This window comes from Stappia sp. BW2 (assembly GCF_008107695.1).
GTDB lineage: Bacteria > Pseudomonadota > Alphaproteobacteria > Rhizobiales > Stappiaceae > Roseibium.
Map to the genome: position 1 here is coordinate 114096 of NZ_VIRG01000056.1, position 54886 is coordinate 168981.

Consider the following 54886-nt stretch of genomic DNA (forward strand, 5'->3'; position numbering starts at 1 on the left):
AAGCAGCCTCAGGTCCGTGTCGATGAGCGACTGAACGCCCAGCGAGACCCGGTTGACGCCTGCGGCCCGGTAGCCCCGAAAGCGTTCGGCCTCGACCGACGAGGGATTGGCTTCCAGCGAAATCTCGACATTCTCATCCATCGACCAGCGATCGGATACCGCTTTCAGGATGCGGTCGACCGTCGCCGGCTCCATGAGCGAGGGCGTGCCACCGCCCAGAAACACGGATTGAACCGCCTTGCCCTTTGTCAGATCGGCGAAATGAGACAGTTCGCGCTCGAAAGCGGCCGCGAAGCGGGCCTGGTCGACCGGCTGGTGACGGACGTGGGAGTTGAAGTCGCAATAGGGGCATTTGGCCGCGCAGAACGGCCAATGAATATAAATACCGAAGCCCCCTTCGGCTGTCCCCGCGTGCGTCACGTTTTATCCTTCCAGGCAACCGGCGGAAAAGAGCTGGAATGCCCGTGCCCTGTGGGAAAGGGCCGATCTGTCCCCGGACCAGCCGTGTTTTTCTTCAGAGGTCATTTCGCCGAACGTCCGCTCATGGCCGTCCGGCTGGAAGACCGGGTCGTAGCCGAAGCCTTGCGCACCGCGCGGCGGCCAGACGATCTGGCCCTCGACCTCGCCGCGGAACATTTCCTCGCTGCCATCCGGCCAGGCCAGGCACAGCACGGCAACAAAGGATCCCCGGCGCTCTTCGTCAGTCGTTGCGCCCAGCGCCTGCAGCTTTTCCTCGATCGTGCGCATGGCCATCGCAAAGTCCTTGTCCGGCCCTGCCCAGCGCGCGGAATAGATTCCCGGATCGCCGTTCAGCGCCGCGACACAGAATCCGCTGTCATCGGCCAGTGCGGGCAGGCGCGAAGCCTTGGCCGCCGCATGGGCCTTGATGGCCGCGTTTTCCTCGAACGTGGCACCCGTCTCGTCCGGTTCCGGCAGGTCCAGCTCTCCGGCGGAGATCACTTCGAAGCCGTAAGGCTGAAGCAGTTCGTTGAACTCGCGGATCTTGCCCTTGTTGTGGCTTGCGACAACCAGCTTGCCCGGTTCCAGCTTGCGGTGGCTCATGGTTCGGCGCCCTTAGAGAATGGCCATTTTCTGGAGATCGACCAGCTTGCCGATGCCCAGCTTGGCAAGGCCCATAAGCTTGCCGAATTCCTCTTCCGAGAAAGGCGCACCTTCGGCCGTTCCCTGGATTTCGACGATACCGCCAGACCCGGTCAGAACGAAGTTGGCGTCGGTTTCAGCGGTGCTGTCCTCGGCGTAGTCGAGATCGAGCACCGGCGCACCTTCATAGATGCCGCAGGAAATGGCGGCGATATGATCCTTCAGAACCTCGCCGGAGACCATGTCACGGGCTTTCATCCACTCGATGCAATCGCGCAGCGCGACCCAGGCACCGGTGATGGAAGCGGTGCGGGTGCCGCCATCGGCCTGAATGACGTCGCAATCGACCGTGATCTGGTTTTCGCCGAGGGCTTCCAGATTGACGACAGCGCGCAGCGACCGGCCAATAAGACGCTGGATTTCCTGGGTCCGGCCGGATTGCTTGCCGGCGCTGGCTTCGCGGCGCATACGATCGCCCGTGGCGCGCGGCAACATGCCGTACTCAGCGGTTACCCAGCCACGGTTCTGGCCGCGCAACCACGGCGGAACGCGCTCTTCCAGGCTGGCGGTGCACAAGACGTGCGTGTCGCCGAACTTGACGAGGCAAGAGCCCTCGGCATGTTTGGAAACTCCACGCTCCAACGTGACCGCACGGAGTTCATCGGCTGCGCGTTTGGACGGACGCATGCATATCCCTTTCGACTTTTGTTCCGGAAAAACCGCCGTTTCTCCGGTGTATTCGTTGAGGCCTTGTAGACCCCAAATTCCTTCGCCGTAAAGGCCTTGCGTTGTGATACTTCACGCAAGCCCCCTTTTGCGCCTATATCTTTTTGGGGGAACCTCCACCGGCCCCGGTGAACGGTCACATTCGGAGAACAAGCCTTGAGCCTCAGCGACCTCGACAAGAGATCCCGTGAAATCTTCCGTTCGATCGTGGAAACCTATCTGGAGACCGGCGAACCCGTCGGATCGCGAAACGTTTCGCGCAAGCTCGGCATTTCGCTGTCGCCTGCGTCGGTCCGCAACGTGATGTCCGATCTGGAACATATGGGCCTCCTGCATTCGCCCCACACCAGCGCGGGCCGGATGCCGACAGAAATCGGCCTGCGCTTCTTCGTCGATGCCCTTCTGGAAGTGGGTGACCTGACCCAGGACGAACGACGGGCAATCGACGCGCAGGTTCGGGCCTCGCAAAAAGCCAATTCCGCCGAGCAGGTGCTGACGGAAGCCAGCCAGATGCTGTCCGGCCTTTCGATGGGTGCCGGTGTGGTGCTGACCCACAAGTCGGACATGCGGCTGAAACAGATCGAATTCGTCCGCATTGAGCCGCTGAAGGCATTGGCGATCCTCGTCAGCGAAGACGGTTCCGTTGAAAACCGCGTTGTCGCTCTGCCGGGCGACCTGCCGTCGTCCGCGCTGGTGGAAGCCAGCAATTATCTGAACGCCCAGATCAAGGGCCGAACCCTTTCTGAAATCCGGACCGAACTGGAAACGGTGCGCGACGCGGACCAGGCCGAACTCGATCTTCTGAGCCAGAAGGTGATCGACGCGGGTCTTGCGGTCTGGGGCGGCGAAAGCGCTACCGATCCGGGTACGCTGATCGTTCGGGGCCGCTCGAACCTCCTGACCGACCTCGACGCGGTCGAGGATCTGGAGCGCATCCGGCTGCTGTTCGACGACCTGGAAAGCAAGAAGGACCTGATCCAACTGCTGGGTCTTGCCGAAAAGGGCGACGGCGTGCGCATCTTCATCGGGTCGGAGAACAATCTGTTCTCGCTGTCGGGATCTTCTCTGGTGGTGTCGCCCTACAGGGACAGCAACCAGCGCATCGTCGGTGTTCTCGGCGTTATCGGGCCCACCCGGCTGAATTATGCAAGGGTCATCCCGATGGTCGATTACACGGCCCGGCTGGTCAGCCGGATATTGGGATAAGCCTGCCGGATACCGGTTTTTCCAAACCAGGGACGGCTTGACCTGCCACCCGCTCCATCCCCATTTGTACCCGAGACCAGCCAGACAGGACCTGACATGCTTTCGCCCGCCGAACTGGAACGCTACGCCCGCCACATCGTGCTGCAGGAAATCGGCGGCGCCGGCCAACAGAAGCTGAAGAATGCCCGTGTGCTGGTGATCGGTGCCGGTGGCCTGGGTGCGCCGGTGCTGCAATATCTGGCAGCCGCCGGTGTCGGGACGCTGGGCATCGCCGACGACGACACGGTCTCACTGTCCAATCTGCAACGTCAGGTGATCCACGATACCGACCAGCTCGGCGAGCCGAAGGTCGCCAGTGCTGCCGAAGCCATCGCGCGGCTAAACCCCAATGTGAAAGTTGAGCCACACCCCACCCGCCTTGCCGGCCACAATGCCATGCAGCTGGTGTCCCGATACGATCTGGTGGTGGACGGGTCGGACAACTTCGATACTCGCTATCTGGTGTCCGACGCCTGTTTCTTTGCGCAAAAGCCGCTGGTAACGGCCGCCGTCGGCCAATTTGACGGCTCGTTGACCACTTTGAAGCCCTATGAAACCGGTCCCGACGGAACAGCCAATCCGACCTATCGGTGCCTGTTTCCGCAAAAGCCGCGTGACGGCCTGCTGCCGACTTGTGCCCAGGCAGGTATCCTGGGTGCGCTGACGGGCATCATCGGCGCCATGCAGGCGATGGAAGTGTTGAAGGAACTGACGGGAACCGGCGAGGGGCTGGTTGGCCGGATGATCCTGTTCGACGCCAGAACCGTGCGCATGGAAACCATCCGCTACAAGCGCTCCCCGAAAAACCCGCTCAACGGCGACACTCCGAAAAGCTGGGTGGAGATGCTGGAGGAGGCGTGAGGGACCCCTGCAGATGTCCCCACGCAAATGTGGGGGCTGAGTCACTGTTCACTGGGGCTCCGGAAATCTCTTAGTCGCAATGGATTTACAGCCGACACTCAAAACAAAACCCGCGCCGGTTTCCCGGCACGGGCTCTGTAAAACTGTGGTCTGACTGACCTTAGTTCGGCTTCTGCTCGCTCGCCTGCTGGGCGGCGGCCTGCTGGGCCATGTTCTGGCGGTAGAGCTGGGCGAAGTCGATCGGGTCGAGCATCAGCGGCGGGAAGCCACCGTTACGCGTGGCTTCGGAAAGGATGTTGCGTGCGAACGGGAAGATCATGCGCGGGCATTCGATCATCACGAACGGATGCATGTGCTCTTTCGGCACGCCGGTGATCTTGAACAGGCCTGCGTAGACCAGCTCGACGTTGAACATCACCATGTCCGGGCGCTCGGCCTTGGCGGTCAGGGTCAGCACGACTTCAAACTGCTCGTCGTTGACCTGCTGGGCACCGACGTTGACGTTGATGTCGAGCTTCGGCTGATCGCCCGGTCCCAGGGAACGCGGCGCATTCGGGTTTTCAAAAGACAGGTCCTTGATGTACTGGCCAAGGATGTGCATGCCCGGCGCTGCTGCGCTCTCCGCCTGCGGCTGCGCGCCGCCGTCATTGGTGTCGGTCATCATCTCATTCCGTTGCGCGGTGCTGATCTGAAATGAAGAGCTATTAAATCCCTCCGGCTGGCCGCCGGCCCGCGTGATCCGGACAGCCGTGTTAGCGGGTGGCTACCACTTACGCCCTGTCGGCACAAGAGCCCCGGCCTTGCCAGCCGCCGGAAACCGCTTCAAAAGGGGGGAGTTGCCGTTCTCCAAGAAGCGCAGATGCCCGAACAACCGACATCCAATATCACCCTGCCGCACCGGCGCCTGAAACTCGATACGCTGGTACGCCTGCGCTGGCTTGCCGTTGGCGGTCAGTCAGCGGCACTTCTGGTGGTGCATGTCGGTCTCGGCTATCCCCTGCCAGCCGGACTTGCCTTCGCCATGGTGGCCCTGTCCGCCTGGCTCAACATCTTTCTGAAGATCCGCTGGCCCTCTGCCATGCGCCTGTCGGAACGCGCCGCAGCCCTGCAACTGGCCTATGACATCCTGCAGATGAGCGGGCTTCTGTTCCTGACCGGCGGCCTGGGCAATCCGTTTGCATTTCTGCTGATGGCACCAGTCATGGTGTCCGCCACGGGCCTGTCGGCCCGCTACACGATCCTGCTTGGTATTCTGGCCACGGCCTGCGCCAGCCTGGTGGCCATCTTCCATCTGCCTCTGCCTTGGCCTGTCGGCGACGATTTCTCTCTTCCCATCGTCTATTCGGTCGGCATCTGGATTGCGCTTGTCTCTACGCTTGGCTTCATGGCGATCTACGCCTTCCGCGTGGCTGAAGAAGCCCGCCAGATGGCCGATGCGCTCGCGGCAACCGAGCTTGTGCTTGCCCGCGAGCAGCACCTGAATGCACTCGACGGTCTGGCGACCGCCGCCGCGCATGAACTCGGCACACCGCTTGCCACCATCTATCTGGTGGCCAAGGAGCTGTCGGACGAGTTCGAGACCGGCGATGCCAGAGGCGAAGACGTTGCCCTGATCCGCTCCCAGGCAGAGCGTTGCCGCTCGATCCTGCGACAGCTAACGAGCCTTTCGAGCGAAGAAGACCGGACCTACCAGCGCATGCCGGTATTGCAATTGCTGGAAGATGTGGTCGATCCGCACCGGGGCACGGGCGTTGCGATCCACTCCACCGGAACCGGTACAGGTGCCGAGCCGGTGGGCACACGCAATGCGGCCATCCGCTACGGTCTGGGCAATCTTCTGGAAAATGCGGTCGATTTCGCCAAGACCCGCGTCGATGTGTCCGCTACCTGGGATAAAACAACGCTTTCCATATCAATCAAGGACGACGGACCGGGATTTTCGGTCGAAATTCTGGGCAAGATCGGCGACCCCTACGTTTCCGTGCGCGGCGGAAAGTCGCCACAACGCGGCACCGGCGGAGGACTTGGCCTGGGTATTTTCATCGCCAAAACCCTGCTGGAACGCACGGGTGCCAAGCTGCACCTTGAAAATTCGGCCCCGCCCCAGACAGGGGCTCACATCCGGGTGAGTTGGCCGCGCAAAGTGTTTGAACAGGACGGCAGAGTGGACGAAACGGGTTTTTCACCCCATAACGGCAACAAAGCACAAACAATGCATGCTGTGCCCGTGACTTCATCCGCGGTGCAGGAGAAGACGGACGAAAAAGACCGGTAGAGCCAAATGACGGACCAGACACCTGCCCTGAATACTTCGGAGGACATGACCCTCCTGATCGTTGACGACGACAAGCCGTTTCAGCAGCGCCTTGCGCGCGCCATGGAAAAACGCGGATTTACAACGGAAACCGCCGACAGTGTTCAGGACGCAACGGGCAAGATTGCCCAGAACGCACCGGCTTTCGCCATCGTCGACATGAGGCTTGAAGACGGCAACGGCCTTGACGTCATCGAGCAGCTTCACCAGCGCCGCCCGGATGCCCGCGCCATCGTTCTGACCGGATACGGCAACATTGCAACCGCCGTCACGGCGGTCAAACTGGGGGCCATCGACTATCTGGCCAAACCCGCAGATCCGGACGATATCGTTGCTGCCCTTGCCCGCAAGCCGGAAGACAAGGCCCAGCCGCCCGAAAACCCGATGTCGGCTGACCGGGTCCGCTGGGAGCATATCCAGCGGGTTTACGAGCTTTGCGACCGCAATGTTTCGGAAACCGCCCGCCGACTGAACATGCACCGCCGCACCCTGCAACGGATCCTGGCAAAGCGGGCGCCACGCTGAGAAAGCCGGGGCTTCCCGCCATTGCGGGCTTGCCCTTAGACCGCCACTTTGCCTAAGTATTCCCAAATGGTGATAACCTGCGCTCCCACGGAGATCGCTTATGCGGCTTGATGCTGCCAATGCCCTTGTTGCCCCTGCGCTGAAATGTGGCCTTCTTGCCGCCTGCAGCGTGGTTTTCATGATGGCCGCGTTGCCTGCCCAGGCGCAATCGGTTCCCGAAACCATGCGTATCAACGTGGAACCGCCGCAGCCCGGCATCCGGTCGATCACCGTGAACAAGAAGTACCGGCCGATCATCAGCCGTGACGAAACCGGCGTGGTCATCGACACGATGGGCAGCGACAACAAGCTGCCGCCCTGTGACGTCAAGCTTGAAGTCACACTGGAAAACAGCCGCGTCCTGCATCGCGACGCCAGCTTCTGCTCCGGTGGCACGTTGGTGGTTGACGTGTCGAACGACGGCAAGCCGGGCGCTGCGGCCCGCGTTGTCGGCACGAATTCCGGCACAGCGGCCGGCCCGGTTTCCAACACTGCGTCGGCAACGCAGCCGTCCCAGCAGGACAAGCCTGCGTCAGGACAGCAGACGGCCACCAACGCGGCCGGATCGCCGAACTCGTCCATCGAGCAAATCAACCCGCCTGCCGACCAGGGCGGACTGCAGCCGCTCGATCAGGTCGAGACCCCCATTTCCGCACCGGGCACGGAAACAGCCTCCTTGCCTGACGATGTCGACACCGGAACCGGAAACGATTTTCCCGGTGCCGCCAATTCCCAACCGGTACTTGTGACCGCGAACGAAGCGCGTGAATGGCTGGCCGAACCTGGAACGCAGCCCGGAACGCCTTCGCTGCTTCAGCATGCCGTTCCGCAAACGGACGACCGGGATTTCCGGGCAGACTGCAGCACGCAGTCCGGATTTGCGAAGATCACGTTCCAGCAGGCTCCAGCAGGCCTTCTGGAAGGCATGCCGCAGGCCGTGCGCATTTCCGCCGGTGAATTCGACCGCGTTTACAACGCCTTCGGGTCCTCCAGCGCCAATGAAAGCGGAACCTCGCTCCCGGAAGTCAATATCGAGATGAGCGACCCGCTGTGGGAAGCCATGATCAAGCAGTCTGCCCTTTCGATCGCGGTGGAAGGCTTGCCCACACATGACGTGTCGCTGAAAGGCAGCGCCAACCCGGTGCGCCTGTTCGTCGCGACCTGCGCCCAGCCCCAGCAGATCGTTTCCGACGATGCCTACGGCAGCGGCGCCGAGGAGGCGAACTCTGACCTTTCCTGCGGTGAACTCGGCCGTGTCCGGTCTGTTGAAGCCGTTCGGCCCGGCCAGATCGTGTTCCGCAACGCCAGCCGCCAGCCCATCGAGGTGAGCTGGGTGGATTACCGCGGCGGCGAGCGGCCCTATGCGCGCCTGGAACCCGGGCAGATCCTGGAACAGCAGACCTATGTCTCCCATGCCTGGACCGTGCGCGGCGCCAGTGGTGAATGCCGGGGTATTTACGTCACGAAGACGCCGTACCGGGAAGTCGTGATCAACGGACCGGCCAATTTCGGAGCCCCCGGAAACAGCGGATTTGACAACAACGGCTTTGATAACAACGGGTTCGGCAACAATGGCCTGGACAACGGCGGTACCTGGGGTGCGCCCAACGGCGGTGGCTTCGACGCTCAGCCTGGCGGCGACTTGCCGTCCGGTCCTGTCCCTCCCGGCTCCATCGAAGGCTCGAACCAGCCCACGTTCCAGCAACAGCAAACGGCCTCGGCCAACGTGGCCGACTACCTGTGCACCGCGGGTATCGATCTGAACGTCGTTTTCGCGCCGGACATGCAGTCCGCAACCGTTGCCGAAATGGGGTATGGCGCAGTCACCCTGCAGCGCCAGGGCAGTGCCAACACGTTTTATTACGAATCTCAGGGACATGTGCTGAAGGGACAGCTTCAGAATGCGACCTGGACTCGCCCCGGATTGAGGGATGTCTTCTGCGCTCGCAGATAAATATCAATCTATATAGTAATAAATGACGATATTTGTTCCTGCCGGACATCCTGACTGCTGGGCAGCTTCCGTATAATAAATTGTTTTTACGATATAAATCCCCGTCGTATTAAGCATTTGGTGAATGATTAAGAAGAAACCTTCCCGAACAGAGTTCGATAGGAATCACTTAACCATGTCCTTCGCCCGTTGGCCCATTACCTGGAAAATCAGCCTCCCGATCGCGACCATTCTGCTGTTCACAGCCGCGATCTGTGTGGTCAGTCTCAACAGCCTTTATTCGGCTATGTTCGCGGAGCGCCTCAAGAAAATTGAGGAGATCACCGAGAGCGCCGTTTCGATCGCCGCCCATTACCACGGCCTGGAAGAAAGCGGGAAGATGGGCCGCGAAGAGGCTCAGACCGCAGCCCGGGAGGCCATTGGTGCCATCCGCTTCGAAGGCAATAACTACGTCTTCGCCTATGACTACCAGGGCATGAACCTGGTCCATCCGAACGCAAAGCTTGTCGGCACCAACATGATGGGCTTCACCGACAAGACGGGTGTGAAGATCGTTGCCGAACTGATCAAGGATGCCAAGGCCGGCGGCGGATCGCTGCTTTATTACTGGCCGCGCGCGACCGGCGAAGACCCCATTGAAAAATATAGCTGGGGATCCGGTTTTGAACCGTGGGGCTGGATGCTCGGCACCGGGGTTTACGTTGACGATCTCGACGCGGCCTACTGGAGTGCGGCCACTTCGATTATCGCCCTGGCCCTGGCTGGAGCCCTGATTGCAATCGGTATCGCGATTGTCGCCGTCCGCAACACGGTTCGCCCGCTTCGTGCGCTGACAAACAACATGAGCCTGCTCGCCGAAGGCAACACCAGCATAACCGTCGAAGGTGCAGACCGCGGCGACGAAATCGGCCAGATGGCGGGCGCCATGGAAGTTTTCGTCAGGAACGAAACCGCACGTCGTGACATGGAAGAGCAGCAGAATTCCAGCCAGGAAGATGCTGCCCGCAAGGGAGCCGAAATCCAGCAGCTGAGCGGCGACTTCGACCGTCAGATCATGGAGATGCTCAACATCATCGACAGCTCCGTGCAGAACCTGCAGTCTGCCTCCGCCGACATGACGGGTGTCTCCGCGCAGACCATGGAACAGAGCGGCCGCGTTTCCAATGCGTCCTCCCAGGCGGCCCACAACGTGGAGACAGTTGCCGCGGCAGCGGAGGAACTGTCGGCATCGGTCAACGAAATCCGCCGTCAGGTGCAGTCTTCCAGCGAGATTGCAGCCCGCGCCGCCGGGGAAGCCCAGTCCACCAACCAGCGCATGCATGGCCTCTCCGAAAGCGCCAGCCGCATTGGTGAAGTCGTGACGCTGATCCAGGCAATTGCCGAGCAGACCAACCTTCTGGCCCTGAACGCGACCATCGAAGCGGCGCGCGCCGGCGAAGCCGGCAGGGGCTTCGCTGTCGTTGCGGCGGAAGTCAAGGACCTGGCCACCCAGACGTCCAAGGCGACCGAGGAAATCTCCAGCCAGATCACGGCGATCCAGGACGAGACCGGCCATGCGGCCAGCGCCATCTCCTCGGTTACGGAAATCATCAACAACATGAACGAAATCGCTTCGTCCATCGCGTCCTCCGTGGAGGAGCAGGGTGTTGCGACGCAGGAGATCGCCAGCAATGCGACTGAAGCGTCGCGCAGCACGGTGGAAGTGACAACAAACATCGAGACCGTTGCAGCGGCCGCCGAAAACACCCGCGATACCGCGGAAAAGGTCGACAGCTCCGCGCGGCAACTGAAGGAAAACGCCTCGATGCTGCGCAATCAGGTTGCCACCTTCCTGCAGGAAGTGCGCAAGCGTTCCGTCGCCTAAGCTGGCAAACAGCATTTAAAAGGCCCGCGGTCTTTCAAGACTGCGGGCCTTTCTCGCGTCTGCCTTAACGTGCCTGGTCAGGTTGGAGGCGCTGTCAAAAGGCCTTCTCCCAGAACCTTGAAAGCGTCGATCACCTTCTTCAGATCCGCTTGCGGGTCATTGCTCGCCGCAATCCAAAGGGCGGCATTGAAGGCAGCTCCGTTCAAAAGCCGCGCAGCAGCTTCCGCATCAACGGGTTTTACGAGACCTTCGGCGATCAACCGTTCAAGCGCACTTGTTGTGGTTTGCAGGCAGAGGTTCTGGCTTGGCCACTGGGACGGATCGCCAAGCACGGATGGTCCGTCGAGCAGCACGATGCGTTGCACTTCGGGTTTCAGGGCCATCTCGATATAGGCGATGCCTTCTGCCATGAGCGATTCCCATTCGCTCCCGCCAAGCCGACTGGCGGCTTCTTTGGCCTCGGCTGCGATTTCACCATCGAGCTGATTGACGACCGCCTGTAGCAGGCCTTTCTTGTCTCCGAAATTGTGGTAAAGCGCGCCGCGCGTCAGGCCGACCGAGGCGGTCAATTCATCCATGGACGCAGCTGCATAGCCTTGTTCGGCAAAGGCTTTTCGCCCTGCAGCAATCAGCTTTGCCCGCGTTTCTTCCATCATTTCGGCTCGTTTTCCAGGCGCCATCCCTACCTCGCAGATTCGCATACGCCGCGTATGCCAATTGACATACGTCATGTATGTGAGTTATTCACATACGCAGCGTATCTCAATAATCGCTCCCCGTTAAGCCCGGTTTCCCAGAGAAGCCGAACCCTCAAAGGACAGCACATGACCAAAAGCCAACCCGTTTTCCCGGAAGGCCGTCACGCCCTTTATGACACGCATAAATACTCGGCCGCCCTTCGCTCCGGCGACCTTCTTTTTGTATCCGGTCAAGTCGGCAGCCGTGCGGACGGCACGCCAGAACCGAACTACGAAAATCAGGTGCGCCTTGCCTTTGAAAACCTGCAAGCCGTGCTGAAAGCGGCAGGCTGCGGGCTGGATGATATCGTTGACGTCACGACCTTTCACACCGATCCGGAAAACCAGTTCGAGAGCTTGATGAAGGTGAAGGACGAGGTTTTCGACAAAGCCCCCTATCCGAACTGGACAGCTGTTGGCGTCAACTGGTTGGCCGGTTTCGATTTTGAAATCAAGGTCATCGCCCGTATCCCCGACACCGCCTGACACCTGTTCGGCTGGCTTGCCGCCTGGTTTTCTCGAACCTCAAGCCAGGACAGGACAGACAAATAGCTTTCTGCGGTTGCAAGCTGCGAAGTGGCCCACCACGTGCGGAAGGCGCAAGAAGACGGTCGCGGACTGTTTCCAGCGCACATCTACCAATGCCTGTACCATGGAGACCTGATCATGAGCGACGCGGCGAACTGGCACCTTTCCGAGGAAATCCGAACATCCGCCGGTGTCGTGAAGGCAGGCCGGGCTGGAGAAGGGCCATCTCTGGTACTCGCCCATGGCTGGCCCTGGTCGTCCTGGTCCTGGCATCAGCTCATTCCAGAACTCTCAAAAAAGTTCCGCGTTCACTGGTACGACATGCCGGGATACGGCCAGTCGGAAAAATCGCCAGAACAACGCACATCCCTCGACATCCAGGGCAAGGTCTTTGCCGAAATCCTTGATCACTGGCAACTCGAACGGCCCTCGGTTGTGGCCCATGACTTCGGTGGGGCAACGACGTTGCGGGCGCATCTGTTGCACGGCTGTGATTTCGAGAAATACGTCCTGATGAACGTCGTTGCGCTTAGCCCCTGGGGGTCGGAGTTCTTCGACCACGTCGGCCGCCATGTGGAAGCCTTTGTCGGGCTGCCACCGCATATCCACCGCGCAGTTGTCGAGGCCTATATCGGTGGGGCCCTGGTGAATGAAATCGGGACCGAAGCTCGCGCGGCACTGGCAGCCCCCTGGCTGACGGAAGAAGGCCGCGGCAGCTTCTATCGCCAGTTTGCGCAGGCGGACGAAGCCTATACGAACGAGATCGAACCGCTTTACGGAGATATCCGCTGCCCGGTCAAGATCCTGTGGGGAGAGGACGACCCGTGGATCCCGATAGACCGTGGCCAGGCTCTGCATGCCGCCATTGCGCAATCGACCTTCGAACCACTGTCAAACGCGGGCCACCTGCCGCAACTCGAGGTTCCAGAACAGGTTCTGGGCAAATTGGCAGCCTTCCTCTGATGCAGGTGGGTCGGTCGCCTTGCCCGCTGCTCTTGGTCACCACGCGGCGGTCAGATCTTGCGCAGGGCGACCTTGGCAATCTTGTGGCTGGAATCCTTGGTGAGGATCAGGTCGGCGCGAGGCCGTGTCGGCAGGATGTTTTCGCGCAGGTTGACCAGGTTGATGTCATTCCAGATCCGGTTGGCGGTCGTGATCGCCTCCTGATCGGTGATCCTTGAGTACTTATGGAAATAGGATCCCGGATCTCGGAAGGCCGTCTCCCGCAGGTGCATGAAGCGGTCGACATACCAGTTCAGCAGCAGGGTTTCGTCGGCATCGATATAGACGGAGAAGTCGAAGAAATCCGAGACAAACGGCACCGCGCGCCCGTCCTTGGGCAACTCGCGTGTCTGCAGGACGTTGAGGCCCTCGACAATGAGAATATCAGGCCGGTCAACCGTAACCGTGTGGCTGGGCATGACGTCGTAATAGAAGTGCGAATAGACCGGCGCGCGGACAAACCGCTTGCCGGCCTTGATGTCGGACAGGAATTTCAGCAACCGAGGCCTGTCGAAGCTTTCCGGAAACCCCTTCTTGGACATGAGCCCTTCGGCTTCCAGCACCGCATTGGGATAAAGAAAGCCGTCTGTGGTGATCAGATCAACCTTGGGGCTGGCTGGCCAGCGGGTCAGAAGCTCGCGCAGAACACGCGAGGTGGTGGACTTGCCGACAGACACGGACCCGGCCACGCCGATAATGAAGGGGGTCTTGCCATCGCGGGTGCCGAGAAAGTTCTGCGTTGCCTCGAAAATGCTGATCGTCGCTTCGGCGTAAAACGCGAGCAGGCGGGACAGCGGCAGATAGATCGTCTCGACCTGCTCGATGGAGACCGGCGCGTTAAGGCCCTGCAACTGTGCCACTTCACGCGCATCCAGCGTCATGGGCGTGTCCGCACGCAGTCTTGCCCACTCGCGCTCGGTGAACACCTGGTACGGGGACAGATCCATGTCCAGGGCCGTGGCGACTTTCTGATCCATAACTTCGCAGTTCCTGCTGCGCGGCTGACGCCGGATCCGGGACAGGGCGAGTAACCCTGGTTATTCCTGAGGCCGGGACGCTTTTTCTTCCAGTCCGGTTTGACCCGTACGGCTCGCAAGCTCCTTCATAACATCCCCTAAGGGAACATTGGAGACGTTGAGAACCACCAACAGGTGATAAAGCACATCGGCGGCCTCGGCCGTCAACTCCTGCCGGTCCTTCTGAACGGCGGCAATCGCCGCCTCAACCGCTTCCTCCCCCAGCTTCTGGGCGCATTTGGCAACGCCCTTGTTGACGAGCTTGCGCGTGTAGGACTTTTCGTCCGCGCTATTCGCACGTGCAGCAATAATGGCGTCCAGATCTTCCAAAGTGAAGTCGGTCATTCGGCTAGTTCCCTTGAGGCCGTTTCAGGCGTCGAGGCGCATCGGTACGCCAGCGTCGTTCATGAAGTGCTTGGCTTCCTGAATGGTGTGTTCGCCAAAGTGGAAGATCGAGGCAGCGAGGACGGCAGTTGCGTGACCATCGCGGATGCCTTCAACCATGTGATCCAGATTGCCGACACCACCCGAAGCAATCACGGGCACCGGCACTGCATCGGCAATCGCCCGGGTGAGGGCGATGTTGTAGCCGGATTTTGTACCATCCCGGTCCATCGAGGTGACCAGTAGCTCACCAGCTCCTAAATCAACCACCTTTCTGGCGAATTCGACCGCATCGATGCCAGTGGCGTTGCGGCCGCCATGGGTGAAGATCTCGAATTTTTCCGGTTCGCCCGGCGCGTTGACCTGCTTGGCGTCGATGGAGACGACGATGCACTGCGCTCCGAATTTCTCTGCCGCTTCGCGCACGAAATCCGGATTGGTGACAGCTGCCGTGTTGATCGACACCTTGTCGGCCCCGGCGATCAGCAGCTTGCGGATGTCTTCCACCGTGCGCACGCCGCCACCGACGGTCACTGGCATGAAACAGGCCTCCGCCGTGCGCCGGACAACGTCGTAGATCGTGTCCCGGCCCTCGTGACTGGCCGTGATGTCCAGAAAGCACAGTTCGTCCGCACCGGCCGCGTCATAGGCCTTGGCAGCTTCCACCGGGTCACCGGCATCGACCAGATCAACGAAGTTGACGCCCTTGACGACACGGCCGTCCTTGACGTCGAGACAGGGAATGACACGGGCTTTCAAGGTCATGATGCTTTGCTCCGCGCGGCCTGGATCAGATCCATGGCTTCTTTCGGATCGAGACGGCCATCATAAAGCGCCCGTCCGGAGATCGCGCCTTCCAGGATAGCGCAGTCGGGCTCCAGCAGGCGGTGGATGTCGTCAATCGACGCAAGGCCGCCGGAAGCGATGACCGGAATGGAGACCGCCCGGGCAAGTTCCAGGGTCGAGGGAATGTTGAGGCCCTTCAGGACGCCGTCCCGGTCGATATCGGTGTAGATGATCGCCGCAACGCCTGCGTCCTCGAACTGTCTGGCCAGGTCGACGGCAGTCAGTTCGGACGTTTCCGCCCAGCCCTCGACAGCGACATAGCCGCCCTTGGCGTCGATACCGACGGCAATCTTGCCCGGGAACTTGCGGCAGGCTTCTTTCACCAGCTCGGGATCGCGCACCGCAATCGTGCCCAGAATGACGCGGCTGATGCCCTTGTCCAGCCAGGTTTCGATATGATCCAGCGTCCTGATCCCGCCACCCAGCTGCACCGGGTTCTTCGTTGCCCCCAGAATGGCATCGACAGCCGCGCCGTTGACGCTCTCGCCGGCGAAAGCGCCGTTGAGGTCGACCACATGGAGCCATTCGAAGCCCTGGTCCTCGAACGCCCGGGCTTGCGCACCCGGGTTATCGTTGAACACGGTTGCCTGGTCCATGTCGCCCAATTTCAGGCGAACGCACTGGCCATCCTTCAGATCGATGGCGGGAAAGAGGATCATGTCGCTTTAATTTCCTTCAACGATGACGATTTCGCCATCGGCTACTTTCTGGCGGATTTTCACCGCTTCCTGATATTCGGGCGAATTATAGCAATCCACCGCGTGCTGGAAGCTCGGAAATTCGATGATGACGTTGCGGGCCCGGCCGGGCCCTTCAATGGCGTTGGTCTTGCCGCCGCGGGCCAGGAAGTTGGCGCCGAACCGCTCGAAAGCGGGCTTTGCCGTTTCCACATATGCCGGATATCCGTCGGCGTCGTGCACGTCGACACGGGCGATCCAGTAACCTTTGCTCATTTTGGCCTCCCAGGCGCTTCTGGTTTCAAGGGGTCCAGTCCAGGAAATTGGCAATCAGCTCAAGACCGAGCCGCTGGCTTTTTTCCGGGTGGAACTGGGTACCGATCATGTTGTCCTTCGCCACCATGGCGGTGAAGGTGCCGGCATAGTCGAACGTCGCCAGACGGTCTTCCGTCCGGGCGCAGGCAAAGTGGAAAGAGTGCACGAAATAGGCATGCAGGCCATCCGGCCCGGTTTCCAGGCCCTTGAACACCGGGTGGCTTTCCGGGCGAAGATTGATGGTGTTCCAGCCCATGTGCGGGATCTTCAGCGTCTTGTCGGCCGGTTCCATGGCGGTGACGTCGCCATCGACCCAGCCAAGGCCTTCAATGGTTTCGAATTCCAATCCGCGGCTCGCCATAAGTTGCATGCCAACGCAGATTCCGAAGAACGGCTTGCCGTCCTTGCGCACGGCCTGCTCCAGCGCTTCGGGCATGCCTTCGACGGCCCACAGGCCGCGCTTGCAGTCGGCAAAGGCGCCGACGCCCGGCAGCACCACACGGTCAGCCTTCAGAACCCTTTCCGGGTCGGACGTGACGATCACATCAGGCGTGTGGGCGTGGGCGCGGGCCGCGCGCTCGAACGCCTTTTCGGCCGAGCGCAGATTGCCCGAGCCATAATCGATAATCGCAATTGTCATTGACGGGTCTCCGGACCGAGGGTCAGGCCCACCACCTGCTCGCTGCCGACCCTTGGGATGATCGGGTGGGAGGCGGGGCGCTGTTGCCGGTCGATTTGGGGTCTGGGCGGCAAAACCTTGTCCGCCGCCTTATGGAGAAAACGAAGTTCGGCTTCGGACTTGTTGAGCGCGTCGACGATGCCGACAACACGCCAGCCCTTGCGCGCCAGCGACCAGCGGCGCAGCGCCTGGGCTTCCAGACCGAACAGGATAGAGGTGAAAAGAGCGACAACCGTCGTGGCTTCCTGACTGACGGACAACGCCAGGATTTCGATTGCCAGCGTCGCGGCAAGATAGCCGAGCAGCACCAGCCACATCCGGTTGACCAGCAGCCAGATGACGGCAAACAGGAACGCAAGCGTCGAAAAGCCGTCCGGAATGAAGGCAAGCCGGTCGGTCTGGCGTGGATCGCCAGCCAAATCCTCAAACTCTGGCGGAGCCATCACAACATATGTGCTCATGCGCCGTTTCCTGCCCTAGCCGCCGAGCTGGCCCTTGGTGGTCGGAATGCGGTCTGCCTGCCGCGGGTCAATCTCCATCGCCTTGCGCAACGAACGCGCAACCGCTTTGAAGCAGGTTTCGGCAATGTGATGGCAATTGGAGCCATAAAGATTGGCGATATGAAGAGTGATCCCGGAATTCATCGCGAAGGCCCGGAAAAACTCCTCGAACAGCTCCGTGTCGAAATCACCGATCTTGTCCCGGTCGAAGGTGACGTCCCAAACAAGGAACGGACGGCCGGAGACATCCAGCGCGCAGCGGGTCAGCGCCTCGTCCATGGCAAGGTGGGTGTCGGCATAGCGGGTGATGCCCGCCATGTCGCCCAGAGCCTTGGAAATCGCCTGGCCCAGCGCGATGCCGGTGTCCTCGACCGTATGGTGAAAGTCGATATGGGTGTCGCCATCGGCGCGCGCCTTGATATCGATCAGCGAATGTCGCGACAGTTGCTCCAGCATATGGTCGAAGAACCCGATACCGGTCTTGACGTCGTAAGTGCCCGTACCGTCCAGGTTGATCTCGACCGAGATGCGGGTTTCCTTGGTGTCGCGCGATACACTCGCAGTGCGCATGTGCTGATGCCCCGTGCAGTGGGAAAGAAGAACCGCGGTGTTGTAGCAGCCTGAACCGCCTAAGAAAATAGCGGTTTCATAGTGAAAGGGTTCTGCGGCCGGTCTATCGTGCGGACAAGCAAATCGGCGTCAGCCTATCTGCAGGTTCCTGAAATTCACTTTGGGGGAAATCCATTATGTACAATAAAGCCATTTCAGAAGGCGGGATTGCCGTCGTGACCGGCGCAGCCAGCGGTGTCGGGCTTGCCGCGGCCACGCGCTTCGCCCAGGCGGGATTGGGCGTGATCCTTGCCGATCTTCCCGGTGCTGAGCTGGAAGAGGCAACCGAAAAGGTTCGCGCCGCCAGTACGGTCGGTGTTGATATTCTCGCGGTTCCGACTGACGTCGGCGACATGGAGCAGGTCCAGGCCCTGGCCGACAAGGCTTTTGAAACGGGACCCGTCTCGGTTTTGATGAACAACGCCGGCATCAGCCTGCCGACATCCGCCTGGCAGGACTTCGACAACTGGGTCCGGCTGATGGACATCAACTTCTACGGCGTCCTGCGCGGTGTCCATGCCTTCACACCGCGCCTGATCGAGGCTGCCCGACCGGCGGTCATCGTCAATACCGGCTCGAAACAGGGCATCACGACACCGCCGGGCAACCCCGGCTACAACACCACCAAGGCGGCGGTAAAGGTGCTCAGCGAACAACTGGCCCACGAGCTGCGCCAGACCAATGCGCCCATTTCCGTGCATCTTTTCGTACCGGGCTTCACCTATACCGGCATGACCGCTGGTTATTTTCCGGAAAAACCGGCTGCGGCCTGGACCAGCGAACAGACCGTCGATTATTTCATCGAGCGGATGTCGGCTGGCGATTTCTACATTCTGTGCCCGGACAATGATGTCGACACCACCAGGGACAAGCGCCGGGCAGAATGGGCCATCGGCGATATCATCGAGAACCGGCCGGCGCTGTCGCGCTGGCATGACGACTACAAGGACGCCTTCGCGGAATTCGAGCGCACAGGCAAGGTGTAGTTCTGGCGCTGGGCGATCCATGGTGCTATGCACTGACACCTGCCCCAAAATCGAGGATCTGCCCATGCCGACCAGCCCGTTCGCCCCGAAAACCGCTCTGGACCGTCTGATGCTGCCCGTGGACGTGCCAACGGTTGCCGATGCCGAAAAACTGGTGAAGCAGACCGAAGGCAAGGTCGGTGTCTACAAGATCGGCATGGAGCTGCAATTCGCCGGCGGGCTGGAATTCGCCCGGGACCTGGCGCGCGACGGCAAGAAGATCTTTCTCGACGTCAAACTGCACGACATCGACAACACAATCGAGAAAGCCGTGCGCAACGTCGCCAAGATGGGCATGACGTTCATGACCCTGCATGGGTATCCGAAAACCATGCGCGCCGCCGTGAAGGGCCTGCGGGAAGAGGGCAATCCCGACCTGTGCCTGCTCGGTGTGACGGTTCTGACCTCCATGGACGAGCAGGATCTGATGGACGCAGGATATCGCGGCCCGATTGCCGATTTGGTGGAAACGCGCGCGCGCGACGCCCGTGACGCGGGCATGGGCGGCATTGTCTGCGCCGCCACCGAAGCCTTGAAGCTGCGCACTATTCTTGGAGACGAGCTTGTAATCGTCACCCCCGGCATCCGTCCTTCCGGCAGCGACGCCGGTGACCAGCGCCGGGTCATGACCCCCGCCGATGCCATTCATGCCGGCAGCGACTACCTGGTGGTCGGCCGCCCGATCAGCCGCGCCGAAGATCCGGGAGCTGCGGCCGATGCAGTGGTTGCCGAGATAGAAGCGGGGTTGACCCTGCCGCCGCTAATCGATGACACCAGTCACCGGAAAACCGCATCCTTCGGCAATTTTTCGATATGACGCGGTAAATCCGCTCAGGGACGCGGTGTAGACCGTCCCTTTTGGCCCGACGACATCGATCTGGCCGTTCCGCTGCATGGCTTGAAGCACACGCTGATTGTCCTCGAGCGGGAAATTGGTATGGGCGAAGGCGAAACCGTCTTCGTCGTATCCCGCGTCGACCGTTGCCTGCGCGCTGTCGCCGTCATCAAAGACGAAGTTGACCTTCTGATCGTTCTGAAGAACCGTGGCATGCCCCCGGATGGCGCGCTCGGTCAGCTGAACCCCCGGAAACATATCCGGCGGCAATGCATCGCCGTTGGAAATGGAAAACCCGACCGTGGGCAGGCCGTCGCCACCGGTCCACATGGAGCAGGTGATCCGAAGATCCTCACCGGTATCGACCACCTCGATCTGGGCGTTCCAGTCCTTGTAGGAAAAATACTGCTGCTCGGCCTGAACTGCGGAAGCGGCAAACAGGCCGAGACCAAGACCGGTCAAAATTCTGAATATCATGAGAAAGCCCTCGAAAAGGTAAGTTGGCGCTCACTCAACACGGAAAACCTTAAAATACGTCCCCGATGAATCCGTGATTATTGAGCCTCTTTCCTGGAGGGCCCTGACCCTTCGCATTCGGCTATGAGCGACATCCTCATCAGCTGCGCTTGCCAGATCACCTCCCGAAGTCACCCCGGACAGAGGTAGGAGTGGGTGGCAATCGCATCGCCAGGCAAAAAAACCACCGCCGAAGCGGTGGTCCAGTTTTCTTGAATCACGTGAGTTCGTCTCACGCTGCTTGATGGTCTCCATTGGCAGCAGACCGAAGGACCATGCCGTAAAGATCGCGCGGGTCGTCCGGATCCGCCAGCAGGTCGAGCTTCTCGAAGTAGCCTGTTTTCGGCAACAGATCGTGGACATAGCGCAGGGCGGCAAAGTCCTCGACGGCAAAGCCGACGCTGTCGAAGAGCGTTATCTGGTCCTGCGATGTGCGACCTTCCGCCTTGCCGGCATAGACCTGCCAGAGTTCGGTGACCGGATGATCGCGGTCCAGCTGCTGGAATTCGCCTTCGATGTGGGTCTGATCCGGGAATTCGACAAAAATATCCGACCGCAGAAGAATGTCTCGGTGCAGTTCGGTCTTGCCCGGGCAGTCGCCGCCGACCGCGTTGATATGTACGCCGGTGCCGATCATGTTGTCGGTCAGGATCGTCGCAGATTTCTTGTCCGCCGTGACCGTGGTGATGATCTGCGCGCCCTCGATCGCATCCTCCGGCGTCTTGCAAATGGTCACGTTGAGACCCGAACTGGCAAGGTTGCGGGCAAGCCGCAAGCTGGCTGCACTATCAATGTCGTAGGCGCGGATCTCGGTGAGGCCGAGCATTTCCTTGAAGGCAAGGCACTGGAAATCCGACTGTGCGCCATTACCGATGATCGCCATTGTGGTGGAGCCTTTGGGCGCCAGGTATTTGGCGGCAAGTGCCGAATTGGCTGCCGTGCGCAGCGCGGTCAGAATGGTCATCTCAGTGAACAGCATTGGATATCCGGTCATCAGGTTCGACAGAACACCGAAACCCGTGACGGTCTGCAGACCATCCCGGGTGTTGCCCGGGTGGCCGTTGACATATTTGAAGCCGAAGGTCTTGCCGTCGCTGGTCGGCATCAGCTCGATCACGCCCTGGGGTGCATGCGCCGGTATGCGCGGCTTCTTGTCGAAGCTTTCCCAGCGCAGGAAATCCTGCTCGATATAGCGGGCAATGCCGCGCAGGAAGGTTTCAACGCCAATGGCGCGAACATTGCGCATCATGTTGTCGACGCTGACGAACGGCACATAGGCCAGGTCGGACGGCAGGAGATCGATTGGGCTGTTTGACATTGTTTGGTCCTCTAGAAGCTTCTTGTCGGCCGGTCGAAGACCCGGCGGCCGAACAGGCTGCCGGTCAGCTCGACCATCAGACGCGCGGTTTTTCCACGTTCGTCCAGGAAGGGATTGAGCTCGACCAGGTCGAGCGAGGTGACCAGGCCGCTGTCATGCAGCATCTCCATCACCAGATGGGCCTCGCGGAAGGTCGCGCCGCCCGGAACCGTGGTCCCGACGGCCGGGGCAATCGACGGGTCCAGGAAATCGACGTCCAGACTGACATGCAGCAGGCCGTTTTCCGCTCTCACGCGGTCCAAAAAGGGTTTCAACAGGGTGCCGATGCCTTCCTCGTCAATCCGGCGCATGTCGCTGACACCGACACCGTGGCTGACAAGAAGGCTTCGCTCCGCATCGTCAATGGAGCGGACACCCAGAATTTCGACGTTTTGCGGTTTCAACGCGTGTTCAAGCGGCGCGCCGAGCAGATCGTCAAACCCGGGAAGGCCGCACAGAAACGCAAGCGGGGTGCCGTGCAGATTGCCGCTGGCGGTGCTTTCCAGCGTGTGGAAATCCGAATGGGCATCGAGCCAGAGCACAAAAAGGGGCCGGCCGAGCGCGGCAGCCGCCTTCGCCTGGCCCGAGACCGTGCCGGCCGCCATGGCATGATCGCCGCCGAGATAAATCGGCACGACCGAGCCTTCGCCAAGATCCGCCGCCTTTTGGTGCAGGGCACGGGTCCAGCCGACATAGGCAAGGTAGTTGCGCAAAACAGTGTTGGGAGGCGTGAGAGCGCCGACATCCGCCGGCGCCAGGTTGCCGTGATCAGACACCGAATGGCCAAGCTCGCGCAATGTATCCTGCAAGCCTGCGGTTCGGTAGGCATCCGGCCCCATGAGACAGCCCCGCTGACCGGCCCCTTCGTCCACCGGCGCTCCGACCAGGACTATCTGTTTTTCAACGGTGTTCACGTTCCGCTTGCCCCAAATTTCGACTGTCAGAAGTGTGTTGAAACGCCGCGGCGGAGTAAATCCGGACACTTGATCAAAAGAGCAGCCAAATTTATCATTTTGGAAATCTCAATTTATCGGAATGGAATGATGGACGATCTGGATCTTCGGTTGATCACACTTCTGCGCCACGATGGGCGAAGATCAGTGTCCGAATTGGCAGGTGATTTGAAAGTCGCGCGGGCGACCGTGCGCTCGCGTATGGAAAAGCTGGTCGAAACTGGAGAAATTCTCGGTTTTACCGCAGTCCTGCGCGACGACTGGCGCGACCTGCCCATCCGCGCGGTGACGCTGGTGGTGGTGGACGGCCATAACACCGAACCGGTGATCCGCTCGCTCAGTGCCATGACCGAGGTTCGTGCGATCCATTCGACAAACGGCAAGTGGGACCTGGTGCTGGACGTGGCCACCCGTGATCTTGTGGCCTTTGACGATGCGCTCAACCGCATTCGCCTGATCGAAGGCATTACCGGCACCGAGACAAGCCTGCTTCTGACAACCCGCAAGGGTCCGGCGGTCTCCGCCAGCGAGTTCAAGGACGTTTTGGGCTAGACGGCAGGTCCCGGCATCTGAACGTTTCCGCAGCCGAGCCGGTTTGGGCCGCGCCGTCTCCGGATGACGAGAGATGTTGCCGCAGATCGCAAATCGGGTCGATCCGGTGCCGGTCACCGACTAAGATCGGATCAGACTTCAAGATCAGACCGAAGAAACCGCCATGACCAAAGCGCTCGACCTGACCAGCCTGACATCCGAACCGACGCCGATCTCCATCGGCGAAGAAGCTGCCCGGAACTATGACGTCGTTCGCCGCACCTTGAAGCGGATCACCGAAGACTGGCGCGAGCAGCCGACGCTCGAACAGCTGGCGAAAGAGGCCGGCCTTCAGCCGATCCAGCTTCAACGGGTGTTTTCGCGCTGGGCCGGGCTGACGCCGAAGCAGTTCCTGCAGGCCATCACGCTGGATCATGCCAAGGCGCTGCTGCGCGACTCCGCCAGTGTTCTGGACGCCACTTACGAGGTCGGCCTGTCAGGCTCCGGCCGGCTGCATGATCTGTTTGTCACGCACGAAGCCATGACGCCCGGCGACTACCGCAATCGCGGGGCGGGCCTTTCCATCGTATATGGCTTTCATCCCTCGCCCTTCGGCCAGGTTCTGGTGATGGCCACCAGCAAGGGGTTGGCCGGTCTTGGCTTTGCCGATCCGGGTGAGGAAAGCTCCGCTCTGGAAGACATGTGCAAGCGCTGGCCCGCCGCCGCCTTCGTCCGGGACCAGGACGCCACAGCCGACTATGCAAGACGCGTCTTCGACCCGAAAAAGTGGCAAGAGGACCAGCCGCTCAACATTGTTATGATTGGTACCGATTTTGAAATAAGGGTCTGGCAAACCCTGTTGAAGATCCCGATGGGCAAGGCAACCACCTATTCCGATGTCGCCGCCTGCCTCGGCAATCCGAAAGCCTCCCGCGCCGTTGGCACCGCCGTCGGCCGCAATCCACTCTCTTTCGTGGTGCCCTGCCACCGGGTGCTCGCCAAGGGCGGCAAACTCGGCGGCTACCACTGGGGCCTCACCCGCAAACGCGCCATCCTTGGCTGGGAAAGCGGCTTGTCGGGACCGGTTCTGGAGTGTGTTTGAGGCGGGGAACCAGTGGGCAGATGGTGTCCGGTTTGAACAGGGTAGGACCCCCACCCCTAACCCCTCCCCACAAGGGGAGGGGGATACCGCCGAGAACACAAAAGCATCGAACAGACCCGGCCGTGAATGATCGAATTTCCGGTAGATGAGGCCTGATTCCCTTCCCCCTTGAGGGGAAGGGTTAGGGATGGGGGTAAACGGCGCAGCCGTAACATCGGCCTACTCAGTCCAGACCCAGCCATCTCCGAATGTCGAGCACCACACCTTCCAGGTTCTCGTGAACCTCCAAGGAGGAATACCGAAGGATCTGAAACCCTTCCGAGCGCAGCCATGCAGTGCGTCGTTCATCATGCTGCTGCTGGTCAGGCAAGGCGTGAATATCGCCGTCGATCTCGATGACGAGCTTGCGGGAGAAAACGACAAAGTCGGCTACATATGGCCCGATAGGGGCCTGGCGCCGGATGTGGATGTCGTCAGCCTTCAGCTCTCGCAAAGCACGCCATAAAGCTTTTTCGCCTTGGGTTTGGTTCAGGCGAAGCTTCCTGGCAAGCTCTCTTGTGCTTGCATCGATGTGTGTCGGTGCCAAATCTGCCTTGTCCTAAAACACCGGCCCCTTCGGCATCGGATAATTGCCGGTGATGTCCCAGCCGAAGGCGGCGATGCGTTCGGCGGCCATGGGGGTGATGTCACCAGTGATCAGGAAATCGACGCCTGTTGGCGGGAAGGGCAAGGTGCCGAGGCCCTCGTGCATGGCTGAAAAGGATCGCGCCACGGTCTGGGTCCAGGCGACCTGATCGAAAGGCATGACGATGGCAGCAATGCCGTCGCGGCGTATAGCGACGGGGATGTCGGATACCAGCTTGATGTCTCCGAGAGGTGAAACCGTTCTGTTGTAGGTTTCCATCAGGACCACGCGGCGCAGCTGGAAGTAGGCCAGATCGCGGCTGTCGGCCTCGGCGGCTTTTTCCGCAAGCAGGTAAGTGTCCTTCACGCCGGGCATTGCCTGAAGCTGATAGGCAATCGCCGCCTTTTCCGAAGCCGTATAGAAGGGGTTGTTCATCAGCTTGGCGTTGGTCGCTTCGGGCAGGCCGACGGCGCGCAGGACGGTGGAGGTGCGTTCCTGCAGCTCGGACGGGGAGCTGTCGACAATGAGATTGCGGAAATTGTCTGCCTGACGCGCGGCGTTGACGATGATCCCGCCCGGCAGGAGGCTGGTGATTGCGCTCACCGTCCAGTTGCCAGCGGTGGTCACGCTGGCGGTTTCATCGAGTTTTTCCGAAAGCGGCCGATAGAAGGTATAGGGATCGACACCCACGTCGACCGCAAGTTGCCTGCGGGCCTTGGCCTGACCGGTGATCGACTTGGCGAGCTCCGCCGGGGAGCCGCCCTTCCCGCTGACAGCGGCCTCGACCCCCTTGGTCAGACGGCCGAACATGCGCCCGACACCGGAAACGGTGTTCTTTGCGGTTCCCACCGGATCCGTCACGGTGCTTTCGACGAATTCAACCGGCTTCATGGCCGCCTGCTTGAGGCCATCGACGAAGCCCGCGTCGTTTTTCAGGCTGTCGAGGGCAATGAGGACCCGGATTTCATGAAGACGCAGCTTGAGCATGCCGTCGCCTTCGATCTGTTCGACCCCGAGATCGGTCTGAACCTGGTAGATCCGAAGGAACCCGTCGCCGCGCACCGGTGCGAGCACCGCGTAGCCGGGGCCAAGCTCCTTGCCCTTCAAAATGGTGGCCGGATCCTGCTCCGGCGGCGTTTCATATTGTTCGGTGAGCGCGCTTGCGGGCACGCTGAGCAACAGAGCGCCCAGAAAGGCGCCTGCAAGCTGCGGACGACGGGTTACAAAACCGAACATTCATGGCCTCCTCGGGCAGAGGCCGGTGACGCCTCAGACCGGCGCCAGACCGCTGCGCGCCAGAACTTCACCAGCCAGATAAAGCGACCCGCAAATCAGAATGCGGGGCGGCTCGCCATCTTTTGCCGCACAAGCTGCCACATCTGCCAGCGCTGCGTCCAGTGATTGAAACGGCGTAGCCTCAAGTCCCGCACAGCGGGCAAGATCGGCGAGGTCTTCCGGTGTCCTGGCGGTGGTCGTCGTGGTGATCGGAACCGTGCCGACATGGCGCACCAGACCGTAGAACGGGCGGAAGAAGCCGACCGGGTCCTTGGTCGTCAGCATGCCGGACACGAGATAGAGCGGGCGGGGTGCACGCTCTTCCTGTTCGCCCATGAACTGGGCAATGGAAACGCCCGCACCGGGATTATGGCCGCCATCGACCCACACCTCGGCCCCTTCCGGACAAAGGTCGTGTATCGGCCCGCTGGTGACGGGCTGCAACCTGCCGGGCCAGTTGACCGTCTTCAGGCCGCGGGCAATGGTATCGCCATCCGGCAACATTCCGGCTGCCTTCAGGGCTGCGATGGCAATGGCCGCATTGGCAAACTGATGACGGCCGCCGAGCACAGGCACGGGCAGGTCTATCAGTTCATCCTCATCCTGGAACGCCATGCGGCCCTGGTCTTCCTGCGCGGCAAAATGCTGCCCGAACACTTCGAGCGGTGCCTTGTTGCGCGCCGCCTTCCGCGTAATGGTGGCCATGGCGCCATCTTCCTGAGCGGCGCAAATGACCGGCACGCCCGGCTTGATGATGCCGGCCTTTTCGGCAGCGATCACGGAAAGATCGTCACCCAGAAACTTCTCATGATCCATGGAAACCGGGGTAATCACCGTGGCAAGCGGCCGATCGATAACATTGGTCGCGTCGAGACGCCCGCCAAGGCCGACCTCCAGCAACAGCACATCGGCCGGATGTTCCGCAAACAGCAGGAACGCAGCCGCCGTGGTGATCTCGAAGAACGTGATTTCCTCACCGCCATTGGCTTCCTCGCAGCGGTGCAGCGCCTCGTAGAGGACCGGATCGGACACGAAGTTGCCATCCGTGCCGAGGCGTATGCGCTCGTTGAAGGCGACCAGATGAGGCGAGGTGTAAACATGGCAACGTTTGCCGGAAGCTTCCAGAATGGCCCGCATGGTAGCGGTCACGGAGCCCTTGCCGTTGGTGCCGGCGATATGAATCACCGGCGGCAGCCGCCGTTCGGGGTGGCCCAGCGCTTCAAGCAGCCGGTACATGCGTCCAAGAGAGAGATCAATCTCCTTCGGATGCAGCGCCAGCAAACGGTCCAGAATTTTCGTGATTTGATCCAAGGCGCCCTCCGCAGGGTCCCTTTTTCCCGGTTGCGTTCGACTAACGCCTTACGGGAAGGCCGTCCGCGAGACAAGCGGGCAGCCTGGAAATGTCGGTGTCAGGCCGCTTTCGCGACGTATTCGTGACGAAGCCGCCTAGCTGGCAGCTTCTGCTTCCTTGGCAGGCTCTGCAGCCTTTTCAGCCGGTTCCGCTTCGACTTCCGGGGCCGGCTCCTTGGGCGCCTCAAGCTTTGGCAGCTCGACTTCACGCTTCATCAGAATGCCGCAGATGCGGGTCAGCGTTTCCTTCATCTTCTGGCGCGGCACCACCATGTCGATCATGCCGTGGTCGAGAAGGTATTCGGCGGTCTGGAAATCTTCCGGCAGCTTTTCACGCACGGTCTGTTCGATCACCCGCCGGCCGGCAAAGCCAATCTGCGCGCCGGGTTCGGCGATGTGCACATCGCCCAGCATGGCGTAGGACGCCGAAACACCGCCCGTGGTCGGGTTGGTCAGGACAACGATGTAGGGCAGGCCCGCTTCGCGCAGCATCTGCACGCCAACCGTGGTGCGCGGCATCTGCATCAGCGACAGAATACCTTCCTGCATGCGCGCGCCGCCGGAAGCGGCAAACATGACGAAGGGCGTCTTGTCTTCGACGGCTTTCAGCATACCGGCAAGGATTGCTTCGCCCGCGGCCATGCCAAGCGAGCCGGCGATAAAATCGAAATTCTGCACGGCGACAGTCAGCGGCATGCCGTTGACGTGGCCCTGGGCCACGATCACTGCTTCATCTTCGCCGGACTTGGTGCGGGCTTCCTTCAGCCGGTCGCTGTAGCGCTTGCTGTCGCGGAACTTGTGCGGGTCGGCCTGCACTTCAGGGGTTTTCACCCCGGTGTACTTGCCGTCATCGAACAGAGCTTCAACGCGTTTGCGCGCTGGAATGCGCATATGGTGACCGGAATTCGGGATTACCCAGAGATTGGCTTCCAGATCCCGGTGAAAAACCATCTCACCGGTTTCCGGACACTTGATCCAAAGGTTTTCCGGAACTTCGCGCTTCTTCCAAAGATCACGGATCTTGGGGCGTACGATAGAATTGATCCAGTTCACGTCAAACGCGTCCCGCTACTCGAGTTACCATTGAACGGAGATATGGGGTCCGTCCGAAATCCTTCAATTAAAACCAGCCAAAGAGCTGGTCTGTCAGGCTGTTCTTGACCGGGCGCATCCGGAAGCAAGGTCGGACACCAGGTCCACCACGGCCTGAACGGTCTTGTCTGTCGCCTTGCCAGCCTCGTCGAGGCTGTCGCGAATGGCGCTGACCAGAACCGAGCCTACCACGACGCCGTCGGCATCCTTGCCGATTTCCGCTGCCTGGTCTGCCGTCTTGACGCCGAAACCGACGGCAACGGGCAGATCCGTGTGACCCTTGATCTGCTTCACCGCTGTCGACACCCGGCCGGTATCGGCGATGTTCGCACCGGTGATGCCGGTCACGGACACGTAATAAACGAAACCGGAGGTATTGGCCAGAACGGCGGGCAGGCGTTTGTCGTCGGTGGTCGGTGTTGCCAGACGGATGAAATTGAGACCGGCTTCCAGGGCCGGAATGCAGAGTTCGTCATCTGCTTCAGCCGGAATGTCGACAATGATGAAACCGTCTACACCCGCGTCCTTGGCAACCTGAACGAAGACTTTCGGGTCCCGCACGTAGATCGGATTGAAATAGCCCATCAGGATGATCGGCGTGTCCTGATCCTGCTTGCGGAATTCGCGCACCATGTCCAGGGTCTTGTCCATGGTGTGGCCTGCGGCCAGGGCGCGCTGGTTGCCAAGCTGGATCGGAATACCTTCGGCCATCGGGTCGGAAAAGGGCATGCCGAGTTCGATGACGTCTGCACCTGCCGCCGGAAGGGCGTTCAGGAGCGCTTGCGAGGTCTGCAGATCCGGATCGCCTGCGGTGATAAAGGTGACCAAGGCGGGCCGGCCGGCATCCGCACAAGCTTTGAAACGGCGGTCGATACGCGTATCCGTCATTCACTGCTACCCTTGTTCGCGCCACCCGGGACCCTCCGGGGCGTTTCCGTTTCAGCGATGTACGGGGGCAGTGCGTGCAATGTCAATCTGTCTGATGCAGAATCGGGGTGTCCGGACGGCTTCCGGACATCTTCCAGACTTGGCCCGGTTACCGGCTCGGATAGTCGATCAGGCCGATAGCACGCAGCGAGGCATCCGCCCGGTAGACATGCTCACTGCCCATGGGCTTGGCACGGCCTGCGCGCGTAGACGGGTTGCCTGCACCGCGAAACACGGTGGCGAGGGGTGCGGCCGACGGCGCGCTGATATGAAGGGCCTGCAAGGTGCTCATCTCAAAAAACCAAAAAAGATTGATGCCGCGATTGGGAATCACGATCGGGCCGCAGATTATGATTTTTTTGCAGTGCAGCAAGCGGCTGGAGCGCAGGTCAGACCCGCGCAGAACGCATGGCTGATACGCCAAACGTGCACAAATTGCGCCTAGAAATATGCACTACGTGCGCTTATCCTAGAAACAACCACTGAGCCACCAAACAAAAAAGGAGCCGAAAATGGCCCATTCTCTCTTTGAACCCGCTCCCGAACCATTCGCCGAAAAGCTCTGGCGCCGGATGAAGGATATTCACCTGGGTTTTACCCAGCGCAGGCGCCTTGCCGAAACATCATCCGGTCAAACAGACCCGGTACTGGCACAACAGGCAACCGCTCTGGATGCTCGTGGCCGTCAGCAACTGCTGGAGGCCATGCTGACGGCAAAACCCATACCCGTGCAGCCGCACGCAGCCTTCAGGCGCAGCGCCTGAGCGAAAGAAGCCTTAGCGCTGTTTGAAGTGACGGGCGAAAGCGCGGCTGGTGATTTCACTGCGGTGAATGCCGAGGTCGGCAAGCTGGACGTCGCTCATGTGGTTCAAGCGTGTGATTTCGCCGGCAACTTTGCGGGAGGCACGAAGGTCGCGGACGAAGCCGGTCAGAAGATCGAAGGCCATGTCAGGTTTCCTTAAAACGGCCGGCAACTGCGCCAGCCCTGTTTCACTGGACAACAAGCTAGTCTTTCCCCTTGGAGTCACAACGCATAATATTGCATTGCAGCATTTCGAAACCGGCAAGGCTGGTTAACCGGCCTTAAGCAGTCGATGGTGAACCTCGTCCCCCGCCGGAAAGAGCCACAAAAAAAACCGCGCACCCTACGGCACGCGGTTTTTCGAATATCAGTTTGAGGCGGGTCGTTACAGATCGAAGCCCAGCATTTGACCAACAGCGAACACGTCCTTGTCGCCCCGGCCGCACAGGTTCATGACGATGATCTGGTCCTTGTCCATCTGGGGGGCCAGCTTCACGACATGGGCCAGCGCATGGGCCGGTTCCAGAGCCGGAATGATGCCTTCAACACGCGTCAGCATCTGGAAAGCTTCCAGAGCTTCGTCATCCATCACCGGAACATAGTCGACGCGGCCTATTTCCTTCAGCCAGGAATGCTCCGGCCCGATGCCCGGATAATCGAGACCCGCGGAAATGGAATGCCCTTCCAGGATCTGGCCGTCCTCGTCCTGCAGCAGGTAAGTGCGGTTGCCATGAAGCACGCCCGGCTTGCCTGCGGTCAGCGATGCGCAGTGTTCTTCCCCCTGAAGACCACGGCCACCGGCTTCGACACCGTAGATCTTGACGTCCTTATCGTCGAGGAACGGATGGAACAGGCCGATAGCGTTGGAACCGCCACCGACAGCCGCCACCAGCGCATCCGGCAGGCGGCCTTCGGCTTCCATCATCTGTTCGCGCAGTTCCTTGCCGATCACCGACTGGAAGTCGCGCACCATTTCCGGGTAGGGGTGAGGGCCTGCGGCGGTGCCGATCAGGTAATAGGTATCCTCGACATTGGTCACCCAGTCGCGCAGCGCCTCGTTCATGGCGTCTTTGAGCGTACCGGCGCCTGCGGTGACCGGAACGATTTCGGCGCCCAGAAGCTTCATGCGGAAGACATTCGGCTTTTGCCGTTCCACATCGGTCTTGCCCATGTAGACAACGCAGGGCAGGCCGAAGCGGGCGCACACGGTTGCGGTTGCAACACCATGCTGGCCGGCACCGGTCTCGGCGATGATGCGGGTTTTGCCCATGCGCTTGGCCAGCAGAATCTGACCGACGCAGTTGTTGATCTTGTGCGATCCGGTGTGGTTCAGCTCGTCGCGCTTGAAATAGACCTTTGCACCGCCGAGTTCCTTCGTCAGACGCTCGGCGAAATAGAGCGGCGACGGACGGCCGGTGTAGTGCTTGTTCAGCGTCTCGATCTCGGCCTTGAAAGCCGGATCGTTCTTGGCGTCCTTGTAGTGCTGTTCCAGGTCCAGGATCAGCGGCATCAGCGTTTCAGCCACATAGCGGCCGCCAAAAATACCGAAATGTCCGCGATCGTCCGGACCGGTCCGGATGCTGTTAGCCATGTCGTTCACGCGTTTACTCCTTCACCCGGGGCTCAGCCCGGAACCTTGACGCTCTTGGCCGCTGCCAAGAATGCGCGAATGAGATCACTGTCCTTGACGCCCTTTTCCCGCTCAACGCCGGAGGAAACATCCACCTCGCTGACGCCGCTCGAACGGATCGCTTCAGCGACGTTGTCCGGGTCAAGTCCTCCGGAAAGCATGAAGGGCTTCTTCAGGTCAAGGTCTTTCAAGATCGTCCAGTCATAGGACACGCCGTTGCCCCCCGGCAGGTCGGAGCCCGCCGGCGGCTTGGCATCGAACAACAGGCGATCCGCGACAACCGCGTAGTAATGCGCCTGTTCCAGATCCGAACGGTCGGATATCGAAAGCGCCTTCATGACCTTGGTGCCCTGCATCACCTTGGCCGCAGCCAGGGCTTCCGGCTTTTCCTCGCCGTGAAACTGGAACGTGTCGGGTTTCACCAGCTCGTTGATGCGCGACAGGCCGTCGAGATCCATATTGACGGTCACCGCCACGATCTCCGCCCGGCCACGCGCCATATCGGCCAGACGGCAGGCCTGGCTCAGCGACACATGGCGCGGGCTCTTCGGGAAGAACATCAACCCGACCATATCCGCCCCGGCATCCAGCGCCGCCGCCATGGTGTCCTCGGTCGAAAGACCGCAGATTTTTACTTTAATATCCGACATGGTTCCGAGGTATCGCCGTTGGGGCAGGGTTTGTCAAAAGAGATTGCGTGTTTCGATGCGAGAAGTCGCATCAGGTTTCCATCAGGGCGAAGCGCGACCAGGACGACAACGGTAGGTTCCGGATGAGGTTTATTGATTGAGAACCAGATAAAGGTCCTGCCAGTCCGGGTTCATCTTCTCGATCAGCTCGAACTTCCATTGCCTTCGCCAACGCTTGATCTGTTTCTCGCGGACAATCGCGGTCCCGATGTCTTCATGCTGTTCATACCAGACCAGGGTCTTGGTCCCATACCGGTTGGAGAAGCCTTCAACCAGACCCTCGCGGTGCTCGTATATCCGGCGGGGCAGATCCGTGGTCACGCCTGTGTAGATGGTTTCCAACGGGCGGGAGGCAAGGATATAGACCCAAGCGGTCAAGCGGTTGGTACTCCAGTTTCAGAGAGATTGAGACTCCCCGATCCCGGGTCGCGCTTCGCTTGCCCAGGATGACGACGGAAGGGTCTAACCAGACCTATCGTCGTCATCCCGGACGCAGCGGAGCGGAGATCCGGGATCGGGGAGCCACAGGTTGGCCTGTTTGGCCAACTACCTCACGTCACATTGAACGCCGCGATGGCGGCCATGTTGACGATGTCGCTGTCCTTGGCGCCCAGAGACATGATCTGGATCGACTTGTCGAAACCGACGAGAAGCGGACCGATGACCGTGGCGCCGCCCAGTTCCTGCAGCATCTTGGTGGAGATGGATGCGGAGTGGAAGGCGGGCATGACCAGGACATTGGCCGGGCCGGACAGGCGGCAGAACGGGTAGGCGGCCATGCGGTCCATGTTGAGCGCGATGTCGGCGGCCATTTCGCCATCAAATTCAAAATCGACCCGGCGGCGTTCGAGGATCTTGACCGCTTCGATGACCTTTTCGGAGCGTTCGCCCTTGGGGTGGCCGAACGTGGAATAGGCAAGCATGGCAACGCGCGGCTCGTAGCCGAACTTGCGCGCGACATGTGCTGCTTCCTCTGCGATGTCGGCCAGTTCTTCCGATGTCGGCATGTCGATCACAGCGGTATCGGCGATCAGGACAGTGCGGCCCCGGACCAGCGCCAGCGAAACGCCGATGACCCTGTGACCCGGTTTCGGATCAATGGTTGCCTTCACCGTATCGAGGGCCACGGAATAGTTCCGGGTCAGACCGGTGACCATGGCGTCGGCATCGCCGCGTGCGACCATGATCGCGCCCCAGTAGTTGCGGTCGTTGTTGACCATACGCTGGCAGTCGCGCAGCAGGTAACCCCGGCGCTGCAATCGGCCATAGAGATACTGGGCGTAATCGCCGTTGCGATTGGACAGTCGCGCGTTCTGGATGGAGATGCCCGACCGTTCGATATCGATACCGGCCCGCTCGGCCATGGATTTGATCTCGTCCTCGCGGCCGATGAGGATGGCTTCACCAAGGCCCTGCGAAACGAAACTTGCCGCAGCGCGAATCACCGGTTCTTCCTCACCTTCGGCAAAGACAACCCGTTTGGGCTGCTGACGAACCTTCGAGAAGATGCGCTGCAAGGTGCCGGCAATGGGATCGCGACGGGCCGAGAGCTGGTGCTTGTAGGCTTCCATGTCGACAATCGGCTTGCGCGCAACACCGGAATCCATCGCGGCCTGAGCAACCGCGGGCGGGATGGTGTGGATCAGGCGCGGATCGAACGGTACCGGAATGATGTACTCGGGACCAAACTTCGGCCGATTGCCCCGATAGGCGGCGGCGACTTCGTCCGGAACTTCCTCCCGTGCCAGTTCCGCCAGTGCGTTCGCGCAGGCAACCTTCATGGCATCGTTGATGGTGGTCGCCTGAACGTCGAGCGCACCGCGGAAAATATAGGGAAAGCCGAGCACATTGTTGACCTGGTTCGGATAGTCCGAACGCCCGGTCGCGACAATCGCGTCGTCACGCACTTCTGCGGCCTCTTCCGGGGTGATTTCCGGATCCGGGTTGGCCATGGCGAAAATGATCGGGTTCGGAGCCATCACCCGCAGCATGTCGGGCGTCAACGCGCCTTTTGCCGACACGCCGAAGAAGACATCGGCACCCTTGAGGGCATCATAGAGAGTGCGTGCCTTGGTCTCGACCGCGTGGGCGGACTTCCACTGGTTCATGCCCTCTTCGCGGCCCTTGTAGATGGCGCCCTTGGTGTCACACAGGGTGACGTTTTCGTGCGGAATGCCCATGGCTTTCACGAGTTCGATACAGGCAATTCCCGCCGCCCCCGCGCCATTGCAGACGACCTTGGTGGTCTTCATGTCGCGCCCGGTCAGGTGAAGTGCGTTGATCAAGCCTGCTGCCGCGATGATGGCCGTGCCGTGCTGATCGTCGTGAAAGACAGGAATGTTCATCAGTTCACGCAGGCGCTGCTCGATGATGAAACAATCGGGTGCCTTGATGTCCTCCAGATTGATCCCGCCGAAGGAGGGGCCGAGATAGCGAACGGCATTGATGAATTCTTCGACCTCTTCGGTGTCGATTTCCAGATCGATGGAATCGACATCGGCGAAGCGCTTGAACAGGACGGACTTGCCTTCCATCACCGGTTTGGAGGCGAGTGCGCCCAGATTGCCGAGGCCCAGAATGGCCGTGCCGTTGGAAATTACCGCAACCATGTTGCCCTTGACGGTGTAGTCGTAGGCGCGGCTCGGGTCCTCCGCGATCGCCCGCACCGGCACGGCCACGCCGGGAGAATAGGCCAGCGACAGGTCGCGCTGGGTCGCCATCGGCTTGGTCGGCGCAATTTCCAGCTTCCCGGGGCGGCCTTCCTGGTGGAATTGCAGCGCTTCCTGGTCGGTGAAGCTGACATTGGTCTTGGTTGATTTCTTGTCGGCGGACATGGTCTGAACGTTTCCTCTTGCGCACTCTCTTGATGGGGCGGGGGGAGGACGACCTTATCCCCTGGAAAATGAAGCCTCAAGCAAAGATGGAATAGGCCCTTGGTGGAATGGTCCGCACAGTTTGTTAGGTATCAGGTATGAGTGGACAGAGCGCGCAAGAAATCACCCCGGCGGACAGCAAGGTCACGCCAATGATGGCCCAATTCCTGGAGATCAAGGCCGCCAATCCCGACAGCCTGCTGTTCTACCGGATGGGCGATTTCTACGAGTTGTTTTTTGGGGATGCAGAAGTTGCCTCCGCTGCGCTTGGCATCACATTGACCAAGCGCGGCAAGCATCAGGGTGCCGACATTCCCATGTGCGGCGTGCCGGTGCATGCAGCCGACGACTATCTCAACAAGCTGATCGCCAAGGGGCACCGGGTCTCCGTGTGCGAACAGACGGAAGATCCGGCCGAAGCCAAGAAACGCGGCTCCAAATCCGTTGTCCGGCGCGATGTCGTGCGTCTCGTTACCCCGGGAACGCTGACGGAAGAACGCCTCCTGGATGCCGGTTCCAACAACTACCTGATGGCGCTGACGAGGCTGAAGGGCGGCTCGCTGGACGGCAGTGCGGTCTATGGTCTTGCCTGGATCGACATGTCCACCGGGTCCTTTCAGGTGTCGGAAACCGATCACCAGCGCCTTGCGGCGGACCTTGCCCAGGTTTCCCCGCGCGAACTGATCCTGTCCGACAATCTGTTGCAGGAAAGCGAGTTGCGCCTGACAGCCGAACAGGCAGGCGGCGCGCTGTCGCCGGTGCCGCGCGCCTTTTTCGACAGTTCCACCGCCACAGACCGGCTTGCGCATTACTTCGGTGTGAAGACCCTCGACGGCTTCGGCACCTTCAGCCGGGCAGAGCTTTCAGCCGCTGCAGGCATTCTTGCCTATGTGGAAAAGACCCAGCTCGGCGAACGCCCCCCGCTGGATCCGCCCGTGCGCGAGGCCGGGGCCGGGCGCATGCTGATCGATCCGGCAACCCGGGCCAATCTCGAGCTGTCCCGCACACTTTCGGGCGAAAAGCAGGGCTCCCTGCTGGCAACGATAGACCGGACGGTGACAGGTGGCGGCTCGCGCCTGCTCGCCAGCCGTCTGGCCGGTCCGCTGGTCAATGTCGATGCCATCCAGCACAGGCTCGACGGTGTTGCGTTCTTCCTTGAAAACGAAATCATGCGCGAAGGCCTGCGCCAGACGCTGAAAGGTGCCCCGGACATGGCCCGGGCCCTGTCGCGGATCGCGCTCAACCGGGGCGGGCCACGCGATATCCTGTCGGTTGCCCAGGGTCTTGAAGCGGCGCGAGCCGTTCTGGACCAGACGAGCGCGACAGCGGGAACGATCCCGGCAGAAATTGCAGCTGCCCGTGCCAGCCTGGAGCAGGCACCGCATGAGCTCGGCAATGAATTGACCCGCGCGCTGAAGGACGAACCGCCGCTTCTGAAACGCGATGGCGGCTTTATCGCCACAGGCTACAACGCCGATCTGGATGAATTGCGTTCCCTGCGCGACGAAAGCCGAAAGGTGATCGCAAAGCTCCAGGCTGATTATTCCGAAGAACTTGGCCTGCGCTCTCTGAAGATCAAGCATAACAACGTGCTCGGCTGGTTCATCGAGGCGCCGTCCGCACAGACCGAGAAGCTGACCGCCGATCCCGGCCGGTTCATCCACCGCCAGACCATGGCCGGCGCCATGCGCTTTACCACGACGGAGCTGGCGGATCTGGAGTCCAAGATTGCCAGTGCCGGCGAGCGCTCACTTGCCATCGAGCTGGAAATCTTCGAGCGGCTGGCGAAGGCGATCATCGACGCGGGTGAAGCGATCAAGGCCGCCGCCCACGGGCTGAGCATTCTGGATGTTTCGGCAGCGCTCGCCAAACTCGCCCAGGAAGAAAACTATGTCCGGCCGGTGGTCGACGACAGCCACGCCTTCGACATCAAGGGCGGGCGTCATCCAGTGGTGGAAAAGGCGCTGAAGAAGTCTGGCGGCGACAGCTTTGTTGCCAATGATGCCAATCTCGGCCCGGAGGCGGACGAGGATATCGGCCACATCTGGCTGATTACCGGTCCGAACATGGCCGGTAAATCGACTTTCCTGCGCCAGAATGCACTGATTGCCGTGCTGGCCCAGATGGGTGGCTATGTTCCGGCGGCGGCAGCCCATATCGGCGTGGTCGACAGATTGTTCTCCCGCGTTGGCGCGGCAGACGATCTTGCACGCGGCCGTTCCACCTTCATGGTGGAAATGGTCGAAACCGCCGCGATCCTCAATCAGGCAGGCGACCGTTCTCTTGTGATCCTCGACGAGATCGGCCGTGGAACGGCGACGTTCGACGGCCTGTCGATTGCCTGGGCGACCATTGAACACCTTCACGAGGTCAACAGGTCCCGCGCCCTGTTCGCGACCCACTATCACGAGCTGACCGCCCTTTCGGGCAAGCTGGCCCGGCTTTCCAATGCCACCGTCTCTGTGAAGGAATGGAAGGGCGACGTCATCTTCCTGCATGAAATCGTTCCCGGTGCCGCCGACCGGTCCTACGGCATTCAGGTGGCCAAGCTGGCCGGCCTTCCGGGATCGGTTGTCGAGCGCTCCAAACAGGTGCTCAGCCAACTGGAAGAGCAGGACCGGCGCTCACCGGCCGAAAGCCTGATCGATGAGCTGCCGCTTTTTGCCAGCCTGACAACACCGGCGCCCAGCGCGCCTGCAGGCTTTTCGGAACCTGATCCCATCGCCGTGGCGCTGGAGGCGATCAATCCGGATGACATGACCCCACGCGAAGCGCTGGAAGCGCTCTACCGGCTGAAAACCTTGCGATTGACCCCTGACGACTAGATGCCGGATCGGCCGTCCGATCCGGGCTTTGAAACGGGGCTCTTCCGCTAAAAAAACCTGAGTGAGCGTTTTCTTGCAGCACCTGTCCGGACTGTCCTGACGGCCCCGTCATATGTCCGACATGCTAGTCTCCTTAAAAAAAGCGGTGACTGACCCAAGCGACCCAGTTAGGTTGTAGCCCCTGCCCGTTTCACTTCTACGGCGATTGCCATGCTGTCCCTCCTGCAACTGCCTCGACAGGCATTGCTGATTCTGCTGCTTCAATTCACCAACAGCCTCGGCGTTTCGGCGCTGGTGCCGCTGATGAGTTTTTTCATTGTCGAAGGGCTTGGCGCCGCCCCCTGGCAGGTGGGGCTTTATTCCGGCCTGGTGATGCCGCTGACGCTTACCGTCAATCGATGGGCAGGCGAGCGGCTTGATAACCGCTTTCCGGTCAAAAGCCTTCTGATCGTCTCGGTGATTGCCTATATCACGCTTGCCGCACTGCTGACCCAGGTCAGCAGTCTGCTGATGCTGATCATCCTGATCGCGCCCCTGATGAGCCTTTCCAACATGGGCTCGGGAATCGTCTTTACCTTTGGCCGTCTCTATGCCGAACAGCAGGGCATGGACGTCGCCAGGGTCAATTCCTGGTTGCGCATGATGGTTTCCCTGGCCTGGATGATCGGGCCGGCGGTGTCTTTTTCAATCGTCGCAGCCTTCGGCTTTGCCACTGCTTTCCTGTGCGCTTTCACAGTCGGCATCGTCTACCTGCTGCTCTGGTACATCGTCATTCCCGCCGATTTCAGGTCGTCGCGGGAGCGTTCGAAATCAACCGGCAAGGCTCCGATCAACTGGGGGCTTCAGATCGCCGGGATGACGTGTCTCGGCTTTGTCATCACCAATTCGCTGTTCGTTTCGGCAATGCCTTTGTTCTTTGTGCAGGAAACGCACTTGCCCGGTGCAACGCCGGGCCTGGCGCTCTCGGTCAAATGCCTGCTGGAGGTTTTTGTCATCTTCGGCTCGGTTCGCCTTGCCGAACGGATCGGCATTCGCCAAGTGCTGATGCTGTCTGCCTGTCTTGCGGCGGTCAGCATGGTGCTGTTCGCGCAGGTGACCGCGCTGTGGCAGGTGCTGGCCATTGCCGTTCTGGAAGGAACCTACTACGGCCTTTTTGCCGGTGTCGCGATCAGCTTCGTGCAGAGCTTTGCTCCGGACCGGCCGGGCCGGGCAACGGCGGTTTACATGAACAGCCTGTTCCTGGGTGGCATGATCGGCAGCGTTTCGATGGGCTTCATTGCCAGCGCGGCAAGTTTTCAAACCGTGCTTTATACAGCGGCGCTTTCGGCAACCACGGCCCTGGTGGTTCTGGTTTCAACGCTTAAAGTTCAGCCCAAACCAATTGAGGAAGGAGCCTAGACACCGCCTGCCTTGGCGACAGACAGGGCGTTTGCCATTGCACCGGCAAAACTCGTTCTGTCATCGGGATTCAGGAAATTGCCGAGGTCGACCTTTTCGCCCCGGCTTTGAAGGGTCACCTTGACGACCCCTTCATCCTCGATCCGGTCCACGGTGAGGCGAACCCAGAATGGATTGAACCGATACTCCTGGTATTTCTTGCCCGGACCAACCTTACGAATCGCGATCTCATGCCGGGAGACGACCACTTCCTCGAACGTTCGTGCGGAGTGGTAGTTCATCTGGAAGGCAAACCAGAGCAGGGCGACGTCCAGGCCGAAGAAACCGAAAACAGGCCAGGCGCCGATACGTAGAAACAAAATGCCGGCGAAAAAACTGACCGCGCCGAAAATGCACATGAGGATCATGAACCCGTTTGGCCCCAAAGACCGGTAGGGCGTTAAAACGGCAGAGAAGAACGGCCGGTCCTGTTCCGACAATTCGTCTTCCCGTTCAGGTTTCGGATTGTTCTCGCTCATGAGGGATGATTATAGAGAGAAGATGACGCAAGCAAAGAGCCCTTCCAAGGCAGCGGCAAAAGGGCGTACCGCAGCCTCCAGACAGACCCGGAAAAAGGCACCTTCCGTGGACAATCCCGGCAAGGTGCTGAAACGCTCCCGCTATACCAAGGCGGAAACCTTTGCGATCTTCCAGCGGTTCCACGCCGACAATCCGGAACCGAAGGGCGAGCTGGACTATGTCAACGCTTTCACACTTCTGGTTGCGGTCGTGCTGTCGGCCCAGGCAACCGATGTTGGCGTGAACAGAGCAACGAAGCATCTGTTCCAGATCGCCGACACGCCGGAGAAAATGCTGGCTCTTGGCGAAGACCTGGTACGGGAGGAAATCAAGACGATCGGCCTTTACAAGAACAAGGCCAAGAACGTCATTCTGCTTTCCGAAAAGCTGATCCGCGACCATGGCGGCGAGGTGCCTGAAGATCGTGACGCCCTGGAAGCACTGCCCGGCGTCGGCCGGAAGACCGCGAATGTGGTACTGAATATTTTCTTCGGTCACCCGACCATCGCGGTCGACACACATTTGTTCCGCCTCGGCAACCGGATAGGCATTGCCCCCGGCAAGACACCTCTCGACGTGGAAAAGGCCATGGAGAAGGTCGTGCCTGTGGAATTTGCACTCCACGCGCATCACTGGCTGATCCTGCACGGCCGGTACATCTGCAAGGCACGAAAGCCCGAGTGCCGGCGCTGCGTTATTTACGATCTGTGCCGGAGTCCTGAAAAAGAACATTTCGATGCGGTGCCGGATATTGCCCTGCGCACCAAAGCCCTGATTGAAAAGGAAATAATTGCGTGAATTTTCCGCTTGGACCATTTCCGGTAAGCGAAAGGCTTCGCTTCCGCTTGCCATCCAGCAATGATGCCGCTTTCTACCACCAGCTCATGAACGATCCGGACTATATCCGTTTTATTGCAGACCACGGCATCCGGACCGAGGAAGACGCGGCCAATTATATTAAGAACAAGACGCTGGCGCGTTTTGCCGCCCACGGTGTCGGGCTTTGGATCGTGGATCTGAAGCCGTCCCTCATCCCTGTCGGCGTGTGCGGACTGGTGGTGCGCGAGGAACTGAAATACCCCGACCTTGGATTTGCCTTCCTGGAAGAATACCGCGGCAAGGGGTTTGGCCACGAGGCCGGACAGAGCGTTTTGGATTTCGTGACCAGGGAACTGAAGCTGCACACCCTGTGCGCGATCACCCATCCGGAGAACGTCCGCTCAGCCAGCCTGCTCAAGAAGCTGGGCTTCGAGCCGGATGGGCAGCGGCATCTTGAGGAGATCGGTACGACCTCCGACTACTACGAATGGAAAGTGCACCAGGAGAAGAGCGGCCTGGCCTGAGGCCAGCCGCTGCTGCTGGCGATCAGCGTTTGTCGCGCACCCGCACGACAACGTCGACGCGGACGATTTCCATGCCTTCGGGGGCTTTCGGCAGAGTGCCGATGCCCACGCCTTCGCCTGGAATGTCGATCACCCGATTTTCACCTTCGATGAAGAAGTGATGGTGGTCGGATACGTTTGTGTCGAAATAGGTCTTGTTACCGTCGATCGCCACTTCACGCAGCAAACCGGCTTCCGTGAACTGGTGCAGCGTGTTGTAAACCGTTGCGAGAGATACAGGCACATCTGCATCGACCGCTTCTTCATGAAGCAGTTCGGCAGAGATGTGGCGATCGCCCCGGGAATACAGAAGTTCCGCGAGTGAGACACGCTGGCGCGTCGGCCGGAGCCCCGCGGACCGCAGCATATCGGTCACATTCTTCTTGTCGCCGGTTTCATGCACCACAAGTGTTGTCATTCCGATCCGATCCAGGTCCAGGGTCGCTTCTTGAAACGGCGCTCTTGGCAGGTGCGCGAACGTCGCCCGGGCCGTTTTCACTAACATTGGCCTATTATCTGCCATTTCTTGTACCCAAGATGCAAGTTTTAAACGTCATGGGCAATCGTGGGCCAACCAGAGAGGCAACGGACGGGACAGCCACACGGGCTTTGCAGGCGCAACCAGCGCGCATTCCGAAGGTTACCGGAGGCGCAGCCCATATGGCAGCGGACAAACGACCCGGTGCCGGATGCACACAATAGGACAAATACGCACAATACTTGGCGAAACGCCCCTAAAAACCGGACCACTTCGAGCAAGTGACATCTTTCGGTGATTGTTCCCCTGTGTTAGGAAGGCGCCTCAAACGAACCGAAAACAAACTGAACCTGCCTCGGGTTTACCCAGGCTAGAGACAAAACACGGATTCCGAATGACCGATCGCCGCTCCAGCTACGATTATGAAGCACTTCTCGCCTGCGGCCGCGGCGAGCTGTTTGGCCAAGGCAATGCCCAACTGCCTCTTCCCCCGATGCTGATGTTCGACCGGATCACGGAACTTTCCGAAACCGGTGGCGAATTCGACAAGGGGTTCGCGCGGGCTGAATTCGACATCAAGCCGGACCTGTGGTTCTTCCCGTGTCACTTCCAGGGAAATCCGGTCATGCCGGGCTGCCTTGGCCTCGACGCCCTGTGGCAGCTTACAGGTTTCTTCCTCGGCTGGCTGGGTCTTGAAGGCAAGGGCATGGCCCTGTCGACCGGCGAAGTGAAATTCAAGGGTATGGTCACCCCGGACGTGAAGCTGGTCGAATACGGTGTCGACTTCAAGCGGATCATGAAGGGCCGCCTGGTGCTCGGCATCGCCGACGGCTGGCTGAAAGCAGACGGTGAACAGATCTACAAGGCGACCGATTTGCGCGTCGGCCTGGCAAAGACCTGACACCCGTTCGCAGGATCAATTCATGGCACCGGCGCTTCTTTTTCATTGGGAGCGCCGGTTTGCATATTATGTATGTGCGTGCAGGCTCTCGACACACCCCGTGAGAGCTGCGGTGCAGTCAAGACAATAGGAGACCGCAATGAGACGCGTTGTCGTCACCGGCATGGGTATCGTGTCGTCCATCGGAGCAAACACCGAAGAAGTGCTGTCCAGCCTTCGAGGAGGCAAGTCCGGCATCAGCTTTGCTCCGGATTATGCGGAACACGGCTTCAGAAGCCAGGTACACGGCATGCCGAATGTCGATATCGCTTCGCTCATCGACAAGCGCCAGCTGCGCTTCATGGGCGACGGTGCCGCCTACAACTATATTTCCATGCAGCAGGCCATTGCCGACAGCGGTCTGGAAGAAACCGATGTCTCCAATCCGCGCACCGGCCTGATCATGGGCTCCGGTGGTCCGTCCACCAAGAACCTGTTCCAGGCACATCAGATCGTCCTGGAAAAAGGCTCGCCCAAGCGTATGGGCCCGTTCATGGTGACCCGCGGCATGAGTTCCACCAACTCTGCGTGCCTGGCGACGCCGTTCAAGATCAAGGGCATCAACTATTCGATCACGTCCGCCTGCTCCACCTCCGCGCATTGCATCGGGGCAGCCACCGAACAGATCCAGTTCGGCAAGCAGGACGTGATGTTTGCCGGTGGCGGCGAGGAACTCGACTGGACGCTGTCCTGTCTGTTCGACGCCATGGGCGCCATGTCTTCCAAATACAACGACACGCCTGAGACCGCATCGCGGGCCTATGACGTGACCCGCGACGGCTTCGTGATTGCTGGCGGCGGCGGTGTGGTGGTTCTGGAAGAACTGGAACATGCCAAGGCACGTGGCGCGAAGATCTATGCCGAAGTCACCGGCTACGCCGCCAATTCCGACGGCTACGACATGGTTGCACCTTCCGGCGAAGGCGGCGAGCGCTGCATGCGCCTTGCGACCGCGACCCTGGGCGACCGCAAGGTCGACTACATCAACACCCATGGCACCTCGACCCCCGTTGGCGATATCGGCGAAATCGAAGCGATCCGCCGTGTCTTCGGCGAAAACCAGCCGCCGGCATCCTCCACCAAATCGCTTACCGGCCACAGCCTGGGCGCAACCGGCGTTCAGGAAGCCATCTACTGCCTGCTGATGCTGCAGAACGACTTCATGACCGCGTCTGCCAACATCAACGAGCTGGACCCGGCCCTGAAACCGGAAGAGATCGTGACCGAGCTGTTGGACAACGCCGGCCTCGACACGGTTCTGTCCAACAGCTTCGGCTTCGGCGGCACCAATGCGTCGCTTGCGCTGTCGCGATATCACGGCTGAGGAGTTTCGAATGTCTGATCTGATGAAGGGCAAACGCGGCCTGATCATGGGCGTTGCGAACGACCACTCCATTGCCTGGGGCATTGCCAAGACGCTTGCCGATCACGGTGCCGAACTTGCCTTCACCTATCAGGGCGAGGCCTTTGGCCGTCGCACCAAGCCGTTGGCGGACTCAGTCGGTTCCAAGATCCTGTTGCCATGCGATGTGGAAGACATTGCGTCGGTCGACAGCGTGTTCGAGGCGCTCAAGGAAGAGTGGGGCAGCATCGACTTTCTGGTGCATGCCGTCGCCTTTTCCGACAAGAGCGAACTGCGCGGAAAATATGCCGACACCACGCGGGAGAATTTCTCCCGCACCATGGTGATCTCCTGCTTCTCCTTCACCGAGATTGCCAAGCGGGCCGCTGCGCTGATGACCAACGGCGGCTCCATGGTGACGCTGACCTATGGCGGTTCCACCAAGGTGATGCCGAACTACAACGTGATGGGCGTTGCCAAGGCGGCACTGGAATCTTCCGTGCGTTATCTGGCTGTGGATTACGGTGAGCAGAACATCCGTGTGAACGCGATCTCCGCCGGTCCGGTCCGGACACTGGCAGGATCCGGCGTTTCCGACGCCCGCCTGATGTTCAACTTCCAGAAACGCAATTCCCCGCTCTGCCGGACTGTCTCTCTGGAAGAAATCGGCGGCACCGGTCTCTATCTCCTGTCGGACCTGTCCGGCGGCGTGACCGGCGAAGTGCACTTTGTCGACAGCGGCTACAACATCATGTCGATGCCCCGTCTGGAAGAGCTCAAGGTTCAGGAAGTCAAGGCCGACTGAGCCCTTTCCAACGATCCGAACAAGGAAAAGGCGGCCGATTGGCCGCCTTTTTTTGTTTCAGAAATTCCGGTCCGTTTTCCCCAGTATGAGGGGCGGAAACCCAGGCAATCGAATGAGAAGGACGTCAGTCCCCGATCAGCTCATCCGGGTAAACGCCGAAGAGGCGGGTCTGATCGAGCCAACCGTCGTAGTTCTCGCCGTTGACCCGGCACCAGCCGCCGGCACATTCGGAAATCGTGGTCAGCACGAAGGGATCCAGTTCGGCCACGATGTCAGCATCGGAACGGGAGCGGGAGCGCAGGGGCGTGCGGTCGCTTTTTTCCCACGGGGTGACGAGGGCGGTACGGCGGCTGGACAGCAGCGAGCGGAACACCCAGCCCTGCTTGCCTTCCCAGTCCCGAATGCGGCGCCAGTTCTCGAATTCACCGATGATTTCCACCGGCAGACCGGATTGCACGAAGGTCCACGCGATATCATGTTCGCGTGAAGGCCCTATGCGCACATTGACCCGGTCGGATTTCAGACTGACAAATCTTGGAACGGGGAGTCCGCTTGCGCCGGTGGTCGTGCCCTGGGCCTGCGGCGCAACCGAAGTTGCGAGCAGACCGCACAGCAATGTCATTACGCTAAGTAGAATCCGGGTAGCCTGGAACGAGCGAGCCATATTGTCCGGTTGTCCAATTGTCATTGATGTTTGATTTGAGGCAAATCTCTACAGAAAAATTCGCGCGAAAACCAGCTTGGTCGTTTTGGCCGGTTGCTGATCCGCGCCGATTGAAAGCCATCCCTTGTTTCTGCCGGACCATCTGGTAAGGAAAAGGGGTGGTCTCATCCGCTCGCGCAACGCGCAGCGTCAAAGTGGTACCGTTGAGGTTAACAAGTTCTCAACGAAGCGCGAAAGGCAATTGGTATGGCGAAAAAGAAGCCTGTCGTTGTGGTGACCCGGAAGCTTCCGGACGTAGTCGAAACGCGGATGCGCGAGCTTTTCGAGACGCGTCTCAATGATAATGACAGGCCTTTCAGCCAGGCAGAACTGGTGGAAGCGGTGAGAACCGCCGATGTTCTGGTGCCGACCGTTACGGACCGGATCGACTCCTCGGTGCTCTCGCAGGCCGGTGAGAACCTGAAGCTGATCGCCAACTTCGGCAATGGCGTCGACAACATCGACGTTGTCAGCGCCAACAACCGGGGAATCAACGTCACCAACACCCCCGGCGTACTGACCGAAGACACCGCCGACATGACCATGGCGCTGATTCTGGCGGTGCCGCGTCGACTTGCCACAGGCATCAAGGCGCTGGAAGCCGGTGACTGGGTCGGCTGGTCGCCGACATGGATGCTCGGACACCGGATCTGGGGCAAACGGCTGGGTGTGGTCGGCATGGGCCGCATCGGCCAGGCCGTCGCGCGCCGGGCCAAGGCCTTCGGCATGTCGATCCACTATCATAACCGCCGCCGCGTTGCCGAAAGCGTCGAGGAAGAGCTTGAGGCGACCTATTGGGAAAGCCTCGACCAGATGCTGGCGCGTATGGATGTGGTCTCCATTCACTGCCCCCATACACCGGGAACGTTCCACCTTCTGTCTGCCCGCCGCCTGAAGCTTCTGAAAAAGGACGCTTATGTGGTCAACACCGCCCGCGGTGAGGTGATCGACGAAAACGCTCTTATCCGGATGCTGGAAAGCGGTGATCTGGCCGGTGCCGGTCTGGATGTGTTCGAACACGAACCAGCGGTCAATCCGAAGCTGGCCAAGCTGGAAAACGTTCTGTTGCTGCCGCACATGGGGTCGGCGACGATCGAAGGCCGCGTCGAGATGGGCGAGAAGGTCATCATCAACATCAAGACCTTCATGGACGGTCACCGTCCGCCGGACCGTGTGCTGCCGTCGATGCTTTGATGCCTGATCGGATCTCGGGGCTTGGCTGATCGTTTCGTCGGTGCCGCCATACCGGTGCCGGCCAGCCTCGAGTGGCTGAAGGCGAGCGAAGCCGGCAGAAGCTGGCTCGACAAGCTGCCGGCACTCCTGGAGGCTGCGCGCGAACAATTTCAACTGACAGACATCGGACATCCATTTTCTGGCGGCAATGTGTCTCTGGTTGTTCCGGCAAAGCGCGGCGATGAGGACGTTGTTCTCAAGCTGCAATATCCCGATCCCGAATGCCGCCATGAGGCAGAGGCGCTCCGACGGTGGAGCGGCAAAGGGGCTGTCCGGCTGTTGAAATACGCACCGGACCTTGATGCACTGCTTCTGGTTCGTTGCCGGCCGGGACGGTTTCTGGCCGACGCTACGGAAGCCGACACTCTGGGAGTTGTAGCCCATCTTCTGCGCCTCCTGACGATCCCTGCCGATGAGCCGTTTACCCGCCTGAGCGATGAAGCCACACGCTGGCGCAATGCTCTCGATCACGACTGGAAAGCTGCGGGAAAACCTTGTGAAAGGTCCCTTGTCGATGCTGCGATCACGGCCTTGCGAGACCTGTGCCTGACAGAGACGGCAACCGTTCTGCTGCACCAGGATCTGCATGGGCACAACATTCTGTCTGCTGGAAGCGACATCTGGCTTGCCATCGATCCCAAGCCGCTTGTCGGCGATCCCGCCTTCGCGCTGAGCCCGATTGTCAGAAGCTTTGAATTCGGCCACTCAAAAACCGCGGCGCGTCGCCGTCTCGATCGATTGTCGGAAGAGCTGGAGCTTGATCGCGAACGGGCAAGGCTCTGGACCATCGGCCAGACCATGGCCTGGGCCTTTGGCAGCAGCTATTCCGACCGTCACTTCGATACGGTGCGCTGGTTGCTGTCAGAGCACTAGGCACTCGCTCCGCTGCGCTGAACGGCGGCTACGGACGCCAGAGCCTCAACCGTTGTATTTCGACCAGATGTAGCTGTCGCCCATGCCTTCGATGAAGGCCTTGTGGGCTTCCAGTTCGCTGTCCTGTAGCAGACGCTGCAAAGGGGTCGGGCGTTGACGGGCGTGAAAGGTGCCCAGTTCACCGGGTTCGAAGGTGGCGCTTCCGGAAGAGGTTTCTTCTTCTTCCGTTATCAGGCCAAGGGCCGTCTGACGGCCGCCGATCAGTTCCAGATAGACTTCAGCGAGGATTTCCGCATCGAGTAGCGCGCCGTGCTTGATGCGTTTGGAATTGTCGATGCCATAGCGCGAGCACAGTGCATCCAGTGAATTTGGTCCCGACGGGTGCTTGCGCCGGGCAAGATCCAGCGTGTCGAGCACCTGGCTGTTCGAAATCGTGCGACGTCCGGCCCGTTCGAGCTCCATGTTGATGAAGCCCATGTCGAAGGCCGCATTGTGGATAACCAGCGTGGCATCGCCAACGAATTCCAGAAACTCGTCGGCAACATGCTCGAAAAGGGGTTTATCGGACAAGAACTCAGCCGACAGACCATGAACCCGGAAGGCTTCTTCCGGCATGTCCCGCTGCGGGTTGATATAGACGTGATAGGAATTGCCCGTTGCGATGTGGTTGATCAACTCCACACCGCCGATTTCCACCAGCCGGTCCCCACCGCGCGGGTTCAGGCCTGTTGTTTCCGTATCGAACGAGATCTCGCGCATTTTTCCGCCTTTGGTCCTACGGATTCACTGTGCAGCTTGCCGGGTGAGTGGCAAGGGTTGCGCGTGGTTTTCCCCGGTGTTCTGGGGTTTTGTCGTTCCGGGCGTTCGACCCCGATACCCAAGCGCCTGTTCTGTCCAACATCTCAACCTGAGGAGCCGCGTTAGCGGTATCTCGAAGGGTGGGCCGCTCGCTCAAGAGTATGCCGCCCATCCTTCGAGACGGGCCCTACAGGCCCTCCTCAGGATGAGGGGGAATTTTGGAGTAGGTCCGCTGAAACAGACGTCACCCTGCCGCGGCCAATGCCTTCAGGATCGCGCGAACCTGGCGTTTTGCCGGGTCCATACCCTTGCCCGTGTCGACCAGGAAATGGGCGCGGCGGCGTTTTTCCGCATCCGGCATCTGCTTGGCGAGGATTGCCTCGAACCGGTCTTCACTCATGCCGGGCCGGGCCAGGACGCGGTCCCGCTGGATGTCAGCATCTGCCGTGACGACAACAACGGCATCGACACGGGTTTCGCCGCCGGTTTCGAACAACAGGGGAATATCCAGCATGACGAAACGCCGATGGTCCGCCCGCGCGCGTTGCAAAAAGAGCTGCTCTTCCTCGCGTACCAGGGGGTGAACAATGGCTTCAAGTTTTTTCATGGCGTCGGGCTTGCCAAGCACATGTGGAGAAAGCCGCGTACGGTCGACCTTGCCGTCCGTCACCGTGCCGGGAAAGGCTGCCTCGATCAGCGGTGCGGCCCGGCCCGAATAGAGCGCGTGGACCGTCGCGTCAGCGTCGTGAACAGGAACACCTTCGGCGGCAAACATTTTCGCCGTCGTTGATTTGCCCATGCCGATGGAACCGGTGAGGCCTATGCGGATCACGCGGATACTCCGAGGTCTTCAAGAATCAGATTTCGAAGCGTGTCATCGACTTCCGGGCGCACGCCGAACCAGCGTTCGAAAGCCGGAACAGCCTGGTGCAGCAACATGCCGAGACCATCCACAGTCTGGTTGCCCCGTTGCTTTGCCCTGCGCAAAAGGTCGGTTTCCAGTGGTGCGTAGACCGCGTCGGTGACAAGCGCGTTTTTCGGCAGCGGTGACAGATCGATTTCCAGGGGCGCCTTGCCGGTCATGCCGAGCGAGGTGGTGTTGACCAGAAGCTCAGCTTGTTCAAGCACTGTCCCCAGCTTATCCCATCCATGGGCAATCGTTCCGGAGCCAAACATATCGGCAATGGCTTTCGCCTTTTCGAATGTCCGGTTGACGATATGCACTGTTGTGAATTTACGGGAGAGCAATGCCCACACCACGGCGCGCGCAGCGCCGCCTGCGCCCAGGACCACGGCCGATTCACGTGAAACGTCCCAGCCGGGAGCAAGCTGATCGAGATTGCCGAGAAAGCCGAGTCCATCCGTGTTGGCGCCGCACAGGCGGCCGCTTCCATCCAGCCAGATCGTGTTGGCGGCACCCATGGAGGTTGCCGCATCGTCCAGCCAGCCACAGGCAGCCGCCGCTACCTCCTTGTTGGGAACGGTGACATTGGCGCCGGCGAGACCGGTTGCGGCAAAATTCCGGTAGAAGTCCGCGGCGGTTTCGGGCGGAACATCGACACGGCCGTATTCCCCTTCGATGCCGTGTTTCTTCAACCAGTAGCCATGGACCAGCGGAGAGCGTGAATGCGTGACGGGATGACCGGTAATGGCTGCTTTTTTCAAACGTTCGCTCATGTTTCGATCACCTTCTGGTGGCGCAGTTCCTCCAGAAGGGGCAGAAGCGGCAGGCCGAGAATGGTGAAATAGTCGCCGTCAATCTTCTCAAAAAGCTGAACGCCGAGATTTTCCAGCTGATAGGCGCCAACGCTGGAGAGCACTTCCTGACCGGCGGCCGCCAGATAATGGCCAATGAAGGCGGGGCTGAGGTCGCGCATCGTCAGGCGGGCCGTGGAAACATGGCGCCAGATTGCTTCGCCGTTTTGCGACAGCACGACAGCGGAATGCAATTCGTGTGTCTTGCCGGAAAAAGCGAGCAATTGCCGGCGGGCAGCTTCCATATCGTCCGGTTTGGTGCGTCGTTCTCCCTCGAACGCCAGGATCTGGTCGGCACCGATGACAAGATCGCCCGAACGGCGGCCGCTGACATCGTTCGCCTTGGCTTCCGCAAGAACGCTTGCCAGATCTTCCGGAGGAAACCCGGTTTCCAGGAGTGGGGCCTCTACCGCGCGCTCATCGACGTCGGCCGGGTCAATTTCGAAGACGAGCCCTGCATTTTTCAGAAGGTCAGCGCGGATCCTGCTTCCGCTAGCCAAGACAAGTGCCATTTCCATCCCCTTTTTGGTTATCCGGCGCGGCCGGTTTCCGGTGCGCCTTCCTGCCCTGATTTATGTTCCTTGAAAAGGGTCAGGATTTCCGCAGCCGTTTCCTCCACCGAACGGCGTGTGACATCGATCAGCGGCCACTCGTTTTCGGTACAGAGCCTGCGGGTCATGTTGATCTCCTGAGAGATTTCCTTCCGGTCGACATACGTGTCGTTATAGCCATCCGAATTCAATGATAGCACCCGATTGCGCCGGATCTGCTGGATGCGTTCGGCGGAGGCAATCAATCCGATGATCATCGGCTTTTTAAGTTTCTTCACATGCTCCGGCAGCGGGATGCCTGGCACCAGAGGTACATTGGCGGCCTTGATGCCCCGGTTGGCGAGATAGATGCAGGTCGGCGTCTTCGATGTTCGCGAAATTCCGATCAGGACGATATCGGCGGATTCCAGATCGTCCCAGATCTGACCGTCATCATGCATCATGGTGTAGTTGAGCGCTTCCATCCGGCGGAAATATTCCGCATCCAGTTCGTGCTGCCCGCCGACCCGCCGGGTTTGCGTGACATTGAGATAGGATTGGAAAACCGCGAAAACCGGGTCCAGGATATTGATGAACGGCACACCCAGTTCGCGGCACTTCAGTTCCAGCCGGTCGGCGATTTCAACATCGACCAGAGTATAGAGTACGATGCCGGGCGCTTTCTCGATTTCGGAAATGACCCGGTCGAGCTGTTTTTGCGAGCGTACCAGCGGATAAACGTGCTCGATTTCCTGCACATTCTCGTACTGAACCGTTGCCGCGCGGGCCACGGTCATCAGCGTTTCGCCGGTGGAGTCGGACACGAGATGAAGGTGGAAGTAGTGTCTCGACTTATTCACGTTGTCATCCCCAGGGCTGTTGATGATTTGGGTAAGATGTCTGCTACCCCGTGCCTAGCACGAACTTTATGCCCGCTCAGCCGAATTTATTAACAAAACTTAAACGAGCGGAAACTGATGCCGAAACGGTTGTGCATGGATGTGGATTCACAATGGCGCTGTGACATATCGACAGATTGTCCACTGACGCCCAAATTCTTAACGAAACGTAAATAAGCCGACAAGTGATTGTAATTCAATTCGTAATCCTGTTATCGACTCCTGGGGAGGAAATCTGCTTAACAAGTTGCGGATTTTTTCCCGCCGAGAAAATCGGGCTGATGGATTGTGGATAGAAAATGATCCCGGTAATCCACGCTCAAATAGAAAAAACAGATTCAAAATAAGAATCTTTATTGGTTTGAAATGTGGGAAAGGCCACCTCATGAAATCCCAAGACAGGTCCGTGATGCGGGTACTCTCCGGAGAGAAGCTCTGGCCACCCCCCGTCTGGATGATGCGTCAGGCCGGACGCTATCTTCCCGAATATCGCGAAGTGCGTTCAAAAGCAGCGAACTTCCTGGAGTTCTGTTATACGCCCGACCTTGCAACGGAAGTCACTCTCCAGCCGATCCGCCGGTATGGTTTTGATGCAAGCATTCTGTTCTCCGACATTTTCGTCGTGCCTGACGCCATCGGATATCCGGTTCGTTTTGAAGAAGGACGTGGTCCGGTTCTGGAACCTCTGTCTTCCGATCTCGTAGATCGCCTGGAACAGGAACGAGCCGAGGATCATCTTAAACCGGTCATAGAGACGGTTTCTCGACTGCGAGCGGAACTGCCACAGGAAACAACCCTGTTGGGCTTCTGCGGCGCTCCCTGGACCGTTGCCTGCTATTCTGTTGCCGGTCACACCACGCAGGATCAGATTGCCGCCCGAGTGGGGGCCTATCGCGATCCCGATCTGATGCAGCGGTTCATCGATCAGCTCGTCACCGCTTCAATCCGCTATCTCATCCGTCAGCTCGAGGCAGGTGCAGACGCGGTCCAGATTTTCGATACCTGGGCCGGGGTTCTGGATGAAGCCGGGTTCAAGCGCTGGTCGATCGAACCGACCCGCCGGATCGTCGAAGGTGTCCGGGCCGTGCGGCCGGATGCGAAGATCATCGGCTTTCCAAAAGCATCATCCGCACGGATGCAGGCCTTTGTGGACGGAACGGGTGTGGATGCGGTCGGTTTCGACTGGACGGCTCCCGATCAAGTGGCGCTCGACATTCAGAAGAAGGTTCCGATCCAGGGCAATCTCGACCCGATGCGGCTGGTTGCCGGCGGCAAGGCGCTGGAAGAGGGCGTTGCGCATATCCTCAAGACGTTCGACAAGGGGCCATTGATCTTCAACCTTGGCCATGGTGTGACCCCGGATGCGGATCCGGACAATGTTGCCCGCATGGTCGAGCTGGTCAGGAAGGGATAAGCGCATGGATCTCTTTCTCTGGATCAAGGCGCTCCACGTCATTTCGATCATCGCCTGGATGGCGGGAATGCTCTACCTGCCGCGGCTGTTCGTTTATCATGCCGCAACGGAAGTCGGTTCGGAACAGTCCGAGACTTTCAAGATCATGGAACGACGGTTGCTCAAGGCAATCATCAACCCGGCGATGATCGCATCATGGGTCTTCGGGCTGTGGCTCGCCTGGGAACTTCAGGCCTGGCACGATGGTTGGTTCCACGCAAAGTTCACATTGGTTCTGATCATGTCCGGAGTTCACGGTCATCTCGCCAGCTGTGTTAAGAAATTCGCCAGGGACGAGAACAAAAGGTCGCAGCGTTACTACAGGATACTGAACGAAGTTCCGACCGTGCTGATGATCGGAATCGTCATATTCGTCATCGTCAAACCGTTTTAAGCGGCAGAAAACAAACAGCGAAGACGGCCGCAGGACTGCGGCTGTCATTTTCATCTTTCCAATTCCAAATGCGGCGCTAAGAAACTGGCAGAAATCCGGGCTTGCGCTTTATTCCAAATCAACGTATCTTTCGCGCATCTTCATACGGCGCTGTGTTCGTTTTCAGTCGCTCCGCGATCGCCGTACAATCTGGACACATCTAAAAGTCTTTCAGATATCTTCTGGCCGACCCATCCATCCGGCGCAGAACGACCCTTCCAAACCTGAATCCATCACAACGAAAAAAAAGACCCCTACTCGATGCGGGAAATGAAACTCAAAGACCTAAAACTAAGAACACCGACAGAGCTGCTCCAAACTGCCGAGGAGCTTGAAGTCGAGAACGCCAGCACCATGCGTAAGCAGGAGCTGATGTTTGCCATCCTGAAGAACCTAGCTGCTCAGGATGTGGAGATTATCGGCGAAGGTGTCGTTGAAGTCCTGCAGGACGGCTTCGGCTTTCTCCGGTCTCCAGATGCGAACTATCTGCCGGGCCCGGACGATATCTACGTCTCGCCCTCGCAGATCCGCCGCTTTTCGCTGCGGACAGGGGACACCGTTGAAGGCCAGATCCGCAGCCCGAAAGAGGGTGAACGGTATTTTGCTCTTCTCAAGGTCAATACAATCAATTTCGAAGATCCGGACAAGGCCCGGCACAAGGTTCACTTTGACAACCTGACGCCGCTTTATCCGGATGAACGGTTCCGGATGGAGATCGAAGATCCGACCATCAAGGATCTTTCCTCCCGGGTTATCGACCTGGTGGCGCCTCTCGGCAAAGGCCAGCGTGCGCTGATCACCGCGCCGCCACGCACCGGTAAAACGGTGTTCCTGCAAAACATCGCAAAATCCATCACCACCAATCATCCGGAATGTTATCTGATCGTTCTCCTGATCGATGAACGTCCGGAAGAAGTAACCGACATGCAGCGGACGGTCGACGGCGAAGTGGTTTCCTCCACGTTCGACGAGCCGGC

60 protein-coding genes (2 of these 60 only partly in view) are annotated in these 54886 nt (G+C 59.9%); 25 read left to right on the forward strand and 35 right to left on the reverse strand.

Going from position 1 to position 54886, the window contains the following annotated elements; all coding sequences use genetic code 11:
* The 3 genes in view from hemW to rph are tightly spaced (at most 12 nt apart) and all read right to left on the reverse strand, a layout consistent with a single transcriptional unit that may run on beyond the window.
* Window positions 1-420 carry the start of a radical SAM family heme chaperone HemW gene (gene hemW / locus FMN63_RS07215; protein ID WP_148583279.1) on the reverse strand. 744 nt of this gene lie to the left of the window's left edge, so only the first 420 of its 1164 coding nucleotides appear in the window; its start codon is at window positions 418-420; the stop codon falls past the left edge of the window.
* Between the two features lie 3 nt (window positions 421-423).
* Complete coding sequence (rdgB, locus tag FMN63_RS07220; protein WP_148583280.1) at window positions 424-1062, reverse strand: RdgB/HAM1 family non-canonical purine NTP pyrophosphatase; 639 nt, start codon at window positions 1060-1062, stop codon at window positions 424-426.
* Window positions 1063-1074: 12 nt separating this feature from the next.
* The gene (gene rph / locus FMN63_RS07225; protein ID WP_023002406.1) at window positions 1075-1788 is read right to left on the reverse strand and encodes a ribonuclease PH; all 714 of its coding nucleotides are present in this window, start codon (window positions 1786-1788) and stop codon (window positions 1075-1077) included.
* Window positions 1789-1983: 195 nt separating this feature from the next.
* On the opposite strand from rph, the gene hrcA reads away from it, so the two are divergent.
* Both hrcA and FMN63_RS07235 read left to right on the forward strand, forming a co-directional pair.
* Complete coding sequence (gene hrcA, locus FMN63_RS07230) at window positions 1984-3033, forward strand: heat-inducible transcriptional repressor HrcA (RefSeq protein WP_148583281.1); 1050 nt, start codon at window positions 1984-1986, stop codon at window positions 3031-3033.
* Window positions 3034-3129: 96 nt separating this feature from the next.
* Entirely contained in the window at window positions 3130-3933 is an 804-nt protein-coding gene (locus tag FMN63_RS07235) for a HesA/MoeB/ThiF family protein (RefSeq protein WP_148583282.1), read from the forward strand.
* Between the two features lie 160 nt (window positions 3934-4093).
* On the opposite strand, the gene secB is transcribed toward FMN63_RS07235, so the two are convergent.
* A complete protein-coding gene (gene secB / locus FMN63_RS07240) occupies window positions 4094-4594 on the reverse strand; it encodes a protein-export chaperone SecB (protein ID WP_148583283.1) in 501 nt (166 codons plus the stop codon).
* Between the two features lie 198 nt (window positions 4595-4792).
* On the opposite strand from secB, the gene FMN63_RS07245 reads away from it, so the two are divergent.
* From FMN63_RS07245 to FMN63_RS07260, 4 genes are all read left to right on the forward strand, one after another.
* On the forward strand, window positions 4793-6208 hold the full coding sequence (locus FMN63_RS07245; RefSeq protein WP_148583284.1) for an ActS/PrrB/RegB family redox-sensitive histidine kinase: 1416 nt from the start codon (window positions 4793-4795) through the stop codon (window positions 6206-6208).
* Window positions 6209-6214: 6 nt separating this feature from the next.
* Window positions 6215-6772, forward strand: coding sequence for an ActR/PrrA/RegA family redox response regulator transcription factor (locus tag FMN63_RS07250; protein ID WP_148583285.1), 558 nt, complete (start codon window positions 6215-6217; stop codon window positions 6770-6772).
* A 100-nt stretch (window positions 6773-6872) separates the two neighbouring features.
* The gene (locus tag FMN63_RS07255) at window positions 6873-8765 is read left to right on the forward strand and encodes a VHL beta domain-containing protein (protein ID WP_148583286.1); all 1893 of its coding nucleotides are present in this window, start codon (window positions 6873-6875) and stop codon (window positions 8763-8765) included.
* A 175-nt stretch (window positions 8766-8940) separates the two neighbouring features.
* Entirely contained in the window at window positions 8941-10629 is a 1689-nt protein-coding gene (locus FMN63_RS07260; protein WP_148583287.1) for a methyl-accepting chemotaxis protein, read from the forward strand.
* Window positions 10630-10706: 77 nt separating this feature from the next.
* Here the strand turns inward: FMN63_RS07260 and FMN63_RS07265 are convergent, their stop codons facing one another.
* Window positions 10707-11285: a TetR/AcrR family transcriptional regulator gene (locus FMN63_RS07265; RefSeq protein ID WP_205513905.1), complete on the reverse strand. Its 579-nt coding sequence runs from the start codon at window positions 11283-11285 to the stop codon at window positions 10707-10709.
* Window positions 11286-11453: 168 nt separating this feature from the next.
* Between FMN63_RS07265 and FMN63_RS07270 the strand changes: the two genes are divergently transcribed.
* Window positions 11454-11852, forward strand: a complete 399-nt coding sequence (locus FMN63_RS07270) for a RidA family protein (protein WP_148583289.1) — start codon at window positions 11454-11456, stop codon at window positions 11850-11852.
* A 180-nt stretch (window positions 11853-12032) separates the two neighbouring features.
* Complete coding sequence (locus FMN63_RS07275) at window positions 12033-12857, forward strand: alpha/beta fold hydrolase (protein ID WP_148583290.1); 825 nt, start codon at window positions 12033-12035, stop codon at window positions 12855-12857.
* Window positions 12858-12907: 50 nt separating this feature from the next.
* Here FMN63_RS07275 and coaA read toward each other — a convergent pair whose 3' ends face one another.
* Genes coaA through hisB form a run of 8 tightly spaced genes read right to left on the reverse strand, consistent with a single transcriptional unit; the run spans window position 12908 to window position 17883 of the window.
* Window positions 12908-13873: a type I pantothenate kinase gene (gene coaA / locus FMN63_RS07280; RefSeq protein ID WP_148583291.1), complete on the reverse strand. Its 966-nt coding sequence runs from the start codon at window positions 13871-13873 to the stop codon at window positions 12908-12910.
* Window positions 13874-13933: 60 nt separating this feature from the next.
* Window positions 13934-14257, reverse strand: a complete 324-nt coding sequence (locus FMN63_RS07285; RefSeq protein WP_148583292.1) for a phosphoribosyl-ATP diphosphatase — start codon at window positions 14255-14257, stop codon at window positions 13934-13936.
* Between the two features lie 24 nt (window positions 14258-14281).
* Window positions 14282-15061: an imidazole glycerol phosphate synthase subunit HisF gene (hisF, locus tag FMN63_RS07290; protein WP_148583293.1), complete on the reverse strand. Its 780-nt coding sequence runs from the start codon at window positions 15059-15061 to the stop codon at window positions 14282-14284.
* Window positions 15058-15801, reverse strand: a complete 744-nt coding sequence (gene hisA, locus FMN63_RS07295; RefSeq protein WP_077291351.1) for a 1-(5-phosphoribosyl)-5-[(5-phosphoribosylamino)methylideneamino]imidazole-4-carboxamide isomerase — start codon at window positions 15799-15801, stop codon at window positions 15058-15060. The genes hisF and hisA overlap by 4 nt, the downstream gene beginning before the upstream one ends.
* Window positions 15802-15807: 6 nt before the next feature.
* Window positions 15808-16095: a DUF1330 domain-containing protein gene (locus FMN63_RS07300; RefSeq protein ID WP_148583294.1), complete on the reverse strand. Its 288-nt coding sequence runs from the start codon at window positions 16093-16095 to the stop codon at window positions 15808-15810.
* 25 nt (window positions 16096-16120) lie between these two features.
* The gene (hisH, locus tag FMN63_RS07305) at window positions 16121-16774 is read right to left on the reverse strand and encodes an imidazole glycerol phosphate synthase subunit HisH (RefSeq protein WP_148583295.1); all 654 of its coding nucleotides are present in this window, start codon (window positions 16772-16774) and stop codon (window positions 16121-16123) included.
* Window positions 16771-17274 (reverse strand): DUF2628 domain-containing protein, encoded by a 504-nt coding sequence (locus tag FMN63_RS07310; protein ID WP_148583296.1) that lies wholly within the window; start codon window positions 17272-17274, stop codon window positions 16771-16773. Before FMN63_RS07310 ends, hisH begins: the two co-directional genes overlap by 4 nt.
* Before the next feature lie 15 nt (window positions 17275-17289).
* Window positions 17290-17883 (reverse strand): imidazoleglycerol-phosphate dehydratase HisB, encoded by a 594-nt coding sequence (gene hisB / locus FMN63_RS07315; protein WP_148583297.1) that lies wholly within the window; start codon window positions 17881-17883, stop codon window positions 17290-17292.
* Window positions 17884-18059: 176 nt separating this feature from the next.
* Here hisB and FMN63_RS07320 point away from each other — a divergent pair, with 176 nt between their 5' ends.
* Window positions 18060-18908 carry an SDR family NAD(P)-dependent oxidoreductase gene (locus tag FMN63_RS07320; RefSeq protein WP_148583298.1) on the forward strand — a complete coding sequence of 283 codons (849 nt, stop codon included), beginning with the start codon at window positions 18060-18062 and terminating at the stop codon, window positions 18906-18908.
* 64 nt (window positions 18909-18972) lie between these two features.
* Window positions 18973-19764 (forward strand): orotidine-5'-phosphate decarboxylase, encoded by a 792-nt coding sequence (gene pyrF / locus FMN63_RS07325; RefSeq protein ID WP_148583299.1) that lies wholly within the window; start codon window positions 18973-18975, stop codon window positions 19762-19764.
* On the opposite strand, the gene FMN63_RS07330 is transcribed toward pyrF, so the two are convergent.
* The 3 genes from FMN63_RS07330 to rocF form a co-directional block, all read right to left on the reverse strand.
* The gene (locus FMN63_RS07330) at window positions 19708-20259 is read right to left on the reverse strand and encodes a hypothetical protein (RefSeq protein ID WP_148583300.1); all 552 of its coding nucleotides are present in this window, start codon (window positions 20257-20259) and stop codon (window positions 19708-19710) included. The genes pyrF and FMN63_RS07330 overlap by 57 nt on opposite strands.
* Before the next feature lie 271 nt (window positions 20260-20530).
* The gene (ocd, locus tag FMN63_RS07335; RefSeq protein WP_148583301.1) at window positions 20531-21616 is read right to left on the reverse strand and encodes an ornithine cyclodeaminase; all 1086 of its coding nucleotides are present in this window, start codon (window positions 21614-21616) and stop codon (window positions 20531-20533) included.
* A gap of 11 nt (window positions 21617-21627) precedes the next feature.
* Window positions 21628-22569, reverse strand: a complete 942-nt coding sequence (rocF, locus tag FMN63_RS07340) for an arginase (protein WP_148583302.1) — start codon at window positions 22567-22569, stop codon at window positions 21628-21630.
* Between the two features lie 129 nt (window positions 22570-22698).
* Here rocF and FMN63_RS07345 point away from each other — a divergent pair, with 129 nt between their 5' ends.
* Both FMN63_RS07345 and FMN63_RS07350 read left to right on the forward strand, forming a co-directional pair.
* Window positions 22699-23160 (forward strand): Lrp/AsnC family transcriptional regulator, encoded by a 462-nt coding sequence (locus FMN63_RS07345; RefSeq protein ID WP_148583303.1) that lies wholly within the window; start codon window positions 22699-22701, stop codon window positions 23158-23160.
* Between the two features lie 163 nt (window positions 23161-23323).
* Window positions 23324-24241, forward strand: a complete 918-nt coding sequence (locus tag FMN63_RS07350; protein ID WP_148583304.1) for a methylated-DNA--[protein]-cysteine S-methyltransferase — start codon at window positions 23324-23326, stop codon at window positions 24239-24241.
* 223 nt (window positions 24242-24464) lie between these two features.
* Here FMN63_RS07350 and FMN63_RS07355 read toward each other — a convergent pair whose 3' ends face one another.
* The 6 genes from FMN63_RS07355 to FMN63_RS07380 form a co-directional block, all read right to left on the reverse strand.
* Window positions 24465-24827 carry an endonuclease domain-containing protein gene (locus FMN63_RS07355; RefSeq protein WP_148583305.1) on the reverse strand — a complete coding sequence of 121 codons (363 nt, stop codon included), beginning with the start codon at window positions 24825-24827 and terminating at the stop codon, window positions 24465-24467.
* A 12-nt stretch (window positions 24828-24839) separates the two neighbouring features.
* Entirely contained in the window at window positions 24840-26102 is a 1263-nt protein-coding gene (locus tag FMN63_RS07360; RefSeq protein ID WP_148583306.1) for a hypothetical protein, read from the reverse strand.
* 33 nt (window positions 26103-26135) lie between these two features.
* The gene (locus FMN63_RS07365) at window positions 26136-27452 is read right to left on the reverse strand and encodes a bifunctional folylpolyglutamate synthase/dihydrofolate synthase (RefSeq protein ID WP_148583307.1); all 1317 of its coding nucleotides are present in this window, start codon (window positions 27450-27452) and stop codon (window positions 26136-26138) included.
* A 135-nt stretch (window positions 27453-27587) separates the two neighbouring features.
* Complete coding sequence (gene accD, locus FMN63_RS07370) at window positions 27588-28544, reverse strand: acetyl-CoA carboxylase, carboxyltransferase subunit beta (RefSeq protein ID WP_148583308.1); 957 nt, start codon at window positions 28542-28544, stop codon at window positions 27588-27590.
* 93 nt (window positions 28545-28637) lie between these two features.
* Window positions 28638-29471, reverse strand: coding sequence for a tryptophan synthase subunit alpha (gene trpA, locus FMN63_RS07375; protein ID WP_148583309.1), 834 nt, complete (start codon window positions 29469-29471; stop codon window positions 28638-28640).
* Window positions 29472-29619: 148 nt separating this feature from the next.
* On the reverse strand, window positions 29620-29802 hold the full coding sequence (locus tag FMN63_RS07380; RefSeq protein ID WP_148583310.1) for a hypothetical protein: 183 nt from the start codon (window positions 29800-29802) through the stop codon (window positions 29620-29622).
* Window positions 29803-30022: 220 nt separating this feature from the next.
* Between FMN63_RS07380 and FMN63_RS07385 the strand changes: the two genes are divergently transcribed.
* Window positions 30023-30274 carry a hypothetical protein gene (locus FMN63_RS07385; RefSeq protein WP_148583311.1) on the forward strand — a complete coding sequence of 84 codons (252 nt, stop codon included), beginning with the start codon at window positions 30023-30025 and terminating at the stop codon, window positions 30272-30274.
* A 12-nt stretch (window positions 30275-30286) separates the two neighbouring features.
* Here FMN63_RS07385 and FMN63_RS07390 read toward each other — a convergent pair whose 3' ends face one another.
* The 5 genes from FMN63_RS07390 to FMN63_RS07410 all read right to left on the reverse strand — a co-directional run bounded on the left by FMN63_RS07390 (window position 30287) and on the right by FMN63_RS07410 (window position 35465).
* Window positions 30287-30457, reverse strand: a complete 171-nt coding sequence (locus FMN63_RS07390) for a YjiS-like domain-containing protein (RefSeq protein WP_148583312.1) — start codon at window positions 30455-30457, stop codon at window positions 30287-30289.
* 240 nt (window positions 30458-30697) lie between these two features.
* Window positions 30698-31903, reverse strand: a complete 1206-nt coding sequence (gene trpB / locus FMN63_RS07395; protein WP_148583456.1) for a tryptophan synthase subunit beta — start codon at window positions 31901-31903, stop codon at window positions 30698-30700.
* A 32-nt stretch (window positions 31904-31935) separates the two neighbouring features.
* Window positions 31936-32592 (reverse strand): phosphoribosylanthranilate isomerase, encoded by a 657-nt coding sequence (locus FMN63_RS07400; protein WP_148583313.1) that lies wholly within the window; start codon window positions 32590-32592, stop codon window positions 31936-31938.
* A gap of 129 nt (window positions 32593-32721) precedes the next feature.
* A complete protein-coding gene (locus FMN63_RS07405) occupies window positions 32722-33009 on the reverse strand; it encodes a GIY-YIG nuclease family protein (RefSeq protein WP_148583314.1) in 288 nt (95 codons plus the stop codon).
* A 173-nt stretch (window positions 33010-33182) separates the two neighbouring features.
* Entirely contained in the window at window positions 33183-35465 is a 2283-nt protein-coding gene (locus FMN63_RS07410; protein WP_148583315.1) for an NADP-dependent malic enzyme, read from the reverse strand.
* Between the two features lie 137 nt (window positions 35466-35602).
* Here FMN63_RS07410 and mutS point away from each other — a divergent pair, with 137 nt between their 5' ends.
* A complete protein-coding gene (gene mutS, locus FMN63_RS07415; protein ID WP_148583316.1) occupies window positions 35603-38329 on the forward strand; it encodes a DNA mismatch repair protein MutS in 2727 nt (908 codons plus the stop codon).
* Window positions 38330-38539: 210 nt separating this feature from the next.
* Entirely contained in the window at window positions 38540-39727 is a 1188-nt protein-coding gene (locus FMN63_RS07420) for an MFS transporter (RefSeq protein WP_148583317.1), read from the forward strand.
* Here the strand turns inward: FMN63_RS07420 and FMN63_RS07425 are convergent.
* On the reverse strand, window positions 39724-40245 hold the full coding sequence (locus FMN63_RS07425) for a DUF2244 domain-containing protein (protein WP_148583318.1): 522 nt from the start codon (window positions 40243-40245) through the stop codon (window positions 39724-39726). The two genes, FMN63_RS07420 and FMN63_RS07425, sit on opposite strands and share 4 nt — an antisense overlap.
* A gap of 22 nt (window positions 40246-40267) precedes the next feature.
* Between FMN63_RS07425 and nth the strand changes: the two genes are divergently transcribed.
* A complete protein-coding gene (gene nth, locus FMN63_RS07430) occupies window positions 40268-41083 on the forward strand; it encodes an endonuclease III (protein WP_148583319.1) in 816 nt (271 codons plus the stop codon).
* Entirely contained in the window at window positions 41080-41628 is a 549-nt protein-coding gene (locus FMN63_RS07435) for a GNAT family N-acetyltransferase (RefSeq protein ID WP_148583320.1), read from the forward strand. The genes nth and FMN63_RS07435 overlap by 4 nt, the downstream gene beginning before the upstream one ends.
* Before the next feature lie 22 nt (window positions 41629-41650).
* On the opposite strand, the gene irrA is transcribed toward FMN63_RS07435, so the two are convergent.
* The gene (gene irrA / locus FMN63_RS07440) at window positions 41651-42085 is read right to left on the reverse strand and encodes an iron response transcriptional regulator IrrA (RefSeq protein WP_148583321.1); all 435 of its coding nucleotides are present in this window, start codon (window positions 42083-42085) and stop codon (window positions 41651-41653) included.
* A gap of 454 nt (window positions 42086-42539) precedes the next feature.
* Here irrA and fabA point away from each other — a divergent pair, with 454 nt between their 5' ends.
* From fabA to fabI, 3 genes are all read left to right on the forward strand, one after another.
* Complete coding sequence (gene fabA / locus FMN63_RS07445; protein ID WP_148583322.1) at window positions 42540-43046, forward strand: 3-hydroxyacyl-[acyl-carrier-protein] dehydratase FabA; 507 nt, start codon at window positions 42540-42542, stop codon at window positions 43044-43046.
* A gap of 139 nt (window positions 43047-43185) precedes the next feature.
* Entirely contained in the window at window positions 43186-44409 is a 1224-nt protein-coding gene (gene fabB / locus FMN63_RS07450; protein WP_148583323.1) for a beta-ketoacyl-ACP synthase I, read from the forward strand.
* 10 nt (window positions 44410-44419) lie between these two features.
* Window positions 44420-45232, forward strand: coding sequence for an enoyl-ACP reductase FabI (fabI, locus tag FMN63_RS07455; protein ID WP_148583324.1), 813 nt, complete (start codon window positions 44420-44422; stop codon window positions 45230-45232).
* A gap of 124 nt (window positions 45233-45356) precedes the next feature.
* Here the strand turns inward: fabI and FMN63_RS07460 are convergent, their stop codons facing one another.
* Window positions 45357-45854, reverse strand: a complete 498-nt coding sequence (locus FMN63_RS07460; RefSeq protein ID WP_148583325.1) for an SH3 domain-containing protein — start codon at window positions 45852-45854, stop codon at window positions 45357-45359.
* Between the two features lie 288 nt (window positions 45855-46142).
* Between FMN63_RS07460 and FMN63_RS07465 the strand changes: the two genes are divergently transcribed.
* Entirely contained in the window at window positions 46143-47129 is a 987-nt protein-coding gene (locus FMN63_RS07465) for a 2-hydroxyacid dehydrogenase (RefSeq protein WP_148583326.1), read from the forward strand.
* A gap of 21 nt (window positions 47130-47150) precedes the next feature.
* Window positions 47151-48041 (forward strand): aminoglycoside phosphotransferase family protein, encoded by an 891-nt coding sequence (locus tag FMN63_RS07470; protein ID WP_162529999.1) that lies wholly within the window; start codon window positions 47151-47153, stop codon window positions 48039-48041.
* A gap of 45 nt (window positions 48042-48086) precedes the next feature.
* On the opposite strand, the gene dnaQ is transcribed toward FMN63_RS07470, so the two are convergent.
* The 5 genes from dnaQ to FMN63_RS07495 all read right to left on the reverse strand — a co-directional run bounded on the left by dnaQ (window position 48087) and on the right by FMN63_RS07495 (window position 51984).
* Window positions 48087-48800: a DNA polymerase III subunit epsilon gene (gene dnaQ, locus FMN63_RS07475; protein ID WP_148583328.1), complete on the reverse strand. Its 714-nt coding sequence runs from the start codon at window positions 48798-48800 to the stop codon at window positions 48087-48089.
* Between the two features lie 283 nt (window positions 48801-49083).
* Complete coding sequence (gene coaE, locus FMN63_RS07480) at window positions 49084-49671, reverse strand: dephospho-CoA kinase (protein ID WP_148583329.1); 588 nt, start codon at window positions 49669-49671, stop codon at window positions 49084-49086.
* Complete coding sequence (locus FMN63_RS07485; RefSeq protein ID WP_205513907.1) at window positions 49668-50516, reverse strand: shikimate dehydrogenase; 849 nt, start codon at window positions 50514-50516, stop codon at window positions 49668-49670. The genes coaE and FMN63_RS07485 overlap by 4 nt, the downstream gene beginning before the upstream one ends.
* Window positions 50513-51112 carry a Maf-like protein gene (locus FMN63_RS07490; protein WP_148583330.1) on the reverse strand — a complete coding sequence of 200 codons (600 nt, stop codon included), beginning with the start codon at window positions 51110-51112 and terminating at the stop codon, window positions 50513-50515. Before FMN63_RS07490 ends, FMN63_RS07485 begins: the two co-directional genes overlap by 4 nt.
* Before the next feature lie 11 nt (window positions 51113-51123).
* A complete protein-coding gene (locus FMN63_RS07495; RefSeq protein ID WP_148583331.1) occupies window positions 51124-51984 on the reverse strand; it encodes a pyruvate, water dikinase regulatory protein in 861 nt (286 codons plus the stop codon).
* A 424-nt stretch (window positions 51985-52408) separates the two neighbouring features.
* Between FMN63_RS07495 and hemE the strand changes: the two genes are divergently transcribed.
* The 3 genes from hemE to rho all read left to right on the forward strand — a co-directional run.
* A complete protein-coding gene (hemE, locus tag FMN63_RS07500) occupies window positions 52409-53437 on the forward strand; it encodes a uroporphyrinogen decarboxylase (protein WP_162855002.1) in 1029 nt (342 codons plus the stop codon).
* 4 nt (window positions 53438-53441) lie between these two features.
* Window positions 53442-53870: a protoporphyrinogen oxidase HemJ gene (gene hemJ / locus FMN63_RS07505; RefSeq protein WP_148583332.1), complete on the forward strand. Its 429-nt coding sequence runs from the start codon at window positions 53442-53444 to the stop codon at window positions 53868-53870.
* 300 nt (window positions 53871-54170) lie between these two features.
* Window positions 54171-54886, forward strand: partial view of a transcription termination factor Rho gene (gene rho, locus FMN63_RS07510; RefSeq protein ID WP_148583333.1) — the 5' portion only. Its footprint extends 550 nt past the window's final position; the window shows 716 of its 1266 coding nt (coding positions 1-716); its start codon is at window positions 54171-54173; the stop codon falls past the right edge of the window.

What these genes read in the sequence shown, in the direction of transcription:
- FMN63_RS07255 (WP_148583286.1), top strand. Translation starts at nt 6,873, where the DNA reads ATGCGGCTTGATGCTGCCAATGCCCTTGTTGCCCCTGCGCTGAAATGT.
- FMN63_RS07410 (WP_148583315.1), bottom strand. Translation starts at nt 35,465, where the DNA reads ATGTCCGCCGACAAGAAATCAACCAAGACCAATGTCAGCTTCACCGAC.
- hisF (WP_148583293.1), bottom strand. Translation starts at nt 15,061, where the DNA reads ATGACCTTGAAAGCCCGTGTCATTCCCTGTCTCGACGTCAAGGACGGC.
- FMN63_RS07425 (WP_148583318.1), bottom strand. Translation starts at nt 40,245, where the DNA reads ATGAGCGAGAACAATCCGAAACCTGAACGGGAAGACGAATTGTCGGAA.
- FMN63_RS07360 (WP_148583306.1), bottom strand. Translation starts at nt 26,102, where the DNA reads ATGTTCGGTTTTGTAACCCGTCGTCCGCAGCTTGCAGGCGCCTTTCTG.
- hisB (WP_148583297.1), bottom strand. Translation starts at nt 17,883, where the DNA reads ATGCGCACTGCGAGTGTATCGCGCGACACCAAGGAAACCCGCATCTCG.
- FMN63_RS07270 (WP_148583289.1), top strand. Translation starts at nt 11,454, where the DNA reads ATGACCAAAAGCCAACCCGTTTTCCCGGAAGGCCGTCACGCCCTTTAT.
- hemE (WP_162855002.1), top strand. Translation starts at nt 52,409, where the DNA reads ATGAAATCCCAAGACAGGTCCGTGATGCGGGTACTCTCCGGAGAGAAG.
- hisA (WP_077291351.1), bottom strand. Translation starts at nt 15,801, where the DNA reads ATGATCCTCTTTCCCGCCATCGATCTGAAGGATGGCCAGTGCGTTCGC.
- FMN63_RS07245 (WP_148583284.1), top strand. Translation starts at nt 4,793, where the DNA reads ATGCCCGAACAACCGACATCCAATATCACCCTGCCGCACCGGCGCCTG.
- FMN63_RS07490 (WP_148583330.1), bottom strand. Translation starts at nt 51,112, where the DNA reads ATGGAAATGGCACTTGTCTTGGCTAGCGGAAGCAGGATCCGCGCTGAC.
- FMN63_RS07420 (WP_148583317.1), top strand. Translation starts at nt 38,540, where the DNA reads ATGCTGTCCCTCCTGCAACTGCCTCGACAGGCATTGCTGATTCTGCTG.
- mutS (WP_148583316.1), top strand. Translation starts at nt 35,603, where the DNA reads ATGAGTGGACAGAGCGCGCAAGAAATCACCCCGGCGGACAGCAAGGTC.
- dnaQ (WP_148583328.1), bottom strand. Translation starts at nt 48,800, where the DNA reads ATGCGCGAGATCTCGTTCGATACGGAAACAACAGGCCTGAACCCGCGC.
- fabA (WP_148583322.1), top strand. Translation starts at nt 42,540, where the DNA reads ATGACCGATCGCCGCTCCAGCTACGATTATGAAGCACTTCTCGCCTGC.
- FMN63_RS07465 (WP_148583326.1), top strand. Translation starts at nt 46,143, where the DNA reads ATGGCGAAAAAGAAGCCTGTCGTTGTGGTGACCCGGAAGCTTCCGGAC.
- coaA (WP_148583291.1), bottom strand. Translation starts at nt 13,873, where the DNA reads ATGGATCAGAAAGTCGCCACGGCCCTGGACATGGATCTGTCCCCGTAC.
- pyrF (WP_148583299.1), top strand. Translation starts at nt 18,973, where the DNA reads ATGCCGACCAGCCCGTTCGCCCCGAAAACCGCTCTGGACCGTCTGATG.
- FMN63_RS07485 (WP_205513907.1), bottom strand. Translation starts at nt 50,516, where the DNA reads ATGAGCGAACGTTTGAAAAAAGCAGCCATTACCGGTCATCCCGTCACG.
- FMN63_RS07380 (WP_148583310.1), bottom strand. Translation starts at nt 29,802, where the DNA reads ATGAGCACCTTGCAGGCCCTTCATATCAGCGCGCCGTCGGCCGCACCC.
- FMN63_RS07235 (WP_148583282.1), top strand. Translation starts at nt 3,130, where the DNA reads ATGCTTTCGCCCGCCGAACTGGAACGCTACGCCCGCCACATCGTGCTG.
- rph (WP_023002406.1), bottom strand. Translation starts at nt 1,788, where the DNA reads ATGCGTCCGTCCAAACGCGCAGCCGATGAACTCCGTGCGGTCACGTTG.
- FMN63_RS07385 (WP_148583311.1), top strand. Translation starts at nt 30,023, where the DNA reads ATGGCCCATTCTCTCTTTGAACCCGCTCCCGAACCATTCGCCGAAAAG.
- fabI (WP_148583324.1), top strand. Translation starts at nt 44,420, where the DNA reads ATGTCTGATCTGATGAAGGGCAAACGCGGCCTGATCATGGGCGTTGCG.
- FMN63_RS07345 (WP_148583303.1), top strand. Translation starts at nt 22,699, where the DNA reads ATGGACGATCTGGATCTTCGGTTGATCACACTTCTGCGCCACGATGGG.
- FMN63_RS07320 (WP_148583298.1), top strand. Translation starts at nt 18,060, where the DNA reads ATGTACAATAAAGCCATTTCAGAAGGCGGGATTGCCGTCGTGACCGGC.
- nth (WP_148583319.1), top strand. Translation starts at nt 40,268, where the DNA reads ATGACGCAAGCAAAGAGCCCTTCCAAGGCAGCGGCAAAAGGGCGTACC.
- FMN63_RS07275 (WP_148583290.1), top strand. Translation starts at nt 12,033, where the DNA reads ATGAGCGACGCGGCGAACTGGCACCTTTCCGAGGAAATCCGAACATCC.
- trpA (WP_148583309.1), bottom strand. Translation starts at nt 29,471, where the DNA reads ATGACGGATACGCGTATCGACCGCCGTTTCAAAGCTTGTGCGGATGCC.
- FMN63_RS07250 (WP_148583285.1), top strand. Translation starts at nt 6,215, where the DNA reads ATGACGGACCAGACACCTGCCCTGAATACTTCGGAGGACATGACCCTC.
- rdgB (WP_148583280.1), bottom strand. Translation starts at nt 1,062, where the DNA reads ATGAGCCACCGCAAGCTGGAACCGGGCAAGCTGGTTGTCGCAAGCCAC.
- FMN63_RS07300 (WP_148583294.1), bottom strand. Translation starts at nt 16,095, where the DNA reads ATGAGCAAAGGTTACTGGATCGCCCGTGTCGACGTGCACGACGCCGAC.
- ocd (WP_148583301.1), bottom strand. Translation starts at nt 21,616, where the DNA reads ATGTCAAACAGCCCAATCGATCTCCTGCCGTCCGACCTGGCCTATGTG.
- FMN63_RS07400 (WP_148583313.1), bottom strand. Translation starts at nt 32,592, where the DNA reads ATGTCGGATATTAAAGTAAAAATCTGCGGTCTTTCGACCGAGGACACC.
- FMN63_RS07330 (WP_148583300.1), bottom strand. Translation starts at nt 20,259, where the DNA reads ATGATATTCAGAATTTTGACCGGTCTTGGTCTCGGCCTGTTTGCCGCT.
- FMN63_RS07285 (WP_148583292.1), bottom strand. Translation starts at nt 14,257, where the DNA reads ATGACCGACTTCACTTTGGAAGATCTGGACGCCATTATTGCTGCACGT.
- FMN63_RS07265 (WP_205513905.1), bottom strand. Translation starts at nt 11,285, where the DNA reads ATGATGGAAGAAACGCGGGCAAAGCTGATTGCTGCAGGGCGAAAAGCC.
- irrA (WP_148583321.1), bottom strand. Translation starts at nt 42,085, where the DNA reads ATGACAACACTTGTGGTGCATGAAACCGGCGACAAGAAGAATGTGACC.
- FMN63_RS07460 (WP_148583325.1), bottom strand. Translation starts at nt 45,854, where the DNA reads ATGACATTGCTGTGCGGTCTGCTCGCAACTTCGGTTGCGCCGCAGGCC.
- FMN63_RS07310 (WP_148583296.1), bottom strand. Translation starts at nt 17,274, where the DNA reads ATGAGCACATATGTTGTGATGGCTCCGCCAGAGTTTGAGGATTTGGCT.
- secB (WP_148583283.1), bottom strand. Translation starts at nt 4,594, where the DNA reads ATGACCGACACCAATGACGGCGGCGCGCAGCCGCAGGCGGAGAGCGCA.
- hemJ (WP_148583332.1), top strand. Translation starts at nt 53,442, where the DNA reads ATGGATCTCTTTCTCTGGATCAAGGCGCTCCACGTCATTTCGATCATC.
- FMN63_RS07350 (WP_148583304.1), top strand. Translation starts at nt 23,324, where the DNA reads ATGACCAAAGCGCTCGACCTGACCAGCCTGACATCCGAACCGACGCCG.
- fabB (WP_148583323.1), top strand. Translation starts at nt 43,186, where the DNA reads ATGAGACGCGTTGTCGTCACCGGCATGGGTATCGTGTCGTCCATCGGA.
- FMN63_RS07260 (WP_148583287.1), top strand. Translation starts at nt 8,941, where the DNA reads ATGTCCTTCGCCCGTTGGCCCATTACCTGGAAAATCAGCCTCCCGATC.
- trpB (WP_148583456.1), bottom strand. Translation starts at nt 31,903, where the DNA reads ATGGCTAACAGCATCCGGACCGGTCCGGACGATCGCGGACATTTCGGT.
- hisH (WP_148583295.1), bottom strand. Translation starts at nt 16,774, where the DNA reads ATGACAATTGCGATTATCGATTATGGCTCGGGCAATCTGCGCTCGGCC.
- FMN63_RS07390 (WP_148583312.1), bottom strand. Translation starts at nt 30,457, where the DNA reads ATGGCCTTCGATCTTCTGACCGGCTTCGTCCGCGACCTTCGTGCCTCC.